The 57,671-nt window shown below is 36.9% G+C and carries 53 protein-coding genes and 2 pseudogenes (1 of these 55 running past the window's edge); 11 read left to right on the forward strand and 44 right to left on the reverse strand.

What is annotated here, in order from left to right:
• From BCR21_RS12660 to BCR21_RS12690, 7 genes are all read right to left on the reverse strand, one after another.
• Positions 1 to 367: LPXTG cell wall anchor domain-containing protein (locus BCR21_RS12660; RefSeq protein WP_069646834.1), on the reverse strand; the 367-nt coding region annotated here is incomplete at its 3' end.
• Between the two features lie 17 nt (positions 368 to 384).
• Complete coding sequence (locus BCR21_RS12665) at positions 385 to 4,026, reverse strand: pectate lyase-like adhesive domain-containing protein (protein ID WP_069646835.1); 3,642 nt, start codon at positions 4,024 to 4,026, stop codon at positions 385 to 387.
• Between the two features lie 151 nt (positions 4,027 to 4,177).
• A complete protein-coding gene (locus tag BCR21_RS12670) occupies positions 4,178 to 4,891 on the reverse strand; it encodes a winged helix-turn-helix domain-containing protein (RefSeq protein ID WP_069646836.1) in 714 nt (237 codons plus the stop codon).
• 349 nt (positions 4,892 to 5,240) lie between these two features.
• Complete coding sequence (locus BCR21_RS12675) at positions 5,241 to 6,341, reverse strand: tyrosine-type recombinase/integrase (RefSeq protein WP_069646837.1); 1,101 nt, start codon at positions 6,339 to 6,341, stop codon at positions 5,241 to 5,243.
• A 665-nt stretch (positions 6,342 to 7,006) separates the two neighbouring features.
• Positions 7,007 to 7,924, reverse strand: coding sequence for a helix-turn-helix transcriptional regulator (locus BCR21_RS12680; RefSeq protein WP_069646838.1), 918 nt, complete (start codon positions 7,922 to 7,924; stop codon positions 7,007 to 7,009).
• A 96-nt stretch (positions 7,925 to 8,020) separates the two neighbouring features.
• Entirely contained in the window at positions 8,021 to 8,518 is a 498-nt protein-coding gene (locus BCR21_RS12685; protein ID WP_069646839.1) for a YehS family protein, read from the reverse strand.
• Between the two features lie 85 nt (positions 8,519 to 8,603).
• Positions 8,604 to 8,978, reverse strand: coding sequence for a VOC family protein (locus BCR21_RS12690; RefSeq protein WP_069646840.1), 375 nt, complete (start codon positions 8,976 to 8,978; stop codon positions 8,604 to 8,606).
• A gap of 168 nt (positions 8,979 to 9,146) precedes the next feature.
• Here BCR21_RS12690 and BCR21_RS12695 point away from each other — a divergent pair, with 168 nt between their 5' ends.
• Positions 9,147 to 9,908, forward strand: a complete 762-nt coding sequence (locus BCR21_RS12695; protein WP_069646841.1) for an alpha/beta fold hydrolase — start codon at positions 9,147 to 9,149, stop codon at positions 9,906 to 9,908.
• 101 nt (positions 9,909 to 10,009) lie between these two features.
• Here BCR21_RS12695 and BCR21_RS16690 read toward each other — a convergent pair.
• The 14 genes and pseudogenes from BCR21_RS16690 to BCR21_RS12765 form a co-directional block, all read right to left on the reverse strand.
• A pseudogene (locus BCR21_RS16690) lies at positions 10,010 to 10,991 on the reverse strand (IS30 family transposase).
• Between the two features lie 164 nt (positions 10,992 to 11,155).
• A complete protein-coding gene (locus BCR21_RS12705) occupies positions 11,156 to 12,787 on the reverse strand; it encodes a peptide ABC transporter substrate-binding protein (RefSeq protein WP_084013311.1) in 1,632 nt (543 codons plus the stop codon).
• Between the two features lie 32 nt (positions 12,788 to 12,819).
• Complete coding sequence (locus BCR21_RS12710; protein WP_069646842.1) at positions 12,820 to 13,896, reverse strand: M42 family metallopeptidase; 1,077 nt, start codon at positions 13,894 to 13,896, stop codon at positions 12,820 to 12,822.
• Positions 13,897 to 13,929: 33 nt separating this feature from the next.
• The gene (gene ald / locus BCR21_RS12715; protein ID WP_069646843.1) at positions 13,930 to 15,042 is read right to left on the reverse strand and encodes an alanine dehydrogenase; all 1,113 of its coding nucleotides are present in this window, start codon (positions 15,040 to 15,042) and stop codon (positions 13,930 to 13,932) included.
• A 183-nt stretch (positions 15,043 to 15,225) separates the two neighbouring features.
• A complete protein-coding gene (lacD, locus tag BCR21_RS12720) occupies positions 15,226 to 16,215 on the reverse strand; it encodes a tagatose-bisphosphate aldolase (protein ID WP_069646844.1) in 990 nt (329 codons plus the stop codon).
• Positions 16,216 to 16,303: 88 nt separating this feature from the next.
• Positions 16,304 to 16,672 carry a hypothetical protein gene (locus BCR21_RS12725; RefSeq protein WP_069646845.1) on the reverse strand — a complete coding sequence of 123 codons (369 nt, stop codon included), beginning with the start codon at positions 16,670 to 16,672 and terminating at the stop codon, positions 16,304 to 16,306.
• Between the two features lie 205 nt (positions 16,673 to 16,877).
• Complete coding sequence (locus BCR21_RS12730; RefSeq protein ID WP_069646846.1) at positions 16,878 to 20,840, reverse strand: endo-alpha-N-acetylgalactosaminidase family protein; 3,963 nt, start codon at positions 20,838 to 20,840, stop codon at positions 16,878 to 16,880.
• A gap of 168 nt (positions 20,841 to 21,008) precedes the next feature.
• Positions 21,009 to 22,001 (reverse strand): tagatose-bisphosphate aldolase, encoded by a 993-nt coding sequence (lacD, locus tag BCR21_RS12735; protein WP_069646847.1) that lies wholly within the window; start codon positions 21,999 to 22,001, stop codon positions 21,009 to 21,011.
• Between the two features lie 24 nt (positions 22,002 to 22,025).
• A complete protein-coding gene (locus BCR21_RS12740; RefSeq protein WP_069646848.1) occupies positions 22,026 to 23,204 on the reverse strand; it encodes an SIS domain-containing protein in 1,179 nt (392 codons plus the stop codon).
• Between the two features lie 18 nt (positions 23,205 to 23,222).
• Positions 23,223 to 23,627: a PTS sugar transporter subunit IIA gene (locus tag BCR21_RS12745; RefSeq protein WP_069646849.1), complete on the reverse strand. Its 405-nt coding sequence runs from the start codon at positions 23,625 to 23,627 to the stop codon at positions 23,223 to 23,225.
• Positions 23,628 to 23,643: 16 nt separating this feature from the next.
• Complete coding sequence (locus BCR21_RS12750; protein ID WP_069646850.1) at positions 23,644 to 24,453, reverse strand: PTS system mannose/fructose/sorbose family transporter subunit IID; 810 nt, start codon at positions 24,451 to 24,453, stop codon at positions 23,644 to 23,646.
• Positions 24,440 to 25,327 (reverse strand): PTS mannose/fructose/sorbose/N-acetylgalactosamine transporter subunit IIC, encoded by an 888-nt coding sequence (locus BCR21_RS12755; protein WP_069646851.1) that lies wholly within the window; start codon positions 25,325 to 25,327, stop codon positions 24,440 to 24,442. Before BCR21_RS12755 ends, BCR21_RS12750 begins: the two co-directional genes overlap by 14 nt.
• A gap of 127 nt (positions 25,328 to 25,454) precedes the next feature.
• Entirely contained in the window at positions 25,455 to 25,931 is a 477-nt protein-coding gene (locus BCR21_RS12760) for a PTS sugar transporter subunit IIB (protein WP_069646852.1), read from the reverse strand.
• A gap of 8 nt (positions 25,932 to 25,939) precedes the next feature.
• Complete coding sequence (locus BCR21_RS12765; RefSeq protein WP_069646853.1) at positions 25,940 to 27,721, reverse strand: glycoside hydrolase family 35 protein; 1,782 nt, start codon at positions 27,719 to 27,721, stop codon at positions 25,940 to 25,942.
• Between the two features lie 163 nt (positions 27,722 to 27,884).
• Here BCR21_RS12765 and BCR21_RS12770 point away from each other — a divergent pair, with 163 nt between their 5' ends.
• The 4 genes and pseudogenes from BCR21_RS12770 (at position 27,885) to BCR21_RS12785 (ending at position 30,985) form a co-directional block, all read left to right on the forward strand.
• Positions 27,885 to 28,592: a GntR family transcriptional regulator gene (locus BCR21_RS12770; protein ID WP_069646854.1), complete on the forward strand. Its 708-nt coding sequence runs from the start codon at positions 27,885 to 27,887 to the stop codon at positions 28,590 to 28,592.
• Between the two features lie 197 nt (positions 28,593 to 28,789).
• Positions 28,790 to 29,668: pseudogene (locus tag BCR21_RS12775) on the forward strand (1-phosphofructokinase family hexose kinase); the annotation flags it as partial.
• A gap of 81 nt (positions 29,669 to 29,749) precedes the next feature.
• Positions 29,750 to 30,040: a hypothetical protein gene (locus BCR21_RS12780; RefSeq protein ID WP_069646855.1), complete on the forward strand. Its 291-nt coding sequence runs from the start codon at positions 29,750 to 29,752 to the stop codon at positions 30,038 to 30,040.
• 18 nt (positions 30,041 to 30,058) lie between these two features.
• Positions 30,059 to 30,985: a LacI family DNA-binding transcriptional regulator gene (locus tag BCR21_RS12785; RefSeq protein WP_069646856.1), complete on the forward strand. Its 927-nt coding sequence runs from the start codon at positions 30,059 to 30,061 to the stop codon at positions 30,983 to 30,985.
• Positions 30,986 to 31,075: 90 nt separating this feature from the next.
• Here the strand turns inward: BCR21_RS12785 and BCR21_RS12790 are convergent, their stop codons facing one another.
• The 6 genes from BCR21_RS12790 to BCR21_RS12815 all read right to left on the reverse strand — a co-directional run bounded on the left by BCR21_RS12790 (position 31,076) and on the right by BCR21_RS12815 (position 34,483).
• Entirely contained in the window at positions 31,076 to 31,474 is a 399-nt protein-coding gene (locus BCR21_RS12790; protein ID WP_069646857.1) for a DUF1801 domain-containing protein, read from the reverse strand.
• Between the two features lie 15 nt (positions 31,475 to 31,489).
• Positions 31,490 to 32,014: a GyrI-like domain-containing protein gene (locus BCR21_RS12795; RefSeq protein ID WP_069646858.1), complete on the reverse strand. Its 525-nt coding sequence runs from the start codon at positions 32,012 to 32,014 to the stop codon at positions 31,490 to 31,492.
• An 86-nt stretch (positions 32,015 to 32,100) separates the two neighbouring features.
• Entirely contained in the window at positions 32,101 to 32,826 is a 726-nt protein-coding gene (locus BCR21_RS12800) for a YebC/PmpR family DNA-binding transcriptional regulator (protein ID WP_069646859.1), read from the reverse strand.
• Between the two features lie 259 nt (positions 32,827 to 33,085).
• Positions 33,086 to 33,295 (reverse strand): hypothetical protein, encoded by a 210-nt coding sequence (locus BCR21_RS12805; protein ID WP_069646860.1) that lies wholly within the window; start codon positions 33,293 to 33,295, stop codon positions 33,086 to 33,088.
• Positions 33,296 to 33,375: 80 nt separating this feature from the next.
• Positions 33,376 to 33,768, reverse strand: a complete 393-nt coding sequence (locus BCR21_RS12810) for a YxeA family protein (RefSeq protein ID WP_069646861.1) — start codon at positions 33,766 to 33,768, stop codon at positions 33,376 to 33,378.
• Between the two features lie 211 nt (positions 33,769 to 33,979).
• On the reverse strand, positions 33,980 to 34,483 hold the full coding sequence (locus tag BCR21_RS12815; protein ID WP_084013312.1) for a VanZ family protein: 504 nt from the start codon (positions 34,481 to 34,483) through the stop codon (positions 33,980 to 33,982).
• Positions 34,484 to 34,602: 119 nt separating this feature from the next.
• On the opposite strand from BCR21_RS12815, the gene BCR21_RS12820 reads away from it, so the two are divergent.
• A complete protein-coding gene (locus BCR21_RS12820) occupies positions 34,603 to 36,408 on the forward strand; it encodes a M3 family oligoendopeptidase (protein ID WP_069646862.1) in 1,806 nt (601 codons plus the stop codon).
• A 104-nt stretch (positions 36,409 to 36,512) separates the two neighbouring features.
• Here the strand turns inward: BCR21_RS12820 and BCR21_RS12825 are convergent, their stop codons facing one another.
• From BCR21_RS12825 to rpsO, 6 genes are all read right to left on the reverse strand, one after another.
• Complete coding sequence (locus BCR21_RS12825; RefSeq protein ID WP_069646863.1) at positions 36,513 to 37,805, reverse strand: C40 family peptidase; 1,293 nt, start codon at positions 37,803 to 37,805, stop codon at positions 36,513 to 36,515.
• Between the two features lie 371 nt (positions 37,806 to 38,176).
• Positions 38,177 to 39,502: a coiled-coil domain-containing protein gene (locus BCR21_RS12830; RefSeq protein ID WP_069646864.1), complete on the reverse strand. Its 1,326-nt coding sequence runs from the start codon at positions 39,500 to 39,502 to the stop codon at positions 38,177 to 38,179.
• Between the two features lie 241 nt (positions 39,503 to 39,743).
• Positions 39,744 to 40,259, reverse strand: a complete 516-nt coding sequence (gene mreD / locus BCR21_RS12835; protein WP_069646865.1) for a rod shape-determining protein MreD — start codon at positions 40,257 to 40,259, stop codon at positions 39,744 to 39,746.
• Position 40,260: 1 nt separating this feature from the next.
• A complete protein-coding gene (gene mreC, locus BCR21_RS12840; protein ID WP_069646866.1) occupies positions 40,261 to 41,121 on the reverse strand; it encodes a rod shape-determining protein MreC in 861 nt (286 codons plus the stop codon).
• A gap of 186 nt (positions 41,122 to 41,307) precedes the next feature.
• Complete coding sequence (gene pnp, locus BCR21_RS12845; protein ID WP_069646867.1) at positions 41,308 to 43,422, reverse strand: polyribonucleotide nucleotidyltransferase; 2,115 nt, start codon at positions 43,420 to 43,422, stop codon at positions 41,308 to 41,310.
• Positions 43,423 to 43,633: 211 nt separating this feature from the next.
• Complete coding sequence (gene rpsO / locus BCR21_RS12850) at positions 43,634 to 43,903, reverse strand: 30S ribosomal protein S15 (RefSeq protein WP_010770485.1); 270 nt, start codon at positions 43,901 to 43,903, stop codon at positions 43,634 to 43,636.
• 281 nt (positions 43,904 to 44,184) lie between these two features.
• Here rpsO and def point away from each other — a divergent pair, with 281 nt between their 5' ends.
• Positions 44,185 to 44,748 (forward strand): peptide deformylase, encoded by a 564-nt coding sequence (def, locus tag BCR21_RS12855; RefSeq protein ID WP_069646868.1) that lies wholly within the window; start codon positions 44,185 to 44,187, stop codon positions 44,746 to 44,748.
• A gap of 56 nt (positions 44,749 to 44,804) precedes the next feature.
• Here def and BCR21_RS12860 read toward each other — a convergent pair whose 3' ends face one another.
• From BCR21_RS12860 to BCR21_RS12870, 3 genes are all read right to left on the reverse strand, one after another.
• The gene (locus BCR21_RS12860) at positions 44,805 to 45,581 is read right to left on the reverse strand and encodes a Cof-type HAD-IIB family hydrolase (protein ID WP_069646869.1); all 777 of its coding nucleotides are present in this window, start codon (positions 45,579 to 45,581) and stop codon (positions 44,805 to 44,807) included.
• A gap of 22 nt (positions 45,582 to 45,603) precedes the next feature.
• Positions 45,604 to 46,251 (reverse strand): DNA alkylation repair protein, encoded by a 648-nt coding sequence (locus tag BCR21_RS12865; RefSeq protein ID WP_069646870.1) that lies wholly within the window; start codon positions 46,249 to 46,251, stop codon positions 45,604 to 45,606.
• Between the two features lie 130 nt (positions 46,252 to 46,381).
• A complete protein-coding gene (locus BCR21_RS12870) occupies positions 46,382 to 47,179 on the reverse strand; it encodes a formate/nitrite transporter family protein (protein WP_069646871.1) in 798 nt (265 codons plus the stop codon).
• A 349-nt stretch (positions 47,180 to 47,528) separates the two neighbouring features.
• On the opposite strand from BCR21_RS12870, the gene BCR21_RS12875 reads away from it, so the two are divergent.
• Together BCR21_RS12875 and rpsD are read left to right on the forward strand one after the other, a co-directional pair.
• Positions 47,529 to 48,869, forward strand: a complete 1,341-nt coding sequence (locus tag BCR21_RS12875; protein WP_069646872.1) for a TPM domain-containing protein — start codon at positions 47,529 to 47,531, stop codon at positions 48,867 to 48,869.
• Positions 48,870 to 49,121: 252 nt separating this feature from the next.
• On the forward strand, positions 49,122 to 49,733 hold the full coding sequence (gene rpsD, locus BCR21_RS12880; RefSeq protein WP_069646873.1) for a 30S ribosomal protein S4: 612 nt from the start codon (positions 49,122 to 49,124) through the stop codon (positions 49,731 to 49,733).
• A 126-nt stretch (positions 49,734 to 49,859) separates the two neighbouring features.
• On the opposite strand, the gene BCR21_RS12885 is transcribed toward rpsD, so the two are convergent.
• Together BCR21_RS12885 and BCR21_RS12890 are read right to left on the reverse strand one after the other, a co-directional pair.
• On the reverse strand, positions 49,860 to 50,528 hold the full coding sequence (locus tag BCR21_RS12885) for an ABC transporter ATP-binding protein (RefSeq protein ID WP_069646874.1): 669 nt from the start codon (positions 50,526 to 50,528) through the stop codon (positions 49,860 to 49,862).
• Between the two features lie 17 nt (positions 50,529 to 50,545).
• A complete protein-coding gene (locus BCR21_RS12890) occupies positions 50,546 to 51,631 on the reverse strand; it encodes an ABC transporter permease (protein ID WP_069646875.1) in 1,086 nt (361 codons plus the stop codon).
• Positions 51,632 to 51,823: 192 nt separating this feature from the next.
• On the opposite strand from BCR21_RS12890, the gene lepB reads away from it, so the two are divergent.
• Positions 51,824 to 52,369: a signal peptidase I gene (lepB, locus tag BCR21_RS12895; RefSeq protein WP_069646876.1), complete on the forward strand. Its 546-nt coding sequence runs from the start codon at positions 51,824 to 51,826 to the stop codon at positions 52,367 to 52,369.
• 156 nt (positions 52,370 to 52,525) lie between these two features.
• Positions 52,526 to 52,969 carry a hypothetical protein gene (locus BCR21_RS12900; RefSeq protein ID WP_069646877.1) on the forward strand — a complete coding sequence of 148 codons (444 nt, stop codon included), beginning with the start codon at positions 52,526 to 52,528 and terminating at the stop codon, positions 52,967 to 52,969.
• 68 nt (positions 52,970 to 53,037) lie between these two features.
• Here BCR21_RS12900 and BCR21_RS12905 read toward each other — a convergent pair whose 3' ends face one another.
• From BCR21_RS12905 to trpC, 6 genes are all read right to left on the reverse strand, one after another.
• Positions 53,038 to 53,661 carry a DUF1054 domain-containing protein gene (locus BCR21_RS12905; protein ID WP_069646878.1) on the reverse strand — a complete coding sequence of 208 codons (624 nt, stop codon included), beginning with the start codon at positions 53,659 to 53,661 and terminating at the stop codon, positions 53,038 to 53,040.
• 32 nt (positions 53,662 to 53,693) lie between these two features.
• Positions 53,694 to 54,263: a GNAT family N-acetyltransferase gene (locus BCR21_RS12910; protein ID WP_069646879.1), complete on the reverse strand. Its 570-nt coding sequence runs from the start codon at positions 54,261 to 54,263 to the stop codon at positions 53,694 to 53,696.
• 81 nt (positions 54,264 to 54,344) lie between these two features.
• Positions 54,345 to 55,112 (reverse strand): tryptophan synthase subunit alpha, encoded by a 768-nt coding sequence (trpA, locus tag BCR21_RS12915; RefSeq protein WP_069646880.1) that lies wholly within the window; start codon positions 55,110 to 55,112, stop codon positions 54,345 to 54,347.
• Entirely contained in the window at positions 55,109 to 56,302 is a 1,194-nt protein-coding gene (gene trpB, locus BCR21_RS12920; protein ID WP_069646881.1) for a tryptophan synthase subunit beta, read from the reverse strand. Before trpB ends, trpA begins: the two co-directional genes overlap by 4 nt.
• Before the next feature lie 245 nt (positions 56,303 to 56,547).
• Positions 56,548 to 57,138, reverse strand: a complete 591-nt coding sequence (locus BCR21_RS12925) for a phosphoribosylanthranilate isomerase (RefSeq protein ID WP_069646882.1) — start codon at positions 57,136 to 57,138, stop codon at positions 56,548 to 56,550.
• A protein-coding gene (trpC, locus tag BCR21_RS12930) for an indole-3-glycerol phosphate synthase TrpC (protein ID WP_069646883.1) crosses the window boundary here: on the reverse strand, positions 57,135 to 57,671 show its 3' portion. The gene runs 222 nt beyond the window's last position; 537 of the gene's 759 nt are visible here — the last part of the coding sequence; the start codon falls outside the window, past its right edge; it ends in the stop codon at positions 57,135 to 57,137. The genes BCR21_RS12925 and trpC overlap by 4 nt, the downstream gene beginning before the upstream one ends.

The raw sequence follows: 57,671 nt of genomic DNA on the forward strand, positions 1-57,671 counted from the left end.
ATTTATCTGCCTCCTGCTCTTTTTTACGTTTCTTAAAGAAAAGAAACAGTGCAATAGCTACTAGCACAATTCCGCCAATCCCAATTGAGCCTTTGATAATTTCACCCGTGGATGGATATCTTCCAACAGGTTTTGTGACCTTAGGTTCTGATGGGCTAGACGGCGTTGGTTTTGACGGCTCTGTTGTCGATGCAGTCGTTGGTTCTGTTGTCGGCTCAGTCGAGTCTTCGTAAAACGTAATGATTCCTTCAGTTGTTACTTGTCCTCCATTTTGGTTTTCAGTTGCATTCACAGTTTCTGAAAATTGTGTGGCTACCATCAGACCCATAATAGAAGATAGCAAGATAGATAATACTTTTTTAGTCATACTTTTCTCCTCTACTTTTATGGATTTGCTGATGGTGGTCCTGCGACTAATTCCCAAACAATCGTTGCTTCATATTTTCCAGCATCTACCGATTGACCAGAGTCTACTTTTAATTTGAAGCCATCGCCTTCTGGTGACCAAGTACCGCTGATGTTATAAGAATCACTGTTCGCATTTTTACGTGAGATGATTGGTTGCGATGCACCCATTAACGTGATTTCGTCATTTTGATGTACATAACGAATCGCTCTTGGGATAAAGATGTTCGGATCATCAACTTTGGCTAACTCTTTTTCTAAACGAGCATTCAAAGTCCATGTTTCTTGCACTGCACGGCTATCTTTCACGACTAAATCGCCACCTTCATAAGAAGGATTATTGATTTTTGTTCCTTTTGGACTAAAGATAGTTGTTCCAAAATTAATATTTTTGGGCGCTGAAACAAGTTCCAGAATACCGAAAACACTTCCTCCTGGATTATCAACTTTTGCATCTTTAGAAAATACATCATGTGCTCGGTTAGGATCATCGGGTCCTTCTATAAATTCCCCAGATTCTCTTGGTGAAAAGCCTGTTGCTGTCCCGATGTTAGTAATTACTTTTCCAACTCCAGATTGCTGAACTTCTGTTTTAAAGGTTACAATCGCAGAAGCTCCCGCCTTCAAATTCCCGACATTCACTGTCAATAAACGAGAATCGACATCATAGGTAAAGTCCGTCTCAGATGCCGTTTTACCATTAATCGTCACGTTTGCTGTTGCTGGATCAAATTTTAATCCGTCTGGAATCGTATCTTTTATAGTAACTTTATTCCAAACAGCATCTAGACTAGCGTTTTTTCCATTAGTAGCGGTCAGTGTATAGGTTAGTATATCGCCGACTTGCGTTGTTTTATCACCAGAAGAAATAACGGTTTTTTCCATTAATGGATTGTCCGGAAGCCCATCTTCAACAATGAGTCTTTTAGCTGGATCAAAGCGATTATCATCCGTTCCACTTTTTACTGCATCATGGTAACCAGGATAACCTCCTGCTCCATCATAGCCATCCACTTTTACATTGATATTTCCAAATACCCCATCTGGTTCTTGTGTGTAGGTATCTGGCAATGTATACGTCGGCATAGGACTGATAACTGTTTTATCTTTTAAATAAACATCTACTTTATCAGTCTTTTCTAAATATCTAGATAAATCAAGTGTCCATTTCCCTGCAGCAACAGTTGTAAATACTGCTTTACCATCTGCACCTTTTAGCCACTCACCATTTACTTTGACAAAAACTTTTGCACCGTTTTCGTCACTTGTTCCAGATAATTGTTTGGTGGCATTATTTAATTTGTTTGCCTCCCCTGTTTGGGTGGGCGGAGTGACATCGATAACCGTTTGAACGCCTGTTTGAATATCTTCTGGTAAACTTTCGTGCATTTTTCCAGATTGACTATTCGCACCTCTACGTCTGGCACCGGTCACTTCTATCGTTTGACCTGTTTCAAGAAATTTACCGTTTGGAAGGTTGATTTTAAACAACCCATTTTTAGCAGTTTCTCCCCACAGAGCAAGACCTGGCGAACCAATTGTATCGTCAGTTAAAGTGTATGCAACAGAGCCATCTGCATTTTTTACAGTTACATCAACCTCGACTTCATCTGTCCAAGCATCACGAATACCTTCGACCCCTTCCGGAACTGAAACGTGTCCATAAATTGCTTTATCTGCATTCGTCGGTATTCTTAAGTCATCCACGATCGGTCTAGCATTATTCCCACTCATTCGGGCATAATTATTTGGTTGCCCAAATAGTGATTTAAAACCAGTATCACTAGTACTTGCAATTGTCGCTAAGTTAGAACCAGTTAATGTAAAATCAATCAAGGTCCAATCGTATAACGGATCATCTACGTAAACATTTTTCCCTTTTTGCCAAACACTGACATCGGTATTATTTGCTACAAATTTTCCGCCAGCACCACTCAAACTAAAGATGTTGGCTCCGCCTGAACGTGTATTGGCAAAATCATAATAAATCGGATTATCGATCAGAACACTGGCATTAGCTCCCATATTGAATACACCATAGGCTTCACCGCTAGTATTTCCTCTAGCGATAAACTCTGTATCTGGTCCTGCATCGATTGTGGATGTATTTGAATTTCCATATACAGCCGGTCCGTAATTAGCAATCATGTTCACTTGACTATCCTTATCACGAATCGTGAAAGTATTATTACTCCCAGGTAAGTTCAAGGCTTCATTCGAATTATTACTTGCACTGCCTGATCCTTTATTGTAGAGATTCAATTTTGATTTTCCAGATACATTCGTAATAAAACCATCTCCATTTAAACGTAAAGCTGGAGCTTCACCGGCTAAATGTTGAATGTCGATCTCTGAGTTATCTGAAATATTAAACTCATTATTTGGATTATTCGTTGAAAAACGTACAGTCGCTGCATCGCCACCTGTTGTATCAGTAATCGCTGTTAATTTTGAGTGATTGGTCACATTAAATTTATTACCTCCATAACGTAAGCGAATAGCAGAAGAACCAGTGGAATGTGCTACTAAGGTGGCATTATCTAAATTAATCGTTCCGCCACCACGATTTCCATCATTTATACCCACTGCCCAAACCGTTAGAGTGTTGCTTGATTGGTTCGTCGTGATCTTACTTTTAGCACCATCACTTGAATAAACATGTAAAATCGTGACCGTATTATTTGTAGCGTAAAAGTTATTTTCACCAGCTAATCTTAACGTGCTATTCGTGGCCTCGATTACACCTGGAACATTATTTTCTGGTGTACTAACATTATTGAATGTCACATCCCAAATAGCGGAAGCTGAGGACGAATAAAAAATCGAAGTTGCTCCTTGTTTAGTTATCGTTGCATCATTCACCACTAATTTATTTACGGAAGTGGCACCTAAAGTTACGTTACCATTATTGGCACCAAAATCGATTTTATGATTGTTCCCATTGATCGTTAAATCTCTGGACAATGTTCCAGGAGCAGAAGCTGCATTTGTAGCTGTCCTTGTAATATCAGCATCAACATTGATCACATCAACTGCAGTATTCGCTAAAGCCGCTTTAAATGTATCCCAATTATTAACAGATACTGCACTTCTAAACCCTCTCGCCTGCTCTTTCACGTCACCTTTGACCATAACTGGTGTTTCAATCACTTCTTTTTGATAGTTCAAATCAAAACTAGCTTTAGAAACTACTTTTTCTTCACTTATTACTTTAAGCGTATTGGATATTGTTTTATTATATTCCGATGCTTTAAACATTATTGGTAATGTATAGCTACCAAGTGTTTCTTTAAAAGTAATTGTGACCTGATTTTCCGTATCATCTGTGATCTCCAATTTGTTTGCGACCTCTTCTGGAAGATGATCGAGAATGTTTTCCGCATATAAAATACGTTGGTCAGAGTTATCTAAAGATAATATGATCGTGCTCTTTTGGGGATCTTTCACTTTTAAATCAAACTCAACTTGATTTTTAGTTTCTGACTTCTTTTCTAAAACATATGAACTGCCATCTTTGTCAGAAGCTTTTATTTTCGTTTGATTATTTAAAACTAAAAAGCTCATTACACTGAATAGAGTTATTAAAACAGCAACGAAAGAACTTTTTTTCAAAACTTTCAATATTTTTCCTCCTTTCCTCAAAAATCGGTGTGCCGTATGTTTAGACACATCTATTTCAAGTTTCTCTGCTCTACGCGATTCATTAATTGGATAAACGATTACAGAGAAAAAATGAAAACAGTTATCAGTATTTTCGTGTAGCACATTCTTATTAATTATTCAGCATATAACCTTTCGAACGAACTGTTTTGATGTACTCTCTCGTTGTGTTGCCTCCATCAAGTTTTCTGCGTAAATGATAAATAATATTTGCCACTCGATATTGCTTATCTTCGTCTTCACCACTCCAGACATTCTTATAAATTTCTTCATATGCTAAAGCCTCTCCTGCATGCTGACTTAACAATTCGATTGTTCTAAATTCAAGCTTAGTTAAGCTCACTTCCCGATTACCGTTTAGCAAGACACTGAAATTAGATGGGATAAGCTTAATCTTATTTTTAGCCAAAACAGGTTCTTGAAGTGCTGGATGTTCGTGAGATTTGAGTGTATTTTGTTGTTTTTCAGAATAACGCTTCAAATTCCCTTGTATAAACAAGGAAAGTTCATCTGAATCAATCGATGCATTGATAATTCCATCCGCACCTAATTTCATATAGACAATTCTTGTAGATTTATCTGTATCTTTAGACAACACCCACAATAATGCAGAGCTTTGTTCGCGGATTTTTATTATAGATTCACAAATTATACTCATCTGATTTTCTTCGTCTTCAATGATCAATGCATCCAATCCATCTTCAGTGATGTTCCATGTCTGTTGATCCTTCAGATGATGGACAATACACTTTGTTTCTTTTAATGCTTCTATGTATGTGTTATCAGCCAATTCTCTATTTGAAGAAATAACCCCAATATTGTACATATCCTTTCTCTCCTCCATATTCTATGTTTCATTAATTTTTTCTAATTTAGTCAATATATTTGCAGTATTTTAGAATAGTTTTTATACTGTTTAAAACTGTGTATAGTCCGCTAAAATACATCTTGTTTTTCGATAAAACAAGAAAAAGGGATAATTTTTCTTTATTTGTAAGGTTTTAAAATTTCTGTTGACGGCGAATTTGACGGCGGATAAAAAATAAAAAAAGCTCTTTTTGCTTTTAAAGGGCTTATATTTAAAAACATAGAAAATATAAAATCTGAAAATAACAGATGTTATAAAATTAACAAGAAAAAGAAAGCGATTTTCTTAGCATTTTTTTTGAAAGTCATTATATAAATGCTAATTTATCAATCGCTACTCTTTGTTCGTCTAAGAACGAATTCGTATACGTATCTAAAGTCAGTTTGATAGAAGAATGCCCTAATAAAGAACTGATTGCAGCAATGTTAACGCCTAATTCCACACAACGAGTTGCAAATGTATGGCGCAAGGCATGAAAAGACACATTGATCAATCCCAATTTTTTCTTGACACGTTCAAATCGATAGCTGATTGTACGAGGTTCAATCGAATGTCCTTCACTCGTTACAACATAAGTAGAGATAGCTTGTTTTTTCCAATGTAGTAGAGCTGTTTTAATTTTTTTGGTAAGCGGAATAATCCGGTTCGCATTGACAGTCTTCGGTGGCGTTTCAATAATTTTTGTTCGTTGACCTGAAGAACTTGGTAAAGCGATTCGTTGTTTTGTTCGTTGGACTGTTAACACAGAGGACTCAAAATCAATATCCTCCCATTTTAATGCACAGATTTCTCCAATACGCATACCTGTCTCTAACGCTAATAAAATAGGCAATCCTTTGATACTTTTCAGACTTTCAGCTTCTACTGCTTTTTGCTGCGTGCGTGTCAATGCTTGAACTTTTTGTTTATTTATTTTGGGCAAAGCTGTACGTTCACAGGGATTTAAATAGATATAACCTCGCTCTTTGGCAGCTTCAAAACAATTTTTTGTGATACGAAAAACAATATGAACAGAACTAGCAGATAATGTTTGGGCTAAACCTTTAACTAGTTTATCCATATCAGAAGCTGTGATTTTTTTTAGAGGACGCTTCTCTAAACTTGGTAAAACATATAATTGAAGCTTATGACTATAACTGGCATACGTGCTTTCTTTCAAATTCGGAGCCATAATCTCTGTTAGCCAAAGATTAGCCCACTCCCCAAATGTTCCGTGAAATTCTTTGACAGCTCCAGTGTAAACAAGTGTTTTCTGAACTTTTTTATCAAGTAACTGCTCTTTCACTGCACGATATGAACGAGCATAAATGTACCCATAATGAATGCTTCCATCTATTTTTCTTGCTTTTGGGTATCGACCTTCCCAGCGTCCATCTTTGCGTTTATAAATATTTTCACCTTTAGCCAAAAAAATCAATTCCTTCCTATATTATTGACGGCGAATCTGACGGCGATTAAAAATAACCGCAGATCCACTTTTCATTAAATTTATTTCAAACAAGTAAAGTATTTCTTCGAAATTCTCATTTTTTTCTGTTTTTCTATTAAAAATTGAAAAAAATATATTGCTTTTTTCTTGATTTCACTATTGATTTATCATTAACAAACCAATAGAATAGATTTAGATATCAAATTAATTTAAAAACATTCACAAACATATCTTGTTTTATCGAAAAACAAGATATGTTTTTTTTAGTCTAGAATTATCAAAAACTAGCTATATGTAGTCTTGAAACAGCCTTTTGTATTATTTTATAAAATAAATTATTCTAACAAAAATAATTATGCAACAATTCATATGAATTTTATTATTACTTTCCACAAATTTCTTTATACAATAATGATAATAAAGTATTTAAATATAAAAATTATATAAAAAAGCATTAGAAAAAGGCTCTACAGTTATTAGAAATCGATTCCTAAAAACTGTAGAGCCTACTTTTTATTCCTTACATTTACTCCTAGTATTTCTTATCGCTTCCTTACTTAATTTCAGCTCAGTATCTCGATTTTTGCATATAGAATACAGCTTACATTTAAAGCAAGGAAATAGGTAAGTGAAATCCCTCTTCTTTAATATGTTTCGTTTAATTTGATTATTTCTTGTTTATGTCGCTCTTTCAATTTTTCTGGTGCTATCACTTTTACACCATTACCAAACATCAACAAAAAGGGAATGATCGTTTTTTGCTGATTTGCATAAACTCTTACATCTACATGATTCTCTCCTACTTCAATTTCATCTTCCGTGTAATAATCATATAGTTTTCCTAAATCTTCTTTTTTAAAACGTAATTGGATCACGTCTTCATCAGGTTCAATGAGTCTTGCATTAGAGTATTCAACAGGTTCAAATGTCATCTCCTGAATCATAAGTTGACAAATGCGCGTGACTTTAAAATATCTAAAGGCATCTCGTTCCTCACAATAAGAATAGATATACCAACTGCCATTCATCAACATTAATTCATATGGATGGATCGTTCTTTGAGTATGATCACCTTTATTGTCTACATAATCAATTATTACTTTTCGATTTTGTTTCAGAGAAAGATTGATGTAATTGATTTTTCTTTTCGTTTCAACTTCAATTTCTAGCCGATGCATGGTCGGTGACTCAAATGAAAATTGTTTTTTCAGTTGGCCTTTTTGATTGTTTTTCTGTTGTATCAATGTAATTTTCTCTTTGATTGTGTTTTGCTGATCCGAAATTCCGAATAAACCTTCTTTGATATTTAACGCATTAAGGATATCTTGCTTTTCTTCTCCACTATAAGTATATGTTCGCAATTTAAAAGAATCCACTAGTGAGAAACCACCCTTCCGACCAGGATGAGAAATAATCGGAAAACCAGCTAATTCAATCGTTTCGATATCTCTAAAAATGGTTCTTTTGGTCACTTCAAAACGTTGAGCCAATTGAGCAGTTGAAACAATCTCATTTTCTAAAAGTAGCACGATGATTGCCAGTATTCGTTCGATTTTCTTCAAGTTGCTTCCTCCCTTAGTCAGAAAAAGGACAAAACTAGTCTGATTTAGCCTAGTTTCATCCTGATAGTAAATTGTATTTTTACTTCATTACTTGATTCATTGTTCCCGATACTTGATTGCTAAACCCTTCAGGAAATTTCTTGCATAGCGGTCACCACATTCCATGTAATTTCGGTGTCCTTCTTTTCTTAAGATTGCACTTAGTTCACTCTCCGAAGCATAAACGCCCGCCAGTCTCAAAACATCGAGCATATCGTCACTTGTCAGAGTTAACGCAATCTTTACTTTCTTAAGCAAAACATTATTGACAGTGCTTTGATTCGAGATCAAGAATGTTGGCTTAGGTGCTACACCATTTTTCACAGGTGCTTTGCCTCTTTTATACGTGATCAAGCCGTTCAAGAAGGCCTCTAAGGTACGATTATCACAAACGGCATCACGTGGAAGTTCATCTTCTTCATTTTGCTTTGTTAGTAAAACTCGTAGCTCTTCCCTTGTGACCTCTAAATCACCCAGTTTAAAAATCTTGATCATATCTGTATCTTTAATATCTAATGCGTAACGTAAACGGATCAGTATATCGTTATTATTCATCTTTCTCCTCCAGAAAATATATCATTATTTCTTAGTATAAAGCTTTCTTTCAGAGAATGCATCAATTTGTTGTGATTTATTTTAACTACGCACCATGATAGACTGCTTCAATATTATAGCCATCTGGATCAAGAATAAATGCCGCATAGTAGTGAGCACCATAATCTGGCCTGATTCCAGGTTTACCATTATCGGTTCCACCAGCTTTTAGTCCAGCATTATAGAATGCTTCAACCTCTTCTTTTGAGGCAGCACTAAACGCAAAATGAATGAGTTTTGGCTCACCTTCTGTTATCCAAAAACTACCCGCAGGATCTCCGCTGATAATCTCTTTCTCGCCAAAACTAACGCTCTTACCAAAATCCAACTTCATTTCGTTTCCTAATGGTGCTAAGACCTCTTTGTAAAATCGTTTACTTTTGTCGATATCGCTTACATTTATTGAAAAATGATCTATCATATTTATTCACCTGTCCTTTTTTATTTCTAAAACCAATATACAAACATACGTTCTTTTTTTGTCAACTAGAGTTGTCTAATTAAGTGCAACGTTATTAAAAAGCACTAATGATTATATGTTATACTAAGACTAAAATTCTTCAGATTAATTGGAATATGGGAGGTACACATGAAAGAATTAGAAGTAGTAAATGGACAACACAAAATAAGATATCATGATTTTCCGGGAGAAAAAACTCCAATCCTTTTTATCCATGGACTAGGTTGTGCTGGATCATTAGATTATCCAGAAGTTGCGGCACAGCCTGAACTATGTGGTCATAGACGAATTATAATTGACTTGCTTGGTGCAGGATTTAGTGATAAACCGAACAAATTTGATTACACAATTGAAAACCATGCTCTTTATTTGATAGAGTTTATTAAAGTATTGAGATTAGAAAAAATCATTCTTTTTGGTCATAGTATAGGTGGTGCTGTCGCACTAACAGTAGCTTCACTATATAAAGGGGAGATAGAAAATATAATTTTAACAGAAGCAAACCTTGATAGTGGAGGTGGTTTTGTTACAAAAAAAATAGCTTCAATGACTTTAAATGAGTTTGTCAATACAGGTTTTAAAAATATTATTATGGAAAACCTTCAAAGCTCTAACGAAATATGGGTTTCAAGTTTTTCTTTATGGCTGCCACAAGCAGCATATCAAATTTCAAAATCAGTAGTTTCAGGTCAATTTCCTTCTTGGAGAACTATTCTGTACTCACTTGATTGTCCTAAAACATATATATTTGGGGAATATAATTTAGATGATCCCGACATCGATATATTAAAAAATAATAATGTTAGAATCGATACTGTTAGTAAAGCAGGTCATTCAATGTCCTGGGAAAATCCTAAAGGTTTAGCCAACGCAATTAGGAAAGCTTTATAGAAATATTTCTTCACAAATGAATGTTATAAATTATTGTCAGATAAAAGTAGCATCTATTAGAGGATATGCACATAACAATGTTCTCTTTTTCTTCATAATCTTTAAGTCAAACTTGAAGTTTTTTCATAAAAGGTTTCATAAGGGGTTTTCCAACTTAGACATTTTCTAGGACGATTATTTAGTTTATCAATGACTGATTCAATATATTCTTCTGAGACGGGTGTCATATCTGTACGCTTTGGTAAGTATTCACGTATCAATCCATTTGTATTTTCATTTGTTCCACGTTGCCATGGAGACCAAGGATCTGCAAAATAGCAATCAATACCGCACAATCTACTGAAATACTTGTACTTTGCAAATTCTGGTCCTCTATCTGGTGTAATCGTTTTACGTTGTTTCTTGCTTAGGGGAGATAATAATTTTACAATCCTATCTCTTACGCAGATGGAATCATTTTTAGGAATCCTACCAGCTAGTAAAAATCGAGATTTCCGATCAACTAGTGTTACTAAGCAGGACTTTCCACTGTGCCCCAACCCAGTGCTGCTTCCCAGTGTCCAAGTTCTTCTCTAGTTTCGGCTTTTGAAGGACGTTCGTGAATTGTTTTTACATCAGTAAAGCGCCCACGACGATCACCGATTCTTTTATTCCCTGATTTTCTTCCTCTTCGTCTTAACATTTTTCGAGCTCCAGGGCACCCCTGATCAAATAGACCATCGTAAATAGAGCGATAAATAGTAGGATAACTGATAATAGATTCTTTATTCTCTAAGTTAATTCTATTCGCTATCTGTTCTGGAGACCATTGGTGTTCAAAAAGTAATTTACGAATGATTTCTCTGTAAGGTGACTGATCCAAGATTCTCTTTCTACCACATTTCTGCTTGTTCTTATGATACGATTTTTGTGCTAGAGAAGGAGAATATACTCTAAACTTTGCAGTATTCTTTTAAGTTCCCTAATAACAGTTGACGAGCTTCTTTTGATTAAGCGCCCAATTCTATGAATAGTAAATCCAAAACCATGATAGAGAAAGATCATTTCCCGCTCACGTATAGTAAGGTGTGTGTATGAAGTCATAGCTGAATACCTCCTAGTCGATATAATTCGTCAACACCATTTATAACAGGTTTTTTTCCCCTTAAATTTTTAGTGTTGCACTTAAATTATACATTCTAGAATACGAACAGAAAAAAATGTTGAAAAGCAGCCTTACACTGACTTTTCAACATTTTATCAATTCTTTATTTTAAAGATACATTCTTATAATAAGGAGCACCAATTGCACGATAAACCAACCCTTCGACACGATCATTTACCAAGAAGGCTTCTGATGCTTGGTAAAGTGGTGTCACTGGTGAGTTGTCCATCAATACTTTTTGAGCATCCAACAAGGTATTCCAACGTTTTTCATTTTCAGTGGCATAGGTTGTTGCTGATTCTGTTAGTAATTTATCGTATTCTTCATTGCTGAATTTACCATAGTTTTGTTCTCCACCTGTTCTAAACAATTGTAGGAAGTCATATGGATCAGCATATGTTGCTGCCCAACCAGCTAAAACAACATCAAAATCGCCTTTACTCATTTGGTCTAAACGGTTTTTAAACGGTACGCTTGAGATTGTTACTTTTAATCCTTTTAGGTTTTCTGTTAATAATCCTTGAATGTACTCCGCCATTTTTTTAGCTGTATCGATATCTGACGTTAACAATGTTACTTCGGCTGAGTCAACACCTAATTCCTTCTTAGCATCTTCCCATAATTTTTTACCGCCTTCAACATCGGTCTTCATTAATTGGCCTGCTTCTTCAGCGAAATCTTTCCCAGTTTCTTGGTTAGCGATTCCTTTTGGTACAAACGTTTCAATTGCCATTGAACCATCTTTTAGAATATTTTTAGCGATTTGATCTGAGTTGATTAGTTTTGTAATCGCATTTCTAGCATTTTTATTCGCAAATACTTTGTTTTCAGTATTGTATTGCAAGTATGAAGTGGATGGATAAATACGTTTTACTAATTCTGGATTATCTAGTTCTTGATCAACATATTCACCTTTAATTGGTGCAATATCCGTATCGCCTGCTTTAAACAAGTTCACATTTGTGCCGATTTCTTTACTTACTTGAACATCGACTTCATCTAATTTCACTTTGTCTGCTGCTCTGAATTGATCATTTTTCAGATATTTCCAGGTAATGCTTGTACCATCCCAGTCAGAAAGAGTAAAAGCGCCGTTGTAGATCATGTTATCGCTGTTTGTTCCATATTCTTTCCCTTTTTCTTCAACAAATTTTTCATTCAATGGATAGAATGTTGGTTTTGCTAAAAGAGAAGATAAGTATGGAATTGGGTATTCTAAGTTAATTTCCAATGTGTGATCATCAACTGCCTTAACACCTAAATCAGCTGCTGGTTTTTCACCTTTAGAAATTGCTTTGTAGTTTTCAAAGCCATCAAATAAATACGCATATTCTGAACCTGTTTTCGGGTCAACCGTACGTTTCCATGAATAGACAAAATCATTTGCTGTGACTGGATCGCCATTGCTCCATTTTGCGTCCTCACGTAAGTTGATTGTGTATGTTTTCCCATCATTTGTAGGTGTAACAACTTCTTTTGCAATCGCTGGTGCTGAAGTGCTATCATCAGCAAATTCATATAAGCCTTCCATTACTTGACTGATTGCTGAAAAACTAACAACATCTGTCGCTTGAGATATATCCATTGTTGGCAGTTCAGCATTTTCAATAACGGTCAATACTTGTTTTTTATCCCCAGTTGATTCGTCTTTCTTACTTCCTGACCCGCATGCAGCAAGTGATACTACTAGTAATCCTGCGGCTACTGTCGTTAATGCCCATTTTTTCATGTTCATTTTTTAATTCCCCCCTATTTTCTTTTCTATCATTAAAAGCTGTCGATTTTGGCTTTCGTTAAGTCGTTTACGATAGCGACGGCCAGTTGATGTGCTGCTTGGTAATCTTCGTATGCAACATAGCCATAATGGGTATGTGCATAACGGACTGGCACGCCAATTACAATGGCCGGTACACCTTTGTTCGTCAAATTGATGATAGCGCCATTAGTACCTCCGCCTTTTCTAACTGAACTTTGCATTGGTAAACCATATTTTTCGGCTGTTTCTTTGGCAAACCGCTGGAAACGCGGATTAGTAATCATCGAAACATCAAAGTTTCTAAGCATCGGACCACGTTTTAAGCCAGATTGAATCATGTATTCTTCTGAAAATGTATCATCTGCCGGACAGCCTTCAAACACGATAGCTAAATCTGGTTTGATATTATTCATCGCTACTGTCGCACCACGTTCACCGACTTCTTCTTGTGCTGTCATCGTACCAATCAGATTGAATTCCGATTCCTTTTCAGACAATTCTTTCAGTGTTTCAAGTAAACACGCACAACCAATACGACAATCAAACGCTTTGCCCAGCATCACGTCAGTCGCTTCAAGGTATTCAAAGGTCACATCTGGAATCACTGGATCACCGATTGCAATGTTTAGTTTCTCTACAACCTCTTCGACGCTGGTACAGCCTACATCAATCACCATATCATCGATTGTTTGGACTTCTTTGCGTTCAGCATCCGTCATAAAGTGCGGTGGTTTGCTAGCAATAATGCCAGGAATTTCATTACCGTTGGCTGTTTTGATTCGTACGCGATGTGCTGGTACTGTATTTGGCACCCAACCGCCTAAAGGCAGAAAGCGCAATGTACCATTTGGTTTTATAGCTTGAACGATAAAACCCACTTCATCACTATGAGCATCAAACACGATTGTTGGTTTATCCGCTTTGTGTTTCCCAACTTTCATGTAAACATTTCGAATATGATCTTCACTAACTTCAGCAAAAGGTGCTGAGAATTCTTTAGCGATTGCTACTACATCATCTTCAAATCCAGAAACACCAGATGCGTTCGATAGACGTTCAATTAAATGTAACGATTCTTTTTTTGTCATTGGGATGCGTCCCCTCCTAATAAATTCAACTAGTTATAAAACAGATGATACTGAAGAATATGGCAAATTCAAATCAGTCGCAACAGCATGATTGGTCATTGCACCATTCAATGTATTAATGCCTGAAAGTAACGCCGGATTTTGTTCTACAGCACGTTCAAATCCTTTGTTCGCTAATTCTAATACATATTGTAAAGTCGCATTAGCTAAGGCAAATGTGGCCGTTTGCGGAACGGCTCCTGGCATATTGGCAACCGCGTAATGGATCACACCAAGTTTAACGTAAGTTGGATGTTCGTGTGTCGTCACTTCATCGATTGTTTCAAAAATCCCGCCTTGATCGATAGCAATATCAATGATTACGGAATGTTCCGGCATAGACACGACCATTTCTTTTGTGACTAATACTGGTGCTTTGCGTCCTGGAATCAAGACTGCTCCGATGACTAGATCCGCATCTTTCACTGCTTCTTGAATATTGAAATGATTAGAGACAAGCGTTTTGATTGCTCCATTAAACTGATTATCGATCTCTTGGAGTTTTTTGATATTGACATCTAAAATCGTAACATCTGCACCAAGCCCTAGCGCAATCTTCGCCGCATTACAGCCAGAAATCCCACCGCCGATGATCGTTACTTTGCCTTTTTTAACCCCTGGAACGCCGCCTAATAGAATCCCTTTTCCCTCTGGAACTTTTTCTAAAAATTGAGCGCCGATCTGAGCTGCCAAACGTCCAGCAATTTCACTCATTGGTGCTAACAATGGTAATTCCCCATTGGCTAATTGAACGCTTTCGTAAGCAATTGTTTTCGTTTTTTTCTTCATTAATTCTTCAGTTAACGGTTTATTGGCTGCTAAATGAAGATATGTGAATAGTGTCAAATCTTCTCTTAAGTATTGATACTCTTCTTTTAATGGTTCTTTTACTTTTAAAACTAATTCTTGTCCCCACGCTTCTTTAGCTGATGCTACAATTGTTGCGCCAACAGCAACATATTCTTCATCATGAATCGAAGCACCTAATCCAGCATTGGTTTCAACAAAGACTTCGTGACCGTGCTTAATAAGATCTAAAACCCCAGAAGCCGGTAAAGCTACACGATTTTCGCCATTTTTTATTTCTTTTGGAATACCTATTTTCATCGTTCAGGATCCTCTCTAACTCATTGCTTATCTATTTTGACGATAAGCCACTTACTAGATTATAGTTTAATGAAAGTTTATCCGCAATACATAGAAAAAAATTTTATTTTCTCTTTCTTTTTTAATCCTTTCTTTACTAAAAAACCTGAAATAAATCAGGAATCGATTTATTTCAGGTATTTTTTATCCAACCTCAACCTTTGAGCGCCAAGATGTTCCACAACGATCAACGATTTCATTCAATGTTTCAATATTCTCTTTTCCTTGTGTGGCAAACCAATCACGACCAGCGGCTTCACCTTTTGCTGAAAATGGTTTGACTCCTTCACGCCAAGTTGCACGTCCACATAAGACACCGCTAAACTTAGAGCCAGCTTCTTTTGCAAATTCCAATGTTTCTTGGAATAATTTTGTTGAAACACCTGCACTTAGGAAGATAAAGGGTAGTTCAGTCAATTCGCTTTGCTTTTTAAAATAGCCTAAAGCTTCTTTTTTACTATAAACGATTTCATTTTCAGCAAAACCTTCCACATAATTCATATTGACGGGTACTTCCATTTTTAAAACATCGATATGATAGTGCGGCTTAGAAAATTCGATCATTGATTCCAAAACTTTGTGTGGTTTAACTCTGGCAAACGCCGCAGAGCTCGCATCCGTAATCTCAGAATCATACGTCACGATCTCAACAAAGAGCGGAATATCCTCTCCTAAACATTCACTGCCTAAACGCTCGACAAAAACATGCTTTAACTTATTGATTGCCACAGGTTCATCTGGATCATAATATAGTAGGAACTTGATTGCATCGGCTCCAGCTTCTTTCAAACGTGATACTGACCATTCTTCTAATAAATCTGGCATTCTACCTGGTGTTGAAGCATCGTACCCAGTTTTTTCATAAGCTAATAATAATCCGCAATTCTTATCCCGTACCTTGGTTGCTGGTAAACCATATTCTGGATCAAGTAAAATCGCTGAAGCATAGGGAGTTAACTCTTTAGAGGCTACTTTTTTAAAGTCGACAATTTCTTCTCCTGTAGCCATCGTACTGGCATCTGCAATCATTTTTTTTAAAGAACCTCGCTGATCGATTGCCAACGCTTCGATCAACCCTTTTTCATTAGATAAACGATTCAGGGCATCCATTTTTGCTTGACTGATTTTGATCATGATAATAGCTCCTTTACTCTTTTTTGAGGGAAAACCTCTCTTACTTTCGAGTATACTCGCTGGTATTTAGAAAGACAAAAGCCACGCCTTAAAGGGTCACAATATTTAAAAATCCCCACAATTGAATAACAGAATATATGGTATAACCACTTAAGCAAATTAGCGTAAACAGATAACTGTAAATGTTGATTTTGTTTAAAGAAGATTTTTTCAATTGAAATAAAATAACAAACATACAAATAACTTGGGCATATAATAAAAAATCTTTCAGAAAATGGTATTTAAAGCCTAGAATAAAACTGGTCATATCCAAAGAAATTACAAGTACTATTGATAAACCAAATAAGTGAAACGTTTTCTTGGCACTTGGTGTCAGCTGACTCGGACTTAAAGATCCGTAAAGAACAACCATTGAAATATAAGCAATGTAAAATAAATTATTAAAAATAAAATCCATTTTTCTACTCCCCCTATCTTTGATCAGTTCAAACTTAGTTTACCACATTCAGTAACGAGGAAGGAGTGTTTTATACTCACATAAAAATCAACTTGAGCGTCGTATAGGTATTTTTCTAATAATGAATCGTAATAAAAAAGAGCTTAGTCACGATACGTTTCACCGTTTGTTAACTAAACTCTTAATTTATCAAAATCTGCTTAGATTATTTGACTGTTACAGTAAAATTATCAATCACTAGATCGTAAGCACCACCCGTTGTGTAAATACCAAACGTAGTATTCCCAGAAGTGTCACCAACAATTTCTGCTTGATATTTTTTGGTTTTCCCATCTGCCGATGTTGGTAAAATTTCGCCAACTTTTTTCAGATCTTGGAGTGTTTTATATTCACCCGTCACAGATCCCGCAGAGAAGATATCTTTTCCATCTGTTTGGTAATCAAAGCTGATTGTATATTTTTTCCCTGCTTCAAATTTTATATTTTGCGGCGTTGTTTGAAGCATTAAGCCTGCGCCTTGTTTGTGCGCTTTTAAAGACCAATTGCCTGATAACACATCGGATATTTTATTGCTATTCCAACCATATTGCGTATAAGGTTCGTTTTTCTCCGATAAGTGTATTCGTGGATCTTCAACACCGCCAGCTTGTCCTTTGACAAACGGGAATAGGCCAATAGCTTGAGTATCTTCAAAGTCTTGTTTGATAATGGTTTCACTTGTTGTATTCATTACATCTGTTTGCCGCTCAACAATTCGAATATCATCAAATTTTGTTTTATTGGTCCCTGCTTCTGCAGCTAAAGTAAGTGTGACTTTTTTCGCATTCTCTGGAACAACAAAATCGACTCTAGCATTTTGCATATACTGAGGATATTTGCTGCTAGTATGATTGGTATCTGCTTGAATATAGTTTTGAACGACAGAATTGGTGTATTCTTTTGTATATTTTTTCCCATCGATTTCTATCGTTATGCTGGCTTTTCGATTATGTGTTTCAGTATTGACGTAGGCGCTGTATTTCCCAGCTTTTAATACTGTTAAATCTTGCTTGATCGTCATAGCTTCTTTTCCAGCATTCAAAACATAGTCGCCGTTTGGATCTTTAATAACTGCGGCATCTCCTTGAATGACTTGCCAGTTTTTAGCCAACGTATCTTGTTCATTGAATCCAGGGTCTTTCACTGGTGTTCCTGTACCAAATTTTACTGGTTCAGTTGTCTCTGGTTCCGCAATCACATACGGTGTTTTCGCTTCTGCTTGAATCGTTACTTGGTTTCCTGTAATAGCAGCAGCCCCTTTATCTTTTCTGCCTTGATCTGTTAATTCATATACATGTAAATTGTTTTTTCCTTGTAATTTGTCTGGAATCGTCCAAGTTGTAGAGCCGCCAGTTTCATTCCAGTGGTATAACTTCAGTTGATCCTTGTTGGTCCATGGTAATAAATAGGTATTCCCTTTTAGTACGTCAACATTATTTAATGTTATGCGTTTTTGATCATTCGCGTCTTTTTGCGTCACAACTACCTTGTCACTAGCGTTTGCCAATTTGATTGTGCCATAGATTTGACCATCGGCTGCGGTCGTTGTCTCCCAATTTGTGATTTGGTAATGCTGTAAAAATTTTGTGGGGATATTGATTGCAAAAGTTTTATCTTTATACGTATTGAAATTTGTTTTTCCAACCCAGCCTTCATATGCCTCAAATTCTGTTCCGCCTAATAACGGATTATCAGAAATGATCCATGTGTCTTTTTGATGATTACGGATAAAGCGCACAATATTGCTATTAAAGCCTTTCGTTGCTGTTCCACCGTAGGCTTTTTCAGCAGACCAATGATTCCAGATCGAATCATATTCTAGTGCATTCGGGAATTCATTAGCCGTGATCCAGCCTAGTCCATTGATTTCTTTACTCAATTGGCGACTTAACCAACCAGCTTCACCTTGATTGCCCCAGACATCTACATAGATATAATCTAAATTCGGCACATTTTGCTTCAACTCTTTAAAGCGGTTCAAACGATTACCACTGATCGTATCTGGTCGTTGTTTGATGAAATATGATGGATCTAGCCAATCCCAGCCTCGTTTTGTTGGATCGATCAAGTCTTCATTGAATGATTTTGCTTCGGGATATGACTCTGTATCGTTGACATGTACACCAAAGATAGCGTTCAGTTTGTGTCCTTCATCGATTAATTTATTTAGATCGTTTTGACCCCCTTGACGTTTACCAACATCACCATAATCTGGATGGGCTGAATCGTGGCCTTCATTTTGATAGCCTTTCAACAAGTTCATTTGTCCTAAACCATCGGTCAGATTATACACTCGTTTTGATTCATCCAGTGTTACTGAAAATGGATTTGTCGCCTGACTAGCAAAGTTGAAAGGAATCCGTTGATTAACTAATTCAGGGACTTTTTCCGCGCCAACTGGATTATTCATGATTGCGCGATAGTTGATTGCCGCATCTTGCCAGTCGACTTTACCGTCACCATTTAAATCTTTTGCAAATTTGATTTTTACTTCGGGTATGTCCCCCGTCAAATAAGCATCTGGCGCATCAAATGGTCGATAGGTCCAAGAACCACTCCATAAAGACGTCACATAGCCTGCTTTCGTTTCTTTGGTTTGTTTATAAATTCGGTTGTTATCGCTGTTGTCTACAGTGCCATCCCCATAAGCATTGGTCCAAAAACTTGCAGCATAGGCATCCGTATTTAAAAATCCGTACATATATTGCTTGGTTCCCACTTCATTTGATGTCATTAAGTTCTGGAAGGTATCGCCATTTTTATTGCCATTATTAGCATTCGTTCCAGTGTTCATGACTACACCTGAAAATGCCGCGCCAGCATCGGTACTGTTCACGGAAACTAAGCCTTGATTCGCAATGGCCAGCGTATGGATTTTTGTTGTTCCTTCTTTGATATCTGTTATTTTCATAGAAACTTCTTGCCCATCAGAAACAATGAAACTAACTTTAAAACTCAATCCTAATGCAGGAACCGTTACTTGATAAACTGCCTTATTTTTAGTCGTAGACTCTTTGACAGCTGTTGCTTCATATGGTTTTCCATCAATCAGAACTTGGCTGATTTTTTCTTGCTGTCCTTTAAAAATGATTTTGTTATCACTCGGATTTTCGTAGCGAATCACTCGTGGAAAAGTAGGATCTAAAACTGCTGTAATATCAGCAGATGAGATTTTGTCCCCTACTTCGATGCTACCCTCATCTGTGACGGTGATTGTTGCTTTGGCTTTTAATGCTGTTCCGGTAACTGTTCCCAATACGTCAAAGCTACCAACTTTTTGATAAGATTCTGGTGGGATATTGTCCCAATTCACATTTTCTTCTTTTTGATTGCCGGTATTGTAAATTGCTTTGACTGTGGTCGGTAGCGTTGGTGCTATACCGATTTTCGTAAAGATTTTAACGGGTGTTAACTCAGTAATTTCTGGTACTAATTCAGGAAGACTACCGCTGTCTCCATTTTTGAAATATTGATAGCTGACTGTTTTTTGATCATACCAAGTTCTGACACCGATTCGACCTGTGGCTGTTGGAATTTTGCTCCCGTTAGCTAAGACTGGTTCTCCATCATAAAATTGGGTGCCATTTAGCCAAATCGTGAGTTTAGTTCCAACGTAACGAACTTTTAAAACGTAAGTCGTATCGGCCGCTAATGTTGGTCCAGAAATACTATCATTCCAAGATGTTGGACTTTCAACAAGCCATTTTCCGTTTACATTATAGCCAACAAAAACCCAGCTATCTTTTGAAGCGCCTCTGACAATAACACCCGTTCGGCCTTCTCCTGTGCTAAATTTAAATGACGTTTCTACTTCTCCGTCTGCTTTTTGGGGTGAATCTAAATTGATCGATACTGCATTGTTTCCAGCCTCTGCTTTACGAGAAATCTCTAGTGCCTTGTTATTGATACTTCTATTTGTTCCACCAACTAAATCCTGCCAATTGCCTAACACACCATTTTGAAAATTCGTCTGCCAATAATTCGCCACAACTGCTGGATCTGTCGCGATCTGGGATTGCGCCTGATCACTGTTCTCACTTTCATCAGCCAGAACACTCATTGGTGCCAATACAGCAGTACATGCCATTAAAGCTACTATACTGATCGATGTAGTCCACTTTTTCTTCATTCCGTTGTCACTCTCCTTCTTCCGTTGAATACGCTATCATTTTATAAAAAACGAAACTTCACCTAAAGACCTTTATCTATCAAAAACTAGAGTGAGGTCATCAGCTTTTTATCCTCATTCTAGTTTTCAAAGATTAGACACTTTCTTTTTCTACAAATCGTTCACTGCTTAATAAAGTACTTCTACTTTATCATGCCAAGAACTTGCCGTTCGTTCTACTACTTCGTTTAGTTGTTGAATATGTTCTTTTCCTACTGTGCTTAGCCATTGACAACCAGCCTGCTCACCCTTCTCAATGAAAGGGGCTACACCCTCTTTCCAAGTTGCCCGTCCACATAACACGCCATTAAATGTAGAGCCCGCTTCCTTAGCGAATTCTAAGGTATCTTGGAACATTTTGGCTGTAACCCCAGCACTTAGAAAAATAAATGGTAACAGCGTTGCTTCACTTTGCTGCTTAAAATAAGATAGTGCTTGCGCCCGAGAATAGACAGATTTTTCAGTGCCGATTCCTTCAACATAGTTCATATTTACAGGGACTTCTACTTTTAACACATCGACGTTATAGCGTGGTTTTGAAAATTCTTTCATCATTTTGATGACTTTTTCAGGTTTGATTTTCGCATATTCACTAGAAGTAGCATCCGTGATGTTTGCATCATACGAAACCAATTCCAAATAAAAGGGAATATCCTCACCTACACATTCACTACCCAGTCGCTCGATAAAAACGTGTTTTAGATGATTAATTTCTTGTGGCTCGTCCGCATCATAATATAGTAAAAATTTAACTGCATCTGCCCCTTTTTCACGTAACCGTAGTGCAGACCAATCTTCTAAAAGATCTGGTAGTCGTCCTGGGGTTGTCGCATCATAACCGGTTTTTTCGTAAGCTAGCAGCAACCCTGCTTCTTGATCTCTTGCTTCAGCTGCCACGATACCATACTCTGGATCTAATAAAATCGCAGAAGCAAATGGTGTTAACTCTTTCGAAACCATCGTTTTAAAATCAATGATGTGCTGTTCAGTAGGTTCTTTCCCCAACGCTTTGATCATTTTTTTCAATGCACCTCGTTGATCGATCGCTAAGGCCTCAATGATTCCGTTTTTTGTTGATAAACGATCCATCGCTGCTTTTTTATTCGCTGTTATTTTTAGCATTTGTTTCTCCTCGATTTTTTTATTTTAGTCTTGATACTCGTAGATTTTGACTCCTTTTACTACGCGATTGACCGTCCCTGTAGCAGAAGGTGTATCTGGTGTATTGTCGACATTTAACGAGCTATGGATCGCGATCGTTTGCGCAAATAAGACGTATGGCAAGACCAAGTAGGCTTCAGGTAATTCTGTGCCTTTTGAATAGGTAAAACGTTGACCAGAGAAGTTCTCCTTACTATCCACATCAAGTGTTACGATCCTTGTCGCAATGTTATCAGCTTTGATTTCTTCTGCGATATCCAAATCGTATTTTCTCGTATACGGGTCATTTGTGACAAAGACAAAAACAAGTGTTTTTTCGTTAATGAATGATTTTGGACCATGTCTAAACCCAACAGATGAATCAAAAATCGTTGCGATTTTCCCAGCAGTCAGCTCAAGAACTTTTAATTGTGCTTCTCTTGTTAAACCAGCTAAACTACCTGAACCAAGATAGGCTATTCGGTCAACTGAGCCTTCTAATAATGCTTCGATTTCAGGCTCTCTTGTGATAACGTCTTCTCCCATTTGGATCGCATTTTGAACAAACAAAGCCTTTTCTTCCATGCTGCTCGTATCAAAAATCAAGAGAGCACTAAGTAACATACAAGTGAAGCTACCTGTCATCGCAAATCCTAAATCATTGGATTTTTCAGGCATCAATAATAGTAAATTACTTGCATCGCCTGCCGCTTCTTGAGCAAGCTGACCGTCTTTTGCACATGTAATCGTGAGTTGATATAGATTTTCAACTAGCTGTTTGGCCAATTTCACGGTTGCAACTGATTCTGGTGAGTTACCGCTACGAGCAAAAGATACTAAAATCGTTGGTACCTCTTTTTGTAAGTAATCATAGGGATTAGAAACAATATTTGTGGTTGCTACACTTTCGAAAATAAAATCCGCTTGATTTCCTTTATGATTTAAATAAGGTGTAATTGAATCACCTACATAAGCAGATGTACCTGCTCCTGTAAAAATCACCCGGATTTTTTTGCCTTTTTCGGCTTCTATAATCGCAGCAATAAATTGTTCTATTTTTTGACGTTGATCCTTATAATTATCAAACGCTTCTTGCCATAGTATCGGTTGTTGTTTTATTTCTTGTGTCGTGATCACAGCACCTATTTTTTCAAGTGCTTCTGAGGTTTCTTTAAATAATTCCATCTTGTTTGATACTCCTATCTATTCATCTTCTTCATCAAATGCATCTGCCGTTAATAATTCGTTGACTTTGACCGTATTTTCCTTTGCCTCTGCCACAAAATCACTTTCACTCCCTAACATGCTTGCATTAACAAAACTGATGACCATTGGTAGATTCATTCCTGCATATAATTCAAATGAAGCACCGTTCATTATTTTTTTCGATAATATATTGCACGGCGTTCCACCTAATAAATCTGAAAAAACAATAAAATCATCTAATGATTGTGTGCTTGCTTCAAATTTTGCTAAAAACTCTTTTTCGCCTTCTTCTGCTAGTAAAGGAATGGTATAAATTTTTTTTTGTTCGCCCATGATCATCTCCGCACTGGCTTTTAACTCTGTACAAAAGTTCCCATGACTGACTAATACTAAATTATTCAAACTTAGCGCCTCCAACCTATTTTGAAATAACACCTAAAGCAGATAACGCAACTGAAATGATCAGCACGATAAAGATTGCTCTAGTTGACGTGATATTTTTCTTGCCGAGTAACCAATACACACCACCAACGATCGCAGCTGGTAACAAGCGCGGCATGATCATATCCACATTATTTTGAACATTGATCGTTAAATCCCCAATCGAAGGAGCCCAAGCAAAATGTACATTGATCATCGTTGCGACCAAAGCCCCGACCATAAAAACACCCATCAAGGTTGCTGCATTTGTCATCGCTGTCAGCCTACTTTGCATTGTTGTGACTAAAGAAATTCCTTCTTTATAGGCAAACGCCAATTGTTTCCAACGAAATACCATAATTGCAATTTGTGCCGCCATCCAAATAAATGCACCGATTGGATTACCATTGACCGCCATGTTCGCAGCTAGCGCTCCAAAGATAGTTGGGACTAACGCCCCAAAAATCGAATCACCAATCGCAGCAAATGGTCCCATCAACCCAACTTTGATACCCGCAACAGACTCTTTTGCAGAGTATCCTTCTTTTTCTTCAATAGCTAAATCGATCCCTGTAATGATCGTATTCAAAAAATTACTTGTATTAAAAAATTGTGCGTGGGTACGCATCATTTCTTTCAACTCAGGTGTATCGTCACCGTACATTTTTCTTAATTGGGGTAAAATCGTATATAAATAGCCTGAACCTTGCATTCTTTCGTAGTTCCAGCCTAATTGGAAAGTGAATAAACTTCTTTTATTGATTTGATTAAAGTCTTTTTTTGTTAATTTATAGTTAGATTTCGTCATCTTCGATCTCTCCTTCATTTGTTTCTTGTGAATGACCTTTTACCGCAACAGGCTGTGCGATTGATTTTTTGTATTCATTTAACGCTAACGCAAAACCGATCAACGCAATCGCAAGCATCGGTAAATTAGTAAACATTGGCGCAAAATCTTTTGCTACACCTGCAACTGCTCCACCTAATAATTGGATATTGCCAAATACGGTGGTTAAAAGAGCTGTAAGTACAAATCCTAAAATCAAATAAGATAAATGCTTTTTGACTGGTAAGTATCTTAATAAAATTGCAAAACCGACAGCAGGTAAAACAGCTCCAGCAACTGATAAACCATCACCTAGCCATTTTAGATCCGTGTTCAAATACCCTACAACATTATCGACAAAACCACCGCCGAAGCTCAGAGCAAAAAATACTGGCAAGGCTCTTGAAAGCGCCCAAGGTAAAGCCCCTAATAAGAAATTACGTTCAATCCCTTTATAATTCATCGCTTCAATATTGCTGTCTATTCTATGAGCAAAAAATGTATTCGTAAAACGACCAAGAATATCCATTTGAATCATCAAACTAGCTACCGGTACCGCAATCGCAGCAATCGCTTGTTCTGGATTCATACCTAACCCGATTGAAAAAGCCGTTGCCAAAACGGTCCCCGAATTCGCATCAATTCTGGAAGCGCCACCAAATGTTCCTACACCTAAAATCGTCAACTGCATACTTCCACCAATAATCAAACCTGCCGTTACATCCCCCATAATAAAACCTGCCACCAAACCTGCAAAAACAGGTTGGCTAAATGCTGAATAAATCTGTAGCTCGTCTAAAATTTGATACCCTGCATAAAGCGTTAATAATAAAATTTGCCACCATTGAATTGCCATTGATATTCCTCCTAATTTAAAAGTGTAGTGGGCTCGTTTAGTCTCGACTGGAAATCGGATGAGGTGTTTTCTGCCTCATTCTATTTTTATCTTTCCAAAAAGAAACGGTCCCCACAAAACTCAAACACTATTTCAATAAACTCATAAAATCTTCTGATCTATCACTCGGGACCATCTGAGAAACTAGTTTTACACCTGCAGCATCTAATTTTTTAAAGTCTTCAATATCTTTTTCCAATACGTTGATCGACTTAGTAATTGCTTTAGAATACTCACTTTGCGACATATTCCCTACATTTATTTCTTTGATTGGAACGCCTAATTCCACTAATTTTAATAACCGATCTGGTTTTCTAGCAATGATCAACAATCTTTGCGAATCATATTTTCCAGCCAAAATATTGGTAGCCGCTTTTGCTATTGGCAAAACACTTAGTTTCACACCAGCTGGCGTTGCTAATTTCAGCCCACTCTTTTCAATCGCATTTTCTGATACCTCATCATCTACAACCATGATGCGACTAATATCTAGCTTTGTTGTCCACAAATTAGCCACCTGCCCATGGATCAATCTCCCGTCAATCCTTACTGCAATAATACTCATATTCTTCACTACCCTTCCTGTATTTCTTTGTATTTTGGTTGCTTATCAAAATTAAGTTCTGATCCCCACTCTCCTTCTGTTTCAAAGATAACGATTTCATTTACTCCTTTTCGTAAAACAGATGCTGGAACATACAAAGAAAGTGTCGGTCCTATGTTCCAAAATCTACCTAAGTTGAACCCATTGATGATCACCACTCCTTTACCAAATTCGTGTAAATCAATAAATGTATCAGCAGGCGTTTCAACAGCTAATTCATAGCGGTAAAATGCTGGCGTTCCTTCGATCCACGGCTGCTTGTAATCGATATGATCAAGCGTTGAAAAATCAATACTATATTGATCCCATTCACAAATAAAGTGCAAGTCTGACATGACACCACTACGAATACCTTTTCTCTGTGTATCAGCCAATAATTTATGCCCATAATTCACGCGTCCCATGTTTTCAACTAAAATATCCAGCTGATTTTGTTCTTCATTCGGTTTACAAATAATCTTTTCCCCAATTTCATCTCGATATTGGGTAGCGATTTTAGTTTGATTCAAGAAGAAATGAACACGATCACTTGCATCGATCACACGATAAAATTCTTCACCCGATCGTTTAGGCTCTTTTGTTCGATACAGTATATACCCATAATTCTGTTTTAATTTTTCCATACTTTCAGGATATTTGCTATGTTGATACTGTGAGATCGATGCTGCAATAGAAAACAGACTAACTTTTTCCTTTAACAGCGCTTTAGCAGGCTCTAGTGATGTTTTCGTAAGTGGTTCTGATTGTTTTATATCTGGAAACAGCTCATGGATTTTTCGTTGGACTGAGAAAAATTTTTCAGTTGGATTCCCTTGTTCATCTAAAAGTGCATCATAGTCATACGACGTTACCTGAGGTAAATCCTTCCGTCCTCTTGCAGAACAACCATTCATAAATCCAAAATTAGTACCGCCATGAAACATATATAAGTTGATGCTGCCTAATTTTAAAACTTCTCCAACAGCTTCCGCTAATTCTTCTGGATCCCTTCTAATGATTTCTTCTCCCCATCGATTGAACCAACCATCCCAAAATTCCATACACATTAGCGGCCATTTTTTCCCATGACGTTGATGAAGACCTCTTAGCTCAGTGAAATTCTCTTGGGCTTTTGAGCCGAAATTACCAGTACTTAAGATATCTTTTTCCAAGAGCATTCCAGCTGTCTGTGCTTCTTCCCATGCACCATCTGAGGTAAATAACGGAACCGTTACTTTATTTTTTATCATTAAATCGTAAAGCGCCAACAAATATTCTTTATCCTCACCATACGATCCATACTCATTTTCAAGTTGCATCATAATAACAGGACCGCCGTGCTCGATTTGCAGTGGCGTGATTTGTAGAAATAGTTCTTCATAATAACGGGCTACTTTTTCAATAAATGTTGGGTCAGATGACCGAATCCGCATCTCTCGCTCATTCAACAACCAGGCTGGTAAACCGCCAAACTCCCATTCTGCACATATATAGGGTGACGGACGTAAAATAACAAACAAGCCTATGCTTTCTGCTAAACGTACAAATTTTTGGATATCTAATTGATTCTCAAAGTCAAATGTTCCTTCTTGCGGTTCATGCAAATTCCACGGAATATACGTTTCTACCGTATTAAACCCTAACGCTTTCAAATTATATAGCGAGTGATACCACTCTTGTGGTCTAATTCTAAAATAATGTATAGCCCCTGACATGATCTTAAACGGTTTCCCATCCAGTAAAAAATCCTCTTTCACTTCAAATGTATGCATTCCGACCTCTCCTTTAAAACGCTTCCAGTTAATATATTAACATATTAACTTCTTTGTGTAGTATTTGTCAATAAATATATTTTTTATTTTCTATCATGAAAAATCATGGCTATTTTTCATCATTTAACTTATTATATTAAGTAAGAGAAAAAGGAGGTGCACTATGAAAATTCCAAAGTATCAACAAATCAAAAATGACTTATTAAACAAAATAAAATCTGGCGAATTTGAGCATGGCGATCGTTTTTATAGTGAGAACGAGTTGATCAAGCTATATAATGCTAGCTCGATCACCGTGATCAGAGCGATTCAAGAATTAGCGTCAGAAGGCTATCTGGTCCGTTATCAGGGCAAAGGAACTTACGTTTCACGTTCTAGAAAAAGAAAACTGGTTGAATTTACAGATATCGAAATTTTTGCAGGTAAAACAGAAACTGTTGAAGTTATCAGTATTGTAGAAGAATCTGATCCAAAAATACTTAAAGAGCTAAGCTTGCAACCTGACCAAACATACCGCCGAATCACACGTGTTCGTAAAGTCGATGATGTAGCTTTTATTTTGCATTTTACCTATATGCCGAATCAATTTATCAATCCTGAGGTGCAAGAATTAAGTTATTATGACTCGATCTATGAACGCTTTAAAACGGAATTCGGGATTCACATGTACGATGAGCACGCAACTGAAACAAACGAAATTTTATTTCCCACACCAAAAAAAGTAGCAAACCTTTTAGCTATTTCAGAAAATGAACCTGTCGTTTTCCAGAAAAAAAAGACGACCTTGCAAGATGGAACCGTAGCAGAATATGTTGAAAGTTATAAAAAATGGGACTACTATAAAATCGAATTTTCGACATACAAAATGTGATGACCAGCACATGCAAGAAATGCGCATAGAATACACCCTTCGTTTCTTTTATGTGTCATTTCCAAGCTTAAATATGAAACCGCTTAACTTTTTTTCAATAGTTTAATACGTCAATAAGATGTCAGGAGTTGTTCCAAATGATTCATTTGATTTGCTCAAACCCAGCAATCGATTGAACACTTTTAGTAGAAAATTTTACCGCTGAACGACCAAATCGTCCTTATGAAGTAAAAGAATTTGCTGGTGGAAAAAGCTTCAACGTTGCTTATGCAATGGACTTTGAAGGTGCATCCGTTCCTTATTGTATCCATACGATTTTAGGTGGACGAAATGGAGAATACTTAAAAGAACTTGCCTCAACGAGAGATATTCAACTGGACATAACTGAGGTAGAGGTCAATACACGATTTTGCAACATCATTGTAGATACAAAAGCCAGTAAAATTTATCCAATTTATGAAAATAGTTTCGTGTTAGATACACTTTTATTAGACAAATTCACCAAGCAATTACTGAATGCCATCAATCCTCAGGATACTGTTGTTTTTTCAGGTTCTTTGATGAAAGGAATGCCTGATAATTATATTGCTCAGATCCAAGAACAATTAAAAGGGCAAAACATTCGCTTTTTCGTTGATACCAGTGGATCAGCTTTAATTGAAGCCTATAAAGGAAGTCCCGAAGTGATCAAAATCAATGATGAAGAATTAGGTGAGTTAGTTCCTGATCACGCTTTTAATGAGTTAGAGGATTACGCTCAGTTTCTAAAATCAGAAACAGCCGCACCTATTTCCTATTTCATTGTCACACTTGGTGCAAAAGGCGTTATCGCAAAATTAAATCAACAGGTCTATCACCTTTTCGTTCCACCTGTACAAGCGAAAAACCCAATTGCCTGTGGTGATTTTTTTCTGGGCGGATTGGTCAAATACCTAACGTTGGGACGCTTAGAAGATATCGACGTCTTAAAAAAAGCAGTCAGCTATTCAACTGCCAATGTGCTTAACTGGTTCCCTGAAATGAAACAAGTCGATATCGATCGGATCGAACAAGAAATCATCATCAAACAGTTATAACAAAATAAATTAGACAATTCCTCTTGACCTGATACGCGTTTCATACTTTATAGTTGAAAAAAAGACAGGAGGAATCGATTTATGATGAATGGCATGCTTGAATTAACGGATTGTTTAGGTCTCGATTATTACTTCGTTTCTTTATCAACTGAACATGGAGTACTTGTGATCCGTAGTTTGAATAACTATTGCAAACCGATCGATAAAGCAGTAAAATTGGCTGAAATAGAAGGTCTAACGTTTGAAGAAGAAGGCGAGCTTGATTTTATTTGCTTTGACTATGAGGATGAACACTATCACTTTATTGATTATGGGAATCACTTAATGCCTTTTTTAAGTCGAATTTTGCGTCCCGTAAGCGTTAGTTACTAGGCTTGAAAGGAGTCACTTATGGCAAATATTCGTGATATTGCCAAGTTATCTGGTTATTCAGTCGCTACCGTTTCTCGTGTTTTGAATAATCATCCTTATGTATCTGAGGAAAAACGAGCAAAGATCTTGAACATCATGCATGAGCTTGATTATATACCCAATGCTAAAGCACGTGATTTAAGTAGTGGAAAATCAAAACATATTGCGGTCATGATCCCTTATGCCAACCATCCTTATTCAGATAAAATCGTCAGCGGTATCTTGAATGCTGCTTTTGAGGATGGCTATAAAGTAACCCTGCTTCCAACTAATTATGATCCTAAAATCGAAAAACACTATTTGGATGAATTAGCCGCAAAAGCGTGGGACGGCATGATCATTACCTCAAAAAAAGTTTCTTTTGAAACCATTGCACGTTATCTAAAATATGCGCCCATCGTTTGTTGTGAGGATACGGGTGATTTCCCCATTTCCTGTGTTTCGATCAAGCGTGAAACATCCTATGTCGATCTTTTTACTAGTTTGAAAAAACAAGGGCATCATAAAATCGGTTTAACAGTCGGACGTACTGAAAAAGAAAGTGCTAGTACTGGACTGGTTTTGCAAGCATATAGCAATATTATCGGCTATTCGGATGAGTCAATGATCGTTAGAAACTGCCGTACATACGAAGATGGCATCCAGGCTGGGAAGCATTTTGCAAAGTTAAAGGAACTTGAAGTGATCGTCACCAATGGAGATGATGTGGCTGCTGGTATTTTGCAACATGTTTCTCTAGACCAAGTGACTGTGATCGGCGAGGAAAATTTACTTTCTAGCAGACTACTCAATTTTTCTACAATCGATCATCATATCGATCAGTGCGGGGAAGCAGCTTTTCATCTTTTGTGGGAAGAAAAAAGTAGAACAGTGTCAATTCCTTATACATTTATTAAACGAGGGTAGGAGATGAAACACTTACTCCATGATTTGCCAACTAAAAAGGGACTATAAAATACAGCGCGTCGTCTGCTGTATTTTATAGTCCCTTTTAGTTTATCTCTTATGGTAAGTCAATGCTTGTTCAATACAAAAAGTCAGTTCATTGACTGGCAGTTCTTTTTCAGGATCAAGTACAATTGCTCGATTCTTAGAAAAATCAAACACATCAATAAACAACGCTCTAAATTCCTCTACTAATGTTGTTTGACAGTGAAAGAAAATCGCGATTTTTTCAGCACCAAAACGATCGATGCGGATTGGGCTACCTGACTTGCTTACTTTCGTTGCATAAGAAGGTTGATTCCATTTTAAACTTTCTTCCAACTCACCAACAACCGTTAAACGCGCTGCCGTATTAAAAATCAGTTCACGAAGTGCCAGTAAAGGTTTTCGATACTCTTCAGGATAATGTTCAAAGACAGTTGCTACACCTACATCTGTGATTCCTTTCATTTTATCCCTCTTTTACTATTTTATAGGAATCCATAATTCACACTGATAATCTGCCGCTTCCATGTCTCCAAGCGGATAAAATTCAATTCTTGGAATCTCAGTATTCTCCAAAACCGGCTCATCTGTCCATGGTGCTTGCATATTTTGTTTTAGTTGCATCAAATTGTTACGCTCAAAAGGTTGGTTTTCAGCGATTGCTTTAACTCCTGCTGAAATTGCGCCAATACACTCAAATACTGCCCAAGCTGATGCTGGAAAATACCGATCATTTAAATCGTTTTTAGCAAATCCCTCGTGATTTACACTCGTTCCAATCGTATAGTTAAATTGTTCTTGTTGGCTCTCGTTACTATCTGAAACACCTAATAACCCCTGAACGATGCCATCTGAAACAGACAACAACTGATTGATTTTCGCTTCAGTCAAATTTGACCAGAAGTGTGATATTTCATAAAAATTTTCATTACTTTTGATCTTAACCATTTCTTTTGTGTACCCTCTAACAGTAAATGCGGCTTTTTGCTCAACTCTATAATTCATAGTATCATCCCCTTTTATATGATGACTATAAATTAACATGGAAATGCTGACAACTTCATGTCATCATTTCAACTATTTCTAAAGAATCACATATCAGCTGAGGTAAAAACTTCAGATACATCATCGTCTTCTTCTAGTTTATCAATCAACATTTGCAGTTGTTCTTGTTGATCCTCTTCCAATTCTACTAAAGTTTGCGGCACCATCGTCAATTCAGCTTGCGCCAACGTATAGCCATCTTTCTCTAAAGTATCTCTGACTGTAGTAAAATCTTCTGGTGCCGTATAAATTTCAAACACGTCTTCTGATGTTTCTAAATCCTCTGCGCCTGCTTCCAGCACATTTTCAAACATCGTATCTTCATCAACAGAAAGACCTGAGCGCTCAATTGCGATATACCCTTTACGATCAAACATATAGCTAACAGAACCTGTTTCGCCTAAAGAACCGCCATTTCTAGTAAATGCAACCCGGACATTCGTTGCTGTGCGGTTACGATTATCTGTCAAAGCATAAACTAAAATCGCAACACCTGCTGGTCCATAGCCTTCATAAGTAATCTCATCATAATGCTCATTTTCTCCTGCACTACTGGCTTTTTTGATTGCGCGGTCAATATTATCATTTGGCATATTAGCAGCTTTGGCTTTATCCATAACCAGTCTTAACGCTGCATTAGTTGCAGGATCAGCTCCTCCGGCTTTGGCTGCCATATAAATTTCTCTTGATAACTTTTGAAATATCTTCCCACGCTTTGCATCTTGTGCATTTTTTCTACCTTGAATATTTTTCCACTTACTGTGACCTGCCATTTTTTTTCCTCCTCGTATAAAAGTGTAGTGGGCTCGTTCAGCTCTGACAGAAAACTCTAAAAGCTGAAAGAGCTCGCTCAGCTTTTTCCCGAAAGGCTAGCTCTTGAAACTAGCTAACGTTCAACAGCTCTATAACGCTTACTTATCTTCTATTTTACTATGCTTCTAAATAGTTGCAACCTTTACTCTTATTTGAAACAGATTGCAGTAAAAAAAGGTCAGTCAACCTATCTTAATAGTTGTCTCACCTTCCATTTTTTTAATCAATAACCTCTAGACATAGATTTACATCACGCAATTTGAACATTACTCCATCTTTAAACGAAATCGTACATTCTTCTTGTGCACCACTTAACAGTTGAATATTGATACATTCTGTATCTGGAAAAATGCGGTAGGCCAACATCCCTAATGTGGGAATCGTCATAGTATCTCTTGTTTGCCTTTTATTAATAGTCATAATTTCCATGATTTATCACTTCTTACTCTTATTATAAAAGGGTTTGTTTTAAATTTGAGTATCTTTTACATAAGAGTTCTTTCATTTAGCTACAATAACGACATTACTTTTTCTGGCAAGGCTTGCTTATCGATTTCTTCCCAAAATATCACATTCTGACCTTTAACAGTGAGTTTAAGAAATTTATCTGGCGTTAACTTTTTTCCAAACGAAATATATTCTACTTTTCGCTTTTCGCCCTTATTCGTGTAACAAGTTTGAACGTACGCAAAATTTTCTATTTTGGTGACTGCATCTGGGTATGTGTAATTGTATTTTTCAGTTGTTTTAGTATAAAGAGTTGCCGTTTTGACAAATGGATTAAAGTAATCAATCATCGTTGCAGCAGTTGAGGTATTATTATATGTAAAAATTCTAAGTCCGATAATACTGATTACTACGATGGCGATTAGCATCAGAAATGTTTTACAAAAATGTTTCATCAGATGCTGCTCACTCCTCTTCGACTGATTTCATATACTCTACTCATAATAGCGTTTTTTTATTCTATATACATCCAGCTAGAGACTGATTTTTCGAATTAAATTATAAAAACAAATGAAGCAAGGCTCTGAATATCAAAGTCTTGCTCCATTTATTTTTTTATTTGAAAAAAAATTTAATTACTGTACCATATGTTTAGGACTGTTCAATTTATTTTTTTCTCAGTTTTTTGATACCTATCACAAGCAAACAAAGAACAACTGCTGTAAGTGCTCCGATAGAATCTAACATCACATCCTGAAATAGTGGCGATCGCCCGCCTGTCAACATTTGATGGTATTCATCCAAACCAGCGTAACCAGTTGCTGTCAGCCAGGCAACAACGCCGATCAACAGTGGTTGTTTGATTTTCATGTTTAATCCGATAAACCAACTTCCACCTAATAAAAAGTATGTACCAAAATGAGCTCCTTTACGAATAAAGAACTCCACAAATTTTGTATATCCTCGTGCTTGAATACTTACTTCACTTCCAGCATAACTAAATGAAATTCCTTTTAATTGATCTTTAAATGGATGATTACTCAATAACTTGTCCAGCAATCCAACTTGAGATTGTTGTTCATAGGTTTGAGAGGAGCTGTAAAATAAAACAGCCATGATCAAAAAGGCCAGAAATATATAAAAATTACTATTTTTCAACTGTTTTTTCAATTTGTCACCTCGTTTCAGTTACTATTATAGTAGTTTTTCTAAATAAAATAAACAATCGCTCAATCTTTTTTTCTTGTGATATACTAGAAGAAATAGAATTAAGAAAGAAGGAATCAGATATGACTTATTCGCTCGTTTGGGATTTAGATAGCATTTTCCCAGGAGGTAGCCACTCGGTACAATTGGAACAACGCTTAACAGAATTGAAAGAGCAAAGCCAAACTTATCACCAGTTGATTGAACAATGGACACCAGAAAATGATGCTGATTATCAGGAATTACAACAAATTTTAACTTTACAAGGAAAAATTTCTGATGGTTTTTCACAGTGCAGCAGCTTTATCACGGCTTTATCATCTGCTGACACAAAAGATAAAAAAGCCAAGATCTTATCTGGTGATCTCTTTTCGTTATTACCTGCGATTCAGTTAGCAGAAACTATTTTTACTAAAAAATTGACAGAAATTTCTGATGAACATTGGCAAACATTAACAGCTTTACCTGCCTTTGAATCGATTGCGTTTCGTTTAAATGAAATTCGTCGTGATGGTATGCAGCTACTATCTGAGCAAGAAGAAAATATTATCAATACATTGTCTTTAGACGGGCTTAACGCTTGGAGTAGCCATTATGATACGATTGTGGCAAGTATTTCGATTCCATTTACAGAAGATGGGCAAACGTTATCTCTTTCGGCTGGTCAAGCATTTAATCGGATGATGAGTGACCCTAACGCAGAGGTTCGTGCACAACTATTCAACGAATGGGAAAAGGCATGGAGCGAGAGATCGCCATTACTAGCAGATACCTTAAATCATTTGGATGGCTTCCGTTTAAGTGAATACAAACTACATGGTGTCTCTGATTTCTTAGAAAAACCATTAAACTATAACCGTATGCAAAAAGAAACGTTGGATGTTATGTGGGTAACCATTCAAAAGAATAAACAGCCTTTTGTCGATTTCTTGACGCGTAAAGCACAATTATTTGGAAAAGAAAAAATGGACTGGCAAGACCAAGATGCTCCTATCATTTTAGGTGATTTAAAAGAAAAAACATATAGTTTTGATGAAGCCGCAGAATTTATTTTAGAAAACTTTGAAAAATTCAGTCCAAAAATGGCGACATTTGCTAAAGATGCTTTTGAAAAAAGCTGGATCGAAGCAGAAGATCGTCCAGATAAACGCCCAGGCGGCTATTGTACTGAACTTCCTGAAACCAAAGAATCTAGAATTTTTATGACATTTGGAAACTCGATCAATGAAGTCGCAACATTAGCTCACGAATTGGGCCATGCATTCCATAGCAGCGTGATGTGGGATCTTCCAGCACTTGATCGGGAATACGCGATGAACGTCGCAGAAACGGCTAGCACGTTCGCAGAATTGATTGTTGCAGATGCAACGCTTAAGGAAGCCGCAACCCCAGAAGAAAAAATCAATTTATTAGACACAAAGATGCAAAATGCAATTGCCATGTTTATGAATATCCATTCTCGCTTCATTTTTGAAAACAGCTTTTATGAAGCTCGTCAAAAAGGATTGCTTAGTGAAGATGAAATAACTGAGTTGATGCTTGACGCTCAAAAAGAAAGTTATCAAGATAGTTTAGGGACTTATCATCCTCATTTTTGGGCAAGTAAACTGCATTTCTTTATTGATGATGTACCTTTTTATAATTTCCCTTACACATTCGGCTACTTGTTCAGTATGGGGATTTATGCCTATGCGAATAAACAAGGCAGTGATTTTGAAGATCAATACATTGCCTTACTTCGTGACACTGCATCAATGACTTCAGAAGACTTAGCTAAGAAACATCTTGGTGTTGATTTAACCAAACCTGATTTCTGGCAAGCAGGGATCGACCAAGTCATCAAAGATGTGAATGAGTTTATGGCATTAACAGAAGAATATATTAAATAGTATTGAGAAGCTTCAACGTTTTTTCGTTGAAGTTTCTTTTTAATTTGTATACAAAAAAAGAACCAGACAATTGTCTGGTTCTGAAATTATTAAGTTAAACTTGATTACATACGTACAGCGAAGCTTGGTGTAAATGAACCAACGTTACTGTATTGAACACCTGTACTTGGATCACCAGCGTGGATATAACCGCCACCACCTGTAGCAATCGCTACGTGGTAAGAAGCACCCGGGCTACCCCAGAAGTATAAATCTCCAGCTTGAGCTTCACCTACAGAAATACGTGTACCAGCACTTTCTTGTGCAGTAGTAACTCGACCTAATTGACGCCCAGTAGCTGCGAATGCGTAATAAACTAATCCAGAGCAGTCAAAACTATCTGGTCCTTGAGCACCCCAAACGTATGGTTTACCAACTTGTGCTGCTGCTACAGAGATTGCAGAACCGCCAGTTGATGGTGGTAAAACTGGTTTTTCTGGTTCTGGCGTTGGTATTACTGGATCTGGAGTCGGTGTAACCGCTCCGCCGCCTCCACCATTATTAACAGGAGGTGTTACAACACCTGAATTATTATTTTCTGTTGAACTACCTGTTGTTGATTCTTCAGTAGTTGAAGATGAAGCAGTTGTTGTGCTTGGCGTTGTTGCTTTAGCTTCTTCGGCTGCTTTTTTAGCATTAGCTGCTACTGCTTTTTCTTGTTCAGCAATACGTGCTTGTTCTGCGATTGCTGCTTCTTTTTCTTTCACTAATCCAGCTTTTTGATCTTCAGCAGTTGCTCTTTCAGCAGCTAATGTTGTTTGTAATACATTCAAATCAGCTTCTGCTTTAATAAGATCGCCTTTTTGTGCTTCAAGTTCTACTTGGTTATCTTGAAGTTCTTGTAATTTTTCTTCGTTTTCAGCTTTTTTAGATTCAACTGATTTTTTATCTTCTTGTTGTTGTTTTACTAAATCGTTGTTTGCATTAACAATTGTAGACATAGCAGTTACACGAGTAATAGCATCAGAAACTGATTTTGCATTCAATAATGCATCCATGTAGCTTGTGCTGTTACCGTTAACTTGTACGTCACGTGCTTGGTTTTGAATAGCCACTTCACGTTTTTCGATACGTTTAGTTAATTGAGAGATTTCTTTTTCTAAGTTAGTAGATGTTGTTCTTAATTTGCCTTGTTCAGCTAATAGTGTTTCTGCTTTTTCGTTAATAGACGCTACTTGATTTTGTACTGCAGCCACTTGGCTTTGAGCGTCAGCTTCTTGAGATTTCAATCCTGAAATTGTTTGATCTTTTTGTTGAATTTTAGAGTCCACTTCATCTGCTGATGAAACTAACGGTAATGCTACAGATGTAAGGGTTAATGAGCAAATCATTAGTAATGGTAATATACTTTTTTTCAAAATTCATTCCTCCGACTTTTTACTTATAATAAATTCGTTCATCGTTTGAGTAATTTTCATTCTTATTATTGACAACGAAATCATTGTATCATAATCACATGTCATACATATAAAATTAATGTTACAGGAGTATTTCATTTTTGATAGTTCAAAATGACAGTCAACGTAATGGGTTTTAAGCAGGCTAAGAACGTATGAAACACAGCATTTAGAAGTATTTCATAGGATAAAATATTTTAGGATCGAATGATAAACTACCAAAACGTAATACTGATTCTTTTACCATACTTCATCCAACACTATATTACAAATAATCCCCATCCACAAAACCAATAGATTTTGCGAATGGGGATTTACTTTATCAGTTTAACTTATCCTGGAAAACGCCATACAACAGCTCTAAAGTTTGCTGCATATGGACTTGGTGTCCAACCTGTTGTTGTTGAGACATACCCAGAACCTGCTGGATTATTTGATTCCACGATTTGAACAGAACTACCGTTGACTCCAACGACTAAGACTGTGTGAACGCCATCCAACCAAGCATCAGGGCTAAGAGAGTTTTCGTATTGAACAACATCTCCGACTTGAACATCAGACCAAGAGACTTGAACGGCTCCTGATTGCGTGTATCCACTATGTGGACCACCTGGTGAGAATCTAACACCTGCTGCATTTAGCCAATTTTGTACGGCTACAATACACTCACCGCTTTGGCCCCAACCAGTTGGGTTTGTCTGACCAACAGCATTTAAAGCGATTTGCGCTGCTTTTTTCTTCGCCTCTGACACGCCGCCAGTACCGATACTGCTACCACCGCCAGTATTACCACTAGGTTTTTCCGCTGGTTTTGGTGCTTCTTGAGTTGTATTTGTTGTACCATTTTCTTCTACAAGATTGGTTTGGACAAGACCAGGATTTGCAGCTTGTGCTTCTGCAAGTTTCTTAGCTGCTTCTGCATCTGCTTTTCTTTGTGCTTCTGCTTGTTTGACTTGCTTTGCTTGTTCTTCTTCTAATTTCTTTTGTGCCGCTGCTTTTTGTTCAACGTATTCAGATTTTTTACTTTCTTCTGTTGAGCGTTGTGCTTCTAAATCATTTTTAGCAATTTCTTGTTCAATCTTCAATGTATTTAAAGAAGCTTGTTTTTCATTTAATTCTTTTGCAGACGTTTCTAACACTGAGATTTGTGATTCTACAGTCTTTGTCTTTTTTTCTACATCTTTTTTATCAGAAGTTTGTTGTTCTAATAGATCATTATTCGCATTAACCAATGTTGTAATTCCTTGAACTCGGCTAATTGCATCAGAGATAGACTCAGAATTGATGATCACATCTAAATAGCTAGTACTTGTTCCACTTACTTGAACGTCACGAGCTTGATTACGCATTTGAACTTCTCTTTTTTGAATGCGGACATTCAAATCAGAAATCTCGCTGTATAATTTTGTGATTTCTGCTTTAAGTGTTTTTTCCTTTGCAGTTAATTCATCAATCTTAGTCGCAGTCGTTAACATATCGGATTCGATCGCGGCTACCTTAGTCGCGGCTTCTGACTCTTTTGTTTTTAATCCGTTGATGATTTCATCTTGTTGTCCAATCTTTGTATCATAGTCATCTGCAACTGCAGCCATAGGCAAAACAGCTGAGGTAAGCGTGATTGAACAAACCATCAATGCTGATAATATACTTTTTTTCACTCTTTATTCCTCCGGTATTTACTTTATGTATTTATAATTTATGAGTATTTTTTCGGTCATATTTAATTCAGTAACGACGTAATTGTAACATATCAGTATGACATACAGATAAACAGGATATTACAAAATTGTTTCATGCAACATAATTAAATAACGTTTGAATTTTATAAAAAGATCAAGCGGATACGTTTTTAAATACTATCACTATACTGTTTCAATTGCCTTACCAATAAAAAAGAGACTATTCATTAGCGAACAATCTCTTTAGTGGATAAGAAAAAACAACAAAGATCAACATATTAAAAAGCAATGTTGGGCCTAAAACTTTCGTGATAAATAATAATGGCGCTACATTTGATATATGGAAAACAATTTGAAGTCCTACTGCAATCAATTCATACGTAGTTACAAAAATAATCATTCCAAAAAATGCTGTCAGCAGATTCGTATGGACCACTCGTTGGAATCGGTACATCATCATAACTGTCGCTGTTAATGCAACTGTATAAATGCCAATAATCCCAATATAATAACTATCACAAATCATGCCCAAAACCACAGCTGTAATCACCAAATAGCGTTTAGATAAATTAGGTACCGCCATCAAAAATGCCAGCAACATAAAATGGGCATTTGCAAAATAGACGTTATCTGTTATATTCCGTGCAGCTTGAGTCAATTGACCGTCGAGCAGCATCAGTAAAAAGAAAACTACTGGCGCATAGTATTTAACATTTTCTTTTCGGATTAGTTGCATCTTACTCCCCCGCTCCAGCTAGTCTCTTGATGATCGTTACAACGGGTATATTATACATTTCAGCATAAGGCTTAACATAAACTTCTCGATCTAAACCATAACTATCTGGTTTAACTTTTTGAACCACACCAACAGGTAAATTCGCTGGAGAGTTTTGCCCTAATCCAGATGTTTGAACAATATCGCCTTCTTTGATATCCATATCACCCACTAGTTGGCTAACGATCAATGTATTTTCTTTATCATCATATTTTTTTAACAAACCATATGAATCGCCTTTTTCCGAATTGATTTGGACAGGAAAATGATTTGAATTTTGATTTTTAGATGTCAATAATTCAACTTTAGATGATGTCGCGTTCACTTCAACCACACGACCGATCAACCCTTTTTGAGCTAAAACTGCCATATTTGGTTCGATGCCGTCATTTGAACCTCGATCAACGACCAATAAATCTTGCCACATGTCAGGAGAACGAGTAACAACTGTTGCTGTTACTTTCTCATAATTACCTAGTGTCTCATTCAAAGATAATTCTTTTTTCAATGCTTCGTTTTCTTTTTTTAAGTTGTCATTTTGGATAGAGAGTTCACCATATCCATCAATTCTTTCTTTCAAGCGTTCATTTTCATCGTAAGTGTTAAAAAGTGTACTGATTGACGATACACCATTGCTGATTGCTTTACCTGGAAATGAGATAACTTTGTCAACAAAGCCTACGCTATCGTTGACTGCTGATTGACCAAGATTCGTCTTCCCGCTATTTGCTCTATGCGCTGCGGTCAAACTAATGATCGTCACCACAATGATCACTATGATCAGTGTGATAATTATATTTTTATTTGGATTAAATTTTTTCACATCGACACCCCGACTAATCTTTAGACTGATAGCAATAATTTTACCACTAATTAGAGGCAAACAAAAGAGCTGTGGTGCGTCTTTACCTATTTTTATTAAATAAAGTCGTTTTCACAAAAAAGCAGAGTAGGCTAAACACCATACTCTGCTTTAATCAAATGTAAATCAAAAGCAAATTTCTATTGCTTATTTTTCTTTATTTTCTTCAGTCAATAACGCTTTACGTGAAACATTCACGCGACCTTGTTTGTCGATTTCAGTAACTTTCACAAGAACTTCATCGCCAAGTTTTACAATATCTTCAACGTTATTGACACGTTCATTCGCTAATTGAGAAATATGAACTAATCCGTCTTTCCCTTTGATCAAGTTAACGAATGCGCCGAATTTTTCGATACGCACAACTTTACCAAGGTAAACTTGTCCAACTTCTACTTCTTTTGTCAACTCTTCAATGATCTTGATCGCTTTTTTGATCATATCAGCATCAGCAGAGGCAATACTTACATTACCTTCTTGATCGATATCGATCTTCACGCCAGTTTCATCAATGATTCCGTTGATTGTTTCTCCGCCTTTACCAATAACGTCTTTGATTTTGGCTGGAGCGATTTGGATCATTTCGATTTTCGGTGCGTATTTGCTTAACTCTGGACGAGGTTCAGCCAATGTTGATGTCAATTCAGCAAGAATTTCCATACGGGCTTTTTTCGCTTGAGTCAATGCTTCTGTCAAGATTTGTTCAGTGATCCCTTGGATTTTGATATCCATTTGTAGTGCTGTGATTCCACCTTTTGTTCCAGCAACTTTGAAGTCCATGTCGCCTAGGTGATCTTCTAAGCCTTGGATATCTGTTAAAATCGTATAGTTTTCGCCATCGCTGACAAGACCCATCGCAATTCCGGCAACTGGCGCTTTGATTGGTACACCAGCATCCATCAAGGCTAAGATTCCTGCACAGATACTTGCTTGTGAAGAAGAACCATTTGATTCTAAAACTTCTGATACAACACGGATCATGTATGGGAAGTCTGCTTCGTCCGGAATAATTTGCGCCATCGCACGTTCACCTAAAGCACCGTGACCGATTTCACGACGGCCAGGAGATCCCGCACGACCTGTTGAGCCCACAGAGAATTGTGGAAAATTATAATGATGAATGAAACGTTTGCTGTCTTCAACACCTAGACCATCGATGATTTGATGTTCACCAAGCGGTGCTAACGTTACTACAGACAACGCTTGTGTTTGTCCACGAGTGAATAATCCTGAACCATGAACACGCGGTAAAATACCAACTTCTGAAGCCAATGGACGGATTTCGTCTAATTTACGGCCATCAGGACGGATTTTATCGATCGTGATCAATTCACGAACTACATCTTTTTCTAGGTCTTCAGCGATTTGTTTTACTTCTTTAGCCACTTGCGCTTCTTCTTCGTGACCAGCAAATTTTTCAGCATATGCTTCTTTTAATTGATCTTTGATTGCATCGATATTGACTTCACGAGCTAGTTTTTCTTCTGTCATAACGGCTTCTTTCATTGAAGCGTAATATGCATCGAAGATTTCTTTTTTCAAGTCAGCATCAACTTGTAATAATTTGATTTCCATTTTTTCTTTACCGACAGCGGCAACGATTTCTTCTTGGAAAGCCACTAATTCTTTGATTGCATCGAAACCGAAAAGTAACGCACCTAGCATATCTTCTTCAGATACTTCTTTAGCACCACTTTCAACCATGTTGATTGCTTTTTTCGTTCCAGCAACGGTTAATTCGATATCTGTTTTTTCAGTTTGTTCAACGGTTGGGTTCAATACGTACTCACCATCAACACGACCAACATCAACACCTGCGATTGGTCCGTCAAATGGAATATCTGAAATCGCTAAAGCTAAAGACGAACCAAACATTGCAGCCATCTCTGGTGTGCAATCTTGTTCCACGCTCATTACAGTATTTGTGATTTGAACTTCATTACGGAATCCTTCCGCAAACATCGGACGGATCGGACGGTCAATTAAACGAGCCGTTAATGTTGCGCGTTCACTTGGACGACCTTCACGTTTGATAAATCCGCCTGGAATTTTACCCACGGAGTACATTTTTTCTTCGTAATTTACTGTTAATGGAAAGAAATCAAAGTCTCTCGCATCTTTTGAAGCTACTGCTGCACTTAGTACTACTGTATCTCCATAACGAACTAATACTGCGCCGTTTGCTTGTTTGGCTAATTGGCCAACTTCAACTTGTAAAGGACGTCCGCCCCAAGTTGTTTTGAACACTTGTTTTTCTGACATGTATCTCTTCTCCTTTGATTCTTCGGAAAAGTTAGACTACTACTAAACAAATGAAAAGATTCAAAAAAATTGAGTCCTTTTATTTGGTTAGTAGATTCATTCGAACTTTCCAAAGATGATGATTTTTTAGTATTTTAAGGACACTCAACCTTTGCTTTTAAATAAGCTAAAAAGCGAGGTTCGTTACGAATCTCGCTTCTCTAGTGTTTGATTAACGACGTAATCCTAAACGTTCGATCAATACGCGGTAACGTTGGATGTCAGTCTTACGTAAGTAAGCTAACAAGTTACGACGGTGACCAATTTTTTTCATTAGTCCACGGTAAGAATGATGATCTTTTTTGTGAACGCGAGCGTGTTCATTCAAGTGATTGATATCAGCAGTTAATACAGCAATCTGTACTTCTGGTGAACCAGTATCTCCTTCATGACGAGCGTATTCGCTAATGATTTCGTTTTTCTTTTCTTTTGACATTGCCATGTTTTTCACCTCTTCTTTAATAGTCATCTTCTTACTGAGTAATGCGTTGGTGATTCGCACAACCAAGTAAAAGACGGTACGTTTCCATACAGGTATACTTTACAGGAAAATTTTTTAAAATGCAAGACCAAGCTCAATTCATCCACTGTTTTTTGAACAATTTATCCCCATTTTGAATGGTTTTGTGATAAACTGTATAGGCGAATAAATACATTAATGGAAAGATTTAATTTCTGACTGAGACTGACCTAGACTTTTAAATATAAAGGAGGAATTATTCCATGATCACCATGGAGGATATTATCCGTGAAGGAAACCCAACTCTTAGAGAAGTGGCAAAAGAAGTAGCGGTGCCGCTATCTGATGAAGATATCAAATTAGGCGAAGAAATGATGGAGTTCTTGCATAACAGCCAAGATCCTATCAAAGCAGAAGAATTAGGTTTACGAGGCGGTGTTGGTTTAGCTGCACCTCAATTAGACATTTCTAAACGAATCATTGCGGTCCATGTGCCAAGTGGTGATTTGGAAAATCCAGAACCAACATTAAGTGCCGTGATGTATAATCCTAAGATTTTAAGTCATTCCGTCCAAGATGCTTGTCTTGCTGAGGGGGAAGGCTGTTTATCTGTTGATCGTGAAGTGCCAGGCTATGTGGTACGTCATAATAAGATCACACTTTCCTATGTAGACGCTGACGGCGTTAAGCAAAAAATCCGTTTAAAAAATTATGAAGCAATCGTCGTTCAACATGAAATCGATCATTTGAATGGTGTGATGTTTTATGATCATATCAATTCTGAAAATCCATATGCGTTGAAAGATGGCGTTTTGGTGATTGAATAACTAAAAAGTGATTTGTACAAACTAAAATAGTTTTGTACAAATCACTTTTTTCATCCTTAAATCGCCTTTAATTCTTTCAACGCTTTCCAAATACCATCATTATCATTTGTATCCGTCACAATTTTTGCTTCTTTTTGGATGTGCGGCAAAGCATTACCCATCGCCACTCCAATTCCAGCCTCACGCAACATTTCACGGTCGTTTTCACCATCGCCAAATGTGATGATATCTTCACGAGCAATTCCAACTCGGTCTGCCAAATTCAGTAAAGTCGCTGCTTTAGAGCCATTATTTGGTACGATATCTACACTTTCAGAATGCCAACGAATAAAACGGAATTTAGAAAATTCACGGTCAAACATGCCATCTGCTGACTCATCATAAAAGGCCAATGCTTGATAAACATCATTTTCTTTTTGAAAGTTCACATCATATTCTGGCGCTTCAAAGTCGATAGAACCCATCGCTTCTGCCATTTGTGCACGACGATGATGATTATTTTTCTTCACATCATCTAGTCCAACATAAGCCAAACCAATTTCTCTTTTCTCTACCTCTGAAGCAAAACGATGCAATTCATCTTGATCCAGTAAATTTTGAAAATATTGTTCGTGATCTAAAAATGCTGCTGCTCCATTACAAAGCACATAATTGGAAAAATCTAAGTCTAAAATAATATCTTGCGCCATAAATCGGCTACGACCTGTTGCAATTGTTACAAGATGTCCTTGTTTTCTTAACATCCTTAATGCTTCTCGTGTGCTTTCCAACGGTTGTCTGTCGGTTCCAAGCAGTGTTCCATCAATATCAAATGCAAAAAGTTTTCTTCTCATGGCGTAATAACTCGCTCGCTTTCTATGGTTTTGGCAAATATTTACTGCCTTCTCTAACAGCTAATCGGCTTAATTCGGTTGTCTCAATCAAGGTTTTGACCCATAAAGGATCCGTTTTGCTATATTGACGCAAGGACCAGCCAATTGCTTTTTGAATAAAGAACTCATCTGTAGTTTTATCATAAATAATGGCTTTTTTCAATAACACAGTGTTTGTTTTTTCTTTATATAACAGTTGCAGATTGATTGCAATTCGCCTATGCCAAAAATCTGTTTCACCAAAAAAGGCTTCAAACAGCTGAGGCATTTCCTCTAAATGATAAAATCCCCAAAGTCCAAAAAACTTACGCCAAGAATCAACACTATCCCACCAGGCTTTATCGATCACAAAAGGCTTAAAACATAAAACTTCTTCAAAAGAGAAGCGTTTTACATTAACTGTTGCTAAATCAATCGCTAAATACTGGTATTCCCGTTCAGATTTATCATAGTAAAAATTGATTAAATCAAACAACTCCATAAACGGTAGTTTCTTGCTAGCTTTCAAAAGTTCTTTCTCTAACACCGCGCGCTCTGGTGCCGTAACACCTGCAAAAGGAAATAAATTTTTCATATAGGCTGCCATTTGTTCAGCTTTTTCTTTATTTTCTGGAAAAACGACTTTATTCATTTCATTGCCCCTTTTTCTTCTTTCCTCTATTTTACTTCAAATAGCTTCTCACATCAAAAAAAGCTGAAACGAAAATAATTTCCGTTTCAGCCCTATAAACAGTGAAACAGAAATAACTCCGTTTCAACCTCTAATCTAAATAGGTTGTATCTGCATTATTCAACCATGCATAACCCAAGCCCATCACTAAGCCACCACCGATAAAGTTACCGATCAAAGCAAAGAATAGATTGTGTGCTACGCTACCAACTGTCATTGCCGCCATTGTTCCGTGAGAAGCGAAATACGCTAAACTAAATGCTGGGAAGTTGGCGATAACGTGTTCGTAACCTAAGAAAGCAAAAATAAAGATGATGAAAATGATTGCGGCAACTTTACCAGCATCATCTTTCATACGCATGCTCACTAATACAGCTGTATTGACCACAATATTCGCAAAAATACCTTCTACTAAAATCTGTGTTGTCGTTTTATCTAATTTTCCAGCAATCGAAGTAAAGAAGAAGCTATCTGATGCTAGATCTTGATAAGGAACTGTCAATGAAATCAAGTAACCAAAGAAAACACCACCGACTAAGTTAAATAAAATACAGGTAACTAAAATTTTTGCTGCAAACGAGAAGTTGATTTTTTTACGATAAACACCAACTGTCATATACAGCATATTTGATGTTCCAAGTTCCGCATTCATATAAAGAATCATAACAAGTGACCAGCTAAACATAAAGGCATATAAAATTTTTCCTAAGCCATGTGCCATGTCTTCACCTTTCATTGCAATTCCAAAAGCGACTGCCGTTCCTAAAGTTAAAAACATACAAGCTAATATTGCACGGAAAGCGTAACGCATAAAACTACTTTGAAATAAGTTCATTTTTTTACTAATTGATTTGTCGATCTGCTCAAATAATGGCGATACAGGTTTCATTGTGTTTCTCCTTTTCAATTTGTTTTCATCTCATATTTTCAAAAAACATCCTTTACCATTCTAAAGACCAGCACAGGTTTTGTCTAGTGCTTTTTCATACAAAGTATCACTTTTTTTCATAGGATAACAAATTAAGCTGAAAATTCCAACTAAATCTTTTAAAAAGACAATGAAAATGCATCTTAAGTAGGATGATTTTATTTTATCTGATGGTAAAATAGTAGTATTAACACTCGATGATTCCAAGGAAGGAGTATTATGTGAATGAAAGTGAAAACAGTTTTGTTGGTGGTAAATAGTAATGTAAAAGAAAGCTTGGTATTTTCTTTGGGTAAGGGGGCAGGTTATTATGTATCGATCCGTTCAAAATAATCAACCGCAACAGTTAAATCAAAAAATTATTTCGCATTATCGCTCTTTAAAAAGAAGAAACGAGATTTTTACGGTCATTTTATTGTGGATCTTTCTATCTTGTGGTTTCTTTTTTAGTTTATTCTTTATAACAGATAAGCATTATCCTGAAAAAATGGCCTCTTATGATCAACAATTAGTCTCTCTTAAACAAGAACGAGCAGACATTGAGACGGGAAAAGTAACAGAAACGAAAAAATCATTTGATACAGTTTTACAAGAAAATTTGGATAATTTAAAAGAATATCCTGAACAGGAAAACAATTACTCTGTCGTTATCGATGGAACAGATAGTAATCTAGTGATCAACAAAAATAATATATTTGTCTCAGATAACGCAAATATGTTAGATGCGACAGTAAAGAAAAAAATCTATGATTTAAATAAACAATTGGCTGCTAGTACCAATGGCGCTCAGCTAGAAGTCGTAACAGTACGTAATCTGCCTAGGGGTGAAGACATTGAATCTTATGCCAATAAAATTTTTAACCAGTTGGGGATCGGTAACAAAGATGAAAACAATGGTGTCTTATATTTGGTTGCTTTGACTGACCGAAAATTCCGTTTAGAAGTTGGGTATGGATTAGAAGGGTTGATTCCTGATGGCGTTGCTGAAAATATTATCAATGACGATGCGGTTGTCGATGAATTCAAAGAAGAAAACTACGATACTGCTGTAAATCAAGTAGTGGATCAGGTTTTTGCATTAATGAATACAAAAACGGCTTTGGTAGATTCTAAAATCAATCAAGTTGAAGCACAAAAAAACTCAGCTAGGTTTGCTCACGGGAGTCTATTCATCTTGTTGGTAATCATAATAATAGTTAGTTCATTCTCTATTGTAAGACTAATACGTGCAAGAAAGGTTTTAAAATCAAACTACAATGAATACCAAGAACAAATGACCACTTACTCTAATGAAATTGATCAAAATGATACTCAATTACTGCTTGAAAAAATAAAACAAACCAATCTTTACTATATTATGCTAAGTGGAACATCCTTAATTTCATCAAGAAGAAGTCTACGTCGTGCCATTACAAGAGGAAGACTATTAAAAAATCCAGCTGCTCAACAAAAAGCATTTGGCCGGATTTTAATTGGTGATACTCTTTATTCAGGTAATGGAGACATTTTAACTACAGCTTATCTAGCCTCCAACTACAATTCTAGTAATTGGTCAGACAATGATTCTTCTGGCAATGGAAGTGGCGGATCTTCTTGGGGTTCTTTTGGCGGAGGGTCTTCCGGTGGCGGCGGCGCATCTGGTGGCTGGTAGTTTATTAGGGATAACTCAATAAAAAGCTTGAGTTATCCCCTCTTTTGCGCTATACTATGCTTTGTGTAAAATAATGCAGCAGAAAAATAATAGGCTCGTCAACATTTCATTGCCTTGATTGCTTCGGCTTTCAGGTTCAACTGCGTAACCCACGGCTGCAAAGGGCGAAGGTTGAAGAATGAACTGAACGAATATGAATTTTTCAGAAGATTATTTTACTCCAAAAAACTTATTTTATTGGAGGAATTTTTAATGTCACGTTATACAGGACCATCATGGAAAATCTCTCGTCGTCTAGGTATCTCTCTATCAGGAACTGGTAAAGAACTAGCACGTCGCCCATACAAACCAGGACAGCACGGACCAAACAGCCGTGGTAAAGTTTCTGAATACGGTATGCAATTAACTGAAAAACAAAAATTACGTCATATGTACGGTATGAACGAACGTCAATTCGTTAACTTGTTTATTAAAGCAAGCAAGATCAAAGAAGGTAAACACGGTGTTAACTTCATGATCTTACTAGAACAACGTTTAGATAACGTCGTTTACCGTTTAGGTCTTGCTACTACTCGTCGTCAAGCACGTCAATTAGTAAATCACGGTCACGTAACTGTAGATGGCAAACGCGTAGATATCCCTTCATACCACGTTGAAGTTGGTCAAGTGATTTCTGTTCGTGAAAAATCTCAAAACATCGTAACTCTAAAAGAAGCGGTTGAATCAACTGTTGGACGTCCAGCATTTGTAAGCTTTGACACTGAAAAATTAGAAGGAAGCTTCACTCGTTTACCAGAACGTGATGAATTATATCCTGATATCGACGAAGCTCTTGTCGTTGAATACTACAACCAAAAACTTTAAGATTCTCTTGCTTTTATCGCATTATGGATCTTTCGAAAAAAACCTTGTACAGCTCTGCTGTACAAGGTTTTTTTATATAAAAAGTAGAGTGAAGCTAGATTTCAGCTTCACTCTACTTTTTTAAGTTCATTGTTTTTCCAGCACTCCATCTTTCATCACAAATACTTCATCACAAAAATCGATCAAACGCTGATCATGCGTCACCATGATCGTTGCTTTATTTTTTTCTTTCGTTTCTCGCGCTAAAATCTTTACAACCTCAAAAGCTCTATCCGAATCCAAACTTGCTGTCGGTTCGTCTGCTAAGATGATGGATGGATCATTATACAAGGCCCTTGCAATTGCAACTCGCTGACGCTCTCCACCAGAAATTTCATCTGGGTATTTTTTCTTTAACTTTTCAATTCCAAGCTCTGTTAATAACTTGTTGACTTTATCCACATCAGTCTTTTCTTTTTTAACTTTATCCACCAAACGTAATTGCTTTTCCACTGTGAGAAACGGAACTAAATTCGATGCTTGTAAAATAAACCCAATTTCAGAGAAACGAATTTTGGACCGTGTTTTTTCATTTTCTTTACTAAATGCTTCATTATTTATTTTAACTTCGCCGCTAGTCGGTGTTTGTAAGCCACCTGCAAGTGTTAAAAAAGTACTTTTCCCAGAGCCACTTGGGCCGATCACTGCAACGAACTGACCTTTTTCCACAGAAAAATCTGTGGATTTTAATGCTTCAATTGTTGTATCACCATCTAAAAACTGTTTATCCACAGATAAAAATTCGATTGCCTTCATTTTAAATTAGCCCCTTTCTATCCAATTGCCTTCAGCGGATCGATTTTAACAATCGTCCTAACCGAAAACAGCGCACCTAATACCGCAATCACTAACATTATCCCGCCAATTGATAAGAAGAATAACCAATTCGTTTGAAATGGAACCGCTGTTGGTAAAACGAGAGAAGTTCCCACCGTACCAAGTAAACCAAAAGTTATCCCCAAAACGGCCAAGACAAACGTTTGAACGATTACAGAGACTGCGATATAAAAACCAGAAATCCCCTGTGCTTTCATGATCCCGAAAATCGTTGCTTTTTGCATGGTCAAGACATAAATGAAAATACCAATAACAATCGCGGCAATCACAATCAAAAAGCCGATCATAAAGCCAAATGTCAGCACTTGAGCGTTATATCCTGGTAATTTATTAATGAATGTTGCGATACTATAACGAGCCAAGCCGTCCTCTTTCAAGTGAACATTTTTTAAGTTTCCGTCTTTTGCACGAAAAACAATCGCATTCACACGAGCATTTTCAGTGGTATCAGATTTTTCAAAGCGAATTTGCTGAAAAGCAGCTGTAGATACGTATAATACAGGTGCAACATTAAATTTAGCATTGTCCGTAAAACCTACCACTTTAAGTTTTTTATCACTACCAGCTAGTTTTATGGTATCTCCAAGTTTGAGGTCATTTTCTTTTTTCAAACTGTTATCCACAACTGTCTCATTTTCATTCGTAAATGATTTTCCTTCAATAACATTCGGCATTAAAAATTCATCTTTATTAATACCAAAAAAACTAGCATTGATTTTTTCAGTATTCTTTTTGTCTAATTGGATCACAGCTGCCGTTTGTCCTAATGATGCCTTTTCTTTTGCTTCAACTTCATCCATGGACTTAATCGGAATCATCGACATATTGATATTGGTATTCGATTCATCAGACAATACGATCCCATCCGCCTGCCATTTATCCACAGCCGTTCGATTATCTTCAGCCAAACCATACGCTAAACCTGTTAAAAAGAAAACTAAATAAGAAATCAAAAACATCACACTAATAATCAGTGCATAGCGTAATTTTGAGCGGGTTATTTCATTCCAAGCTAAAAACATAGTTCTTCCTCCTCCTTATCAATCGATAAGTTCTATAAAAAGTATAGCAAAATTTAGAAATGACGACAAAATATCTGCTTTAGCAATTTTCTTAAACATTAAATAATCCATAAAATTGTCTAATTTTCTTCTTATTTGCTCGATTTATTCTGGTATACTAGTAAGAAATAATAAGTAAAAAGGAGTTTATTTATGAAAAAGAAACACGGTAAGCTTTATTTAGTGATGCAGTTTGCTATGATTTTGCTATTTGCGCTTTTCTTGAGGAAGTTTGTTTTGACACCTGTGGAAGTTGTGGGCAGTTCGATGGAGCCAACTTATCATGAGTCAGACCGTTTGTGGCAAACCTCTTTGATCAAACCAAAACGATTTGATACCGCAACATTTCCTAGTCCACGAGATGGGAAACGAATCGTGAAGCGTATTGTTGGAATGCCTGGTGATACCATTCGAATGGAAAATGATCAATTATATATCAATGATAAAAAATATGCTGAACCTTATTTAGATGAATTTAAAGCGGCATTGGAAGATGATATGCCTTTGACTACTGATTTTACTCTAGCGAATAGTGCGGCAGGACCTGCCACTGTTGTTCCTGATGGGAAATATTTTGTATTGGGAGATAATCGTCGGAAAGCAGATGATAGCCGTTATTTTGGTTTTGTAGATGAAGAAAATATTATAGGTGTTGTTTATTTCCGATACTATCCATTGAATAAGATTGGTGTGCAATAAACGTATTATCCCCGTATCACAAGCTGACTTTTGGAGTCATTTTATTAAAGGCTGTATAATGTACAAAATGCATTATATAGCTTTTTTTGTGTATTAATAATGAAAGATAGTTACTAATTTTCGAGAGTAAATCAACTATAGAAAGGATTGTAAAAAATGGAAAACTTACCTGAACGATTAGAGGGCCGCTGGATAATACGAGGGACTAATTTTCCTCTTTGGCTATCGAAAAAGCGTAGTGATCCTACTATACAATATGAAAAATTGAAAAATCATCCCCTCGAATTTTTGGATATTGTTACTTATAAAAATAATAATGGGCAACAAAAAAAGATTATCGGAATAGATACATATAAACAAAATCACTTTGTTTGGCGAGGGAAAGGGCTTTTAACTATTTTAAGTAGTAAATGGTCCATCTTGACTATTACAGAGACGATTTTAGTTATCAAATTCGAGCGCTCCTTTTTAACACCTGCCGGAATTGACATTTTGATTCGAGAAGGCATCGATATCGATGATCCAAAACAATTTATTTTAGATTCCTTTGAAGACTATTCTCTTACCTCCAATGAATTGGATAGTTTAGTTTGGCTTTAGTCACTTAAAATCGCACAAAAAAGAGCAGAACAACAGTCTACACAGTGACCTTTGTTCTGCTCTAGTCTTTAGGCTTGCTCCTGTAACCCGATCGCTAACCTGTACAACGGTAATAATTCCTCATACGTCTTCAGCATATACTCACGGGCTTTTTCGGGATCATTCAACAGATCATCTGTCTTTCTAATGACTCGTCCAATTTGAAATTCTCCTTTTTTCACATCTCGAAAACGGATTAAATGTTTCTCCAAATCCGCTTCATTCAACCGTTCGATCTCAGGTTGAGTATGATCGGTCGACAGATAAAAATCATCATCCAACTGCTCAAATAATGCTTGATTGTCTAAAAAAACTTGGGCAATTTCCTTTTCTTTTTTAGGATTATCAATCAATGATAACCACATGAAAAGATAGTCTGGCCAAATGCCTAACTGAAAATGAGCTTCCATTTTATAGCCGCGTTTTTTCTGGCTTAGTGCAGACCACGTATTTTCTGGTGGGTAAACTGTTCTACGGCGGTGTTGGGCGATATGAACAAAAAATTCTGTTTCTAGTGTTTCGCCTAATTTTTCAGCAAAATAATCATCTAATTCTTGAAATTTTGGTTGGATTGTCGAACGAATGCCAGCCATTCTTGGGTCTAAGCCTTCCATCGTAAAAATATCAAAATCTTTTTCAGTAAACATTAACATGTAGTCATTTCTCCTCTGAGCTATTCTGTAGTTTAGCTATGCAGTTTTCGCCATTCTTCTAACGTGATACCGCGTATAATATCCGTAACAACTTTCCCTTTCCACATCCGGGCATTCGGGATATTGCCTTCTACTTTCATGCCAATTTTTTCCATTACGCGGCCAGACTTGGGATTATCGATATCATGCGTCGCAAAAATACGCATCAGTTTTAACTCTTCAAAACCTAAACTAAGTAATTCATGCGCCGCTTCTGGCACATAGCCTTGTCCCCAAAATGCCTTGTTTAAAGAATAACCGATTTCTGCAATATTATGCTGATCTACCACACGTAAATCGATCGTTCCGATAAACTTGCCAGTTGCTTTTAACTCGATACCATATTTTCCAAGCGGCGCTGCCATGAAATAATTTGCAATGCTTTCTTTGGTGTCCTTAAAAGACTGATGAATTGGGAAAACATAGGTGACCGTTTCTTCATCGGATGCATATTCGTGCATATCATTAGCGTCACTTAATGTTACTGGACGTAACTTCAAACGTTCGGTTTCCAAATATTGGTTTTCTGCAAAAATCAAATTACGATTGATAACAATTTCCATGATTCCACCTACTTTTCATACTACTTTACAGAAAGAAATGCTCAGAGGCAAGAGGAAAATAAAAAAATAAGAAATCTAAAATTAGTTACTTACTACTTCTTTGATAAAGGCACTGACTTCCGTTTGTTTTCCTTCACTAAGTAGCTGAACGATTTTGCTGCCTACGATCACGCCTGCACAACTTTTCCTAAAACGTTCCACATGTTCTTTAGATGATATGCCAAATCCTGCTAAAACTGGTTTATCACTGACTTTTTGAATATAGGCTAAATGCTCGTCTAATGTTTCTTGATAATTTCGTCCAGTTCCTGTTACACCATTGACAGCTACTGCATAAATAAATCCTTCTCCCGATTCTACTAATTCCGGGATTCGCTCTTTGGGTGTTGTTAAGGCAACCAATGGAATCAATGAAATATCACTATCATTTAATAATGGTGTTAGCAATTCTTGGTGCTCATAAGGTAAATCTGGAATAATCAGTCCTTTGACATCTGTTTTGACCAAATCGTGAATGAATGTTTCTAAACCATAACTAAAAATCGGATTGAAATACGTCATGATCACCAAAGGCGTTTTGGTTTTTATTTGTTTTAGCTGCTGGATTATTTTTTTCAGTGTTACTTTATTTTCTAATGCTCTTAGACCAGCAGCTTGGATTACAGGACCGTCTGCAACTGGATCTGAAAACGGAATGCCTAATTCGATTGCACTTGCTCCAGCTTCTGTCAGTAACTGAATTTCATCAGCTAGTTGGTTTAGCCCTTGAGCCCCCGCCATAATGTATGGAACAAAGATCGTTTCATTTGCTTGTTGTTTGGCCTTTAGTTGCTTCGTTAATGATTTCATTGGTATGCCTCCTGTTCAAATAATTCTTTGATTTGCTGTACATCTTTATCCCCACGGCCTGAAAGACAAACAATAATTTGTTTATCTGGTCCAAGTTCTTTTGCAACTTTGAGCGCATGACTAACGGCATGAGAACTTTCTAAAGCTGGGATGATCCCTTCTGTTTGGCATAAAACTTTAAAGGCATCTAGCGCTTCTTGATCAGTTACTGATTCATAACTTGCTCTTTGTGTTTCGTTTAAATGACAATGCTCTGGTCCAAGCCCTGGATAATCTAAGCCAGCTGAAATCGAGAAGGCTTCTAAAATTTGGCCATCATCATCTTGTAATAGTTTCATCATTGCCCCATGAAGTACGCCTGTTTTCCCTTTGGTGATCGATGCTGCATGTGAGGTTGTATCTAATCCTAAGCCAGCTGCTTCAACACCGATCAACGCAACCTCATCATTGATAAAGGGATAAAAAATCCCCATCGCATTACTACCACCGCCCACACAAGCAACGACGGCATCAGGTAATTTGTTTTCTACCTCTAAAAATTGTCGTCTTGCTTCAATTCCGATAATGCTTTGATAATCTCGCACGATTTCTGGAAATGGATGAGGCCCTAAAACCGATCCCATCACATAATGAGTGTCTTCAACATTGGCAACCCAAAAACGTAACGCTTCGTTCACCGCATCTTTCAAGGTTTGACTGCCTGACGTCACACTTTCAACTTTAGCACCTAATAATTCCATCCGGAAAACATTCAGTGATTGACGCGCCACATCGACTGCTCCCATAAAAATCGTACATTCCATTCCAAACAAAGCCGCCACTGTAGCTGTTGCTACACCATGTTGCCCTGCTCCTGTTTCCGCAACGACTTTTTTCTTACCCATTTTTTTCGCTAATAAAATTTGGCCGATCGTATTGTTGATTTTGTGGGCACCAGTATGATTCAAGTCTTCTCTTTTTAGGTAGATCTTTGCGCCACCAGCAAAATCTGTTAAACGTTCTGCAAAGTACAATGGATTTTCCCGTCCAACATACTGCTTTAAGTAATAATTCAACTCCTTTTGAAATGCCTCATCCATTTTTGACGCTTCATAAACTTCCTCTAATTCCTTGACGGCATACATCAATGTTTCCGGGACGAATTGCCCTCCAAAATCTCCGTAAAATCCTTGGTTTGGTTGATTATACATAATTTTCCTCCTTGTAATTAAAGCTGAACGGGCTCGTTTAGGCTCGACAAGAAAATAGGAAAAATTGACTGTGACGCTTTTTGTCACTTTCCATTTTTATCTTTTTCTCGAGAACCTAGCCTGTGAAGCTAGATAACATTAAAGCTGAATGAGCCGCTTAACATCGATGAAAAATAGGAAAACATGAGGGTGGCGTTTTTTGCCACATTCAGGTTTTACCTTTTTTCCGAAAGGCTAGCCCATAACTAGGTCGCTTTCTTTAGAAAAGCAATGATTTTTTTTGGATCTTTTACTCCATTTGTTTCAACTCCGCTGGATACATCAACTGCATATGGGTTGAATCTTTGTTTAGCTTGTTGTACATTTTCTGGGGTTAGACCGCCAGCGATAATGATTTTTTTATTTTTGATAGAGCTTGTATCTAATTGCTGCCAATCGAATACTTCACCATTACCTCCGACAAATTTTTTGGGTGGGGCATCGAAGAGCAGAAATTCTGCGCTTGTTTCTTTAATGTATTTTTCTTGATCCACTCCGTTAACTGGAATTGCTCTAATTAGCGGAACAGTATAGTTTTCTGTTGTCAAATCGCCATGGATCTGCACCATATCTAGTCCAGCTTGTTGGATGATTGCTTCCACTTCTGATTGGATCGGCGAAACAAAGACTCCCACTTTTTTAACTTCTTTTGGTACATTCTTCGTGATTTCTTTGACTTCTTCAGGAGTAATCTGACGTATACTTTTTGCAAAGACAAAACCAAGATAATCTGCACCATGCGCTACTGCTACGTCTACCTGCTCTTTAGTTTTCAACCCACAAATTTTCACTTTCATCGCAAGACCTGCAATGCTTTGACTTTCGCTTTCGGATCAGTTTCCCGCATCAATCCTTCTCCTACTAAAACCGCTCGATAGTTCTCTTTCACAAGAGCAACTTGTTCACTCGTTGAAAAACCGGATTCACTGATATATACAGCATCTGTTTTTTGTTTTTCCCCCAACGTTTGGCTCACTCCGATCGAAACGTCAAACGTTTTTAAATTTCGATTATTTACACCAATCAATTGTGCCGATAACGCTTCAGCAATCCGCAGTTCCTCTTTATCATGAACTTCTACTAAAACTTCCAGACCCAATGCCGTTGCTTTTTTATATAGTTCTTCCAATTTTTGTTTGGACAAAGCCGATACGATCAGTAAAATAATCGTTGCTCCAGCATTTCTTGCACGGATCAGTTGTTTTTCATCAATGATAAAATCTTTGCATAATACAGGAATGGTCACTTCTGATGTTACTTGCCTCAAATCTTCGATCGACCCTTTAAAGAAAACTTCATCTGTCAATACAGAAATTGCTGTGACGCCTGC

Origin of the sequence: Enterococcus ureasiticus, assembly GCF_001730285.1 — a bacterium.
Taxonomy (GTDB): Bacteria; Bacillota; Bacilli; order Lactobacillales; family Enterococcaceae; genus Enterococcus_L; species Enterococcus_L ureasiticus.

Bases quoted from the DNA above. Each gene is read 5' to 3' on its own strand.
- BCR21_RS12670 (WP_069646836.1), bottom strand. From the start codon at position 4,891: ATGTACAATATTGGGGTTATTTCTTCAAATAGAGAATTGGCTGATAAC.
- BCR21_RS12685 (WP_069646839.1), bottom strand. From the start codon at position 8,518: ATGAATAATAACGATATACTGATCCGTTTACGTTACGCATTAGATATT.
- BCR21_RS12690 (WP_069646840.1), bottom strand. From the start codon at position 8,978: ATGATAGATCATTTTTCAATAAATGTAAGCGATATCGACAAAAGTAAA.
- BCR21_RS12695 (WP_069646841.1), top strand. From the start codon at position 9,147: ATGAAAGAATTAGAAGTAGTAAATGGACAACACAAAATAAGATATCAT.
- BCR21_RS12705 (WP_084013311.1), bottom strand. From the start codon at position 12,787: ATGAACATGAAAAAATGGGCATTAACGACAGTAGCCGCAGGATTACTA.
- BCR21_RS12710 (WP_069646842.1), bottom strand. From the start codon at position 13,896: ATGACAAAAAAAGAATCGTTACATTTAATTGAACGTCTATCGAACGCA.
- ald (WP_069646843.1), bottom strand. From the start codon at position 15,042: ATGAAAATAGGTATTCCAAAAGAAATAAAAAATGGCGAAAATCGTGTA.
- lacD (WP_069646844.1), bottom strand. From the start codon at position 16,215: ATGATCAAAATCAGTCAAGCAAAAATGGATGCCCTGAATCGTTTATCT.
- BCR21_RS12725 (WP_069646845.1), bottom strand. From the start codon at position 16,672: ATGGATTTTATTTTTAATAATTTATTTTACATTGCTTATATTTCAATG.
- BCR21_RS12730 (WP_069646846.1), bottom strand. From the start codon at position 20,840: ATGAAGAAAAAGTGGACTACATCGATCAGTATAGTAGCTTTAATGGCA.
- lacD (WP_069646847.1), bottom strand. From the start codon at position 22,001: ATGCTAAAAATAACAGCGAATAAAAAAGCAGCGATGGATCGTTTATCA.
- BCR21_RS12740 (WP_069646848.1), bottom strand. From the start codon at position 23,204: ATGGAATTATTTAAAGAAACCTCAGAAGCACTTGAAAAAATAGGTGCT.
- BCR21_RS12750 (WP_069646850.1), bottom strand. From the start codon at position 24,453: ATGACGAAATCTAACTATAAATTAACAAAAAAAGACTTTAATCAAATC.
- BCR21_RS12755 (WP_069646851.1), bottom strand. From the start codon at position 25,327: ATGGCAATTCAATGGTGGCAAATTTTATTATTAACGCTTTATGCAGGG.
- BCR21_RS12760 (WP_069646852.1), bottom strand. From the start codon at position 25,931: ATGAGTATTATTGCAGTAAGGATTGACGGGAGATTGATCCATGGGCAG.
- BCR21_RS12765 (WP_069646853.1), bottom strand. From the start codon at position 27,721: ATGCATACATTTGAAGTGAAAGAGGATTTTTTACTGGATGGGAAACCG.
- BCR21_RS12770 (WP_069646854.1), top strand. From the start codon at position 27,885: ATGAAAATTCCAAAGTATCAACAAATCAAAAATGACTTATTAAACAAA.
- BCR21_RS12780 (WP_069646855.1), top strand. From the start codon at position 29,750: ATGATGAATGGCATGCTTGAATTAACGGATTGTTTAGGTCTCGATTAT.
- BCR21_RS12785 (WP_069646856.1), top strand. From the start codon at position 30,059: ATGGCAAATATTCGTGATATTGCCAAGTTATCTGGTTATTCAGTCGCT.
- BCR21_RS12790 (WP_069646857.1), bottom strand. From the start codon at position 31,474: ATGAAAGGAATCACAGATGTAGGTGTAGCAACTGTCTTTGAACATTAT.
- BCR21_RS12795 (WP_069646858.1), bottom strand. From the start codon at position 32,014: ATGAATTATAGAGTTGAGCAAAAAGCCGCATTTACTGTTAGAGGGTAC.
- BCR21_RS12800 (WP_069646859.1), bottom strand. From the start codon at position 32,826: ATGGCAGGTCACAGTAAGTGGAAAAATATTCAAGGTAGAAAAAATGCA.
- BCR21_RS12805 (WP_069646860.1), bottom strand. From the start codon at position 33,295: ATGGAAATTATGACTATTAATAAAAGGCAAACAAGAGATACTATGACG.
- BCR21_RS12810 (WP_069646861.1), bottom strand. From the start codon at position 33,768: ATGAAACATTTTTGTAAAACATTTCTGATGCTAATCGCCATCGTAGTA.
- BCR21_RS12820 (WP_069646862.1), top strand. From the start codon at position 34,603: ATGACTTATTCGCTCGTTTGGGATTTAGATAGCATTTTCCCAGGAGGT.
- mreD (WP_069646865.1), bottom strand. From the start codon at position 40,259: ATGCAACTAATCCGAAAAGAAAATGTTAAATACTATGCGCCAGTAGTT.
- pnp (WP_069646867.1), bottom strand. From the start codon at position 43,422: ATGTCAGAAAAACAAGTGTTCAAAACAACTTGGGGCGGACGTCCTTTA.
- rpsO (WP_010770485.1), bottom strand. From the start codon at position 43,903: ATGGCAATGTCAAAAGAAAAGAAAAACGAAATCATTAGCGAATACGCT.
- def (WP_069646868.1), top strand. From the start codon at position 44,185: ATGATCACCATGGAGGATATTATCCGTGAAGGAAACCCAACTCTTAGA.
- BCR21_RS12860 (WP_069646869.1), bottom strand. From the start codon at position 45,581: ATGAGAAGAAAACTTTTTGCATTTGATATTGATGGAACACTGCTTGGA.
- BCR21_RS12865 (WP_069646870.1), bottom strand. From the start codon at position 46,251: ATGAATAAAGTCGTTTTTCCAGAAAATAAAGAAAAAGCTGAACAAATG.
- BCR21_RS12870 (WP_069646871.1), bottom strand. From the start codon at position 47,179: ATGAAACCTGTATCGCCATTATTTGAGCAGATCGACAAATCAATTAGT.
- BCR21_RS12875 (WP_069646872.1), top strand. From the start codon at position 47,529: ATGTATCGATCCGTTCAAAATAATCAACCGCAACAGTTAAATCAAAAA.
- rpsD (WP_069646873.1), top strand. From the start codon at position 49,122: ATGTCACGTTATACAGGACCATCATGGAAAATCTCTCGTCGTCTAGGT.
- BCR21_RS12885 (WP_069646874.1), bottom strand. From the start codon at position 50,528: ATGAAGGCAATCGAATTTTTATCTGTGGATAAACAGTTTTTAGATGGT.
- BCR21_RS12890 (WP_069646875.1), bottom strand. From the start codon at position 51,631: ATGTTTTTAGCTTGGAATGAAATAACCCGCTCAAAATTACGCTATGCA.
- lepB (WP_069646876.1), top strand. From the start codon at position 51,824: ATGAAAAAGAAACACGGTAAGCTTTATTTAGTGATGCAGTTTGCTATG.
- BCR21_RS12900 (WP_069646877.1), top strand. From the start codon at position 52,526: ATGGAAAACTTACCTGAACGATTAGAGGGCCGCTGGATAATACGAGGG.
- BCR21_RS12905 (WP_069646878.1), bottom strand. From the start codon at position 53,661: ATGTTAATGTTTACTGAAAAAGATTTTGATATTTTTACGATGGAAGGC.
- BCR21_RS12910 (WP_069646879.1), bottom strand. From the start codon at position 54,263: ATGGAAATTGTTATCAATCGTAATTTGATTTTTGCAGAAAACCAATAT.
- trpA (WP_069646880.1), bottom strand. From the start codon at position 55,112: ATGAAATCATTAACGAAGCAACTAAAGGCCAAACAACAAGCAAATGAA.
- trpB (WP_069646881.1), bottom strand. From the start codon at position 56,302: ATGTATAATCAACCAAACCAAGGATTTTACGGAGATTTTGGAGGGCAA.
- BCR21_RS12925 (WP_069646882.1), bottom strand. From the start codon at position 57,138: ATGAAAGTGAAAATTTGTGGGTTGAAAACTAAAGAGCAGGTAGACGTA.